This is a genomic window from Nocardia blacklockiae (assembly GCF_015477355.1).
GTDB classification, from domain to species: domain Bacteria; phylum Actinomycetota; class Actinomycetes; order Mycobacteriales; family Mycobacteriaceae; genus Nocardia; species Nocardia blacklockiae.
In genome coordinates, this window is record NZ_JADLRJ010000021.1 from 1 (window position 1) to 56,726 (window position 56,726).

Here is a 56,726-nt window from a genome sequence, read left to right on the forward strand (position 1 = left end):
CTCGTCCGTGAGCACGCCCGCGACGGACGCATCCGAACCCTGCCCGGCGTGGGACACGGGCTTCAGAACTTCGTTCCGAAGCCCGTGGCGAATGCCCTCGCCGAACAGATCACCATTTGACGCGCCGACCGCAGACCCGGCCACTGGAATCCGTCACGCGCTCAAACCCGCGCGGGTCGCGGCATGAGGGTGCACTTCCGCCGACGGCGTCGGCGGTGCTGCGCAACCGAGCGCTCAGCGGCATGCGCGCTCGGCCCGTCACATCGGAATCTACTGCTGCGCAGTGCGTGTCAAACCCCGCCCGACCAGTGGAACCCGAATCGGCGCAGACCGCGACCGATTGCCTCGGGTGATCGACGCTCACCGGCCTTACACTCGACCCGCCACGACCGATCCATCCACGAGCCCGGCAGACGGGCTCGGACGGCAGCACTCCGGCCAGGAGATTTCACATGAGAATAGTTGGGCAGCAGGCGGGTTCGTCGTCCGGTGCGGAAGCGGTCGATGCGGTCGGGTCGTGCCCGGCGGAGTCGTCCGGTGCTGAGATCGGCGCTCGATCGCTGCAAGACGGTGCGACGTGACCGGGGGCGATCATGCAGACGATCATCGATGTGCACTCGTCCCACACACGCCGGTATCCGAAGCGTGGAGCACGAACACGGAAGGGGGCTGATGAGCATGGTGCGAGAGCTGCGCGTAGGCCATGTCCGCTCCCTGCTGCGGTCGGATCCCGCTCGGTCCCACGCCGTGATCGCGGCTGCCTCCGGATTCGCCACCGAACGGCATTTCTACCGAGTCTTCCGGCAGCGGACCGGATTGACGCCTAGGGAGTACCGCGCAGCCGGATCGGGCACGATCGGTCACGGAATGCGCCGCCCCCGTGCCGCACAGTGGAAACGCCCTCGAAAAGCCGCAGAGGGTGTCGTGAGGGCTTCGCCGCATCCTGGCCGGAGGACGAAGCCGTCACGACGTTCGGCCGGGCCGCCGTCCCTGCCGATCGGCCCGAGGCGAGCGATACGGCGCACGTTGCCGCCGACGGCCGGTCGCGGGGAGGTTCTGCGGGCAGCGCCGCCCACAGTCAGCTGCTCGTCCGACGGCGGGTCCGGGCATTGCCCTCACGACGGCGGCCGCACCGCGCTCCAGTTCAACGCTGGGAAGACCTCGGCTCGGGGCACGATAGATTCTGCACATGATCGCACGCAGCGCACTTTCAGGGTTTGTCGTCGCATCATCAACCGCAGCCGTCCTCACCGCCTCGGGATCAGCCGGGGCCGTCATCGTTCCACCCAGCAGCGCCACCGTGACCGTCTCCGGGGAGTCGGTCACCGCGACGCTGAGCCGGATCAGCACCGACCTGCCCGGCGGCACCGTGCAGTGCACACTCATGGTCGACGGTGATCCGCAGCAGAACTCGCTGTCCACCCGCGAGGCCGCTCCGGCGGACTTCACGCTCGAGCGCACTGTGACCGTGGGTGACCACCTGGCCGTCACCTACTGCGCGGACTTCCCCGCCGACTCCGACACGGCCGCTTCCTACCCGACGCTGGCCTGCGCCAAGGTCAGCCTGCCCGCGGGCACCGTCGAGTCCCTGCCCACCGATCGCTGCTACCTGCCCTGATTCCCGCTACGGCGAAACCCGCTCCCACGGAGTGGGTTTCGCCGTCGAACAGCTCCGACTCGACCCCGCTCTGGGCTCGATCGACCTCCGATTCGAAGCGTTGCAGGCCCTCAATTACCCAGGACCTGGGTATAGAGCTTTGTTCGCATCCGCATGAACCGGGCTCCGCTGACCAGCCGGGAGGGACTGTCGGAACATCGGCGGGCGCGGTTCCGGGTTACTCACTTCACGACCGGCGATGGGTTCGGCCGTGCCCGTAACGCGTCGATGGCGGTGTCGATCGCGGCCAGGGCCGCGGTTCTGTCGAGGCCCGCCCTCGACACCAGCGACAGTCCTTGGACGACGAACAGCAGTAGCTGGGCCTGGGCCTCGGGCGGGGCGCTGTCGGTGACTTCGCCGGCTGCCTGTGCGCGGCGGAGTGCGCCGGTGACGATATCGGTGAATCGAGAGTACGAGCGGGCGACGAGCTCGGTGGCTTCGCGATCGTGTGGTACGAGCTCCGCGCTGGTGTTGCCCATCAGGCATCCGTTCGGTGCGCCCACGTCGGAGATCAACTCGTCCAAGCGTGCCGGGTGGGTCAGAATCTCGCGAAGTGCCGGCAGGAGTGCGGGAGTGTCGAGTGTAGCGACCAGGTGCTGCTCGTATACCTCCCAGTAGAGCCGGACGGCGTCGAGATAGAAGCGGCGCTTGTCCCCGAACGCTCCGTAGAGGCTGCCGCGTTCGATGCCCAGCGCGTCGACCAGGTCTTGGACCGAGGTCGTCTCATAGCCGCGGGACCAGAACAGCTGCACTGCGCGTATCAGCGTCTGATCCTTGTCGAACTCGCGGGGACGTCCCGTACGTGCCACCCGTCCCACACTACGACTTCTTGACGAAGCGTTCAAGAAGTCGTAGCGTCGGCCGAAGTGACTTTTGGAACGGCTGCACATAAGTCATTGGATCAACCAGCGAGCCGCAGTCAGAGGTGAGGAGAACGAGTCGTGAGTCGTCTCGCGGGAAAGCACGCACTGATCACCGGAGGTACGGGCGGCATCGGGTTCGAAACCGCCCGTCAGTTCCTTGCCGAAGGAGCAACCGTCGCGATCACCGGTCGCTCGCAGGAAAAGTTGGACAAGGCCGCGCGAGAATTGGGGGGCCCGGTGGTGGCGATCCGCAGCGATGCCGCCGACATACCCGGCCAAGCGGTGCTCGCCGCGCGGCTGCAGGCCGAATGGCCCAAGCTCGACATCCTGATGGGCAACGCCGCCGACGTGACTCATCTCCCGATCGAGGAATGGACCGAGGAGGCTTTCGACAAGCTCGTCGCCACTAATCTCAAATCGCCCTTTTTCCTGATCAAGGCCCTGTTGCCACTGTTCTCCCGGCGGTCCTCGGTCATCCTCGTCGGCTCGGTCTCCGCCTTCGTCGGGCACGAGAACGCGGCAGTCTACGGCGCCGCGAAGGCGGGGCTGCTGTCGCTTTCACGCGGGCTGACCTACGAACTGAAAGATCGAGGTATCCGGATCAACGGGCTCAGCCCCGGGCCGACCCGCACCGACACCTTCGGACCTCTCGGCCCCGAGCGCCGAGACGCCATCTACGAGCAACTGGAACGAGTCGTGCCACTGCACCGCGTCGGGACCGCCACCGAAATAGCCAAAGCGGCCGTCTACCTCGCCTCCGACGAGTCCGCCTACACCGCCGGCACCGTGCTGCGCGTCGACGGCGGCATCGGCGAACTCGCCTACTGAGGAAGCTGCGAAGCGCTGGACCCCTATCGAGGGCCCCTGGCCCCGAGAATGCCGCTGACGTCGAGCAGGTCGCCCATGCGCAAGTCGTCGTCCTTCGGTGGCGGGAGGCCGCTGGCGGCGAACAGGTCTCGGGCGCTCGTCGCGTTCAGCTCCCAGCCGCGGTCGGTCAGGTAGGGATCGGGGCTTGGCGGCAGTGCAGTGCCGGAGTCTGTCCTTTGAATGTGCCTATACGTTGCCGATGGTTGGGCGGTACCTATTCGGTGAGACTGACCACGATCTTTGTCGGTCTCCCTGAGATATCGGGACTCGGGTGAGTTCACCGAAGCAAGTGTTCACATTTCAGGAGGTCGCGGTCGGAACGTATTGGGTGCGGTGTCCGGGCGCTTTCCCCGTGCGTTCGAGATCGCCGAAAAGCTTTTCGATCGCTGTTCTTCCCTCGTTGTACTGCGCATGTGGATCCGTGGAAAACAAGCGCATGCTTCGCAACATGGCGTCGGCAACGATGTCGGCGCCAGGGTCGACGTCGCCGCCGAAAGCCAAAGCGTGCCAGAGCGCTTCGATCTCGACGCTGTCGCCTTCGGGTCGGCGCCGTGGGTTGGTGCGGCTGATGAAGTCGTCCGACTTCTTCCTGGCGTGGCGAAACTGCTGGGGGGCCAGTCGATAAGCGATATCGACCGCATCCTCCGAGGTTGCTCGACGGTGTTGGATGGCTCGTTCGATACGCCTGTCGAGCGTTCGGCTTCCGTCGGTCAGGAACCACATGAGGGCGCACCGAATCCCGGCTTCGGGGATGTCCAGGCAGGAATCCAGCAGATCCTGATAATGGGGGTCGACGGTGAAATCTTGAGCACTGATTCATAGATCGACCTGCCACGCCGGGTCGTCACGGCAAGGGCTTCGGCAATGCGGACCGTCTCCGGCTCACACACGGATTTCGATCCGAATGCCTGACCCCGAACGCGCGATATGCGGCATTACAAGGGCGCTCCGGGGGTCTCGTCGCATAGCATCAGGTCAGCTCCTGTCCTCGGACGATAACCAGCGCCCAATCGTCGGGGCGCGGGGCAGTGGCCCTGAGCGAGGAGCCGACGCGGGGCCTCCTGAGATAGGACGCTCCTGGCGGTTATCGCAGGACGGGATCCTCACCGGTTGAGGCAGGTGTCCCGCATGAAATTGCCGGGTTTCTTCGATGCCGATCGTGGTGTTTGCGTGGTCGGCGGTCGGTTGTGTGGTGGTGTCGGTCGGACGCCGGATTCAGGGGTTCTTGGTTGCGCAGTCGGGTGCTGGCGGGTCCGGAGTCTGGTGTGCCGGGGGAGTCGCTTCGGCGGTGGGTTCGCCGGCGCGGTGGAGTTCGCGCTGGCTGTCGGCGGTGGCGCGGTCGATCTCTGCCTGTTCGCGTCGGACGCGGGCGTCGCTGCGGTTCAACGCGGCCTCGCTGCGATCCAGCCGTTCGGCGCTGGTCGCCAGCAGTGCCCGGCTACGCGTGATCGCTGCCCGCATCAGGTCGGCGGTGTCGGTCGGCTGGCCGAGGGCACGGGCGCGTTCACTCAATCGGTGTTCCAGGGCGTCGAGATGTTCCTCCCGCTGGTCGGCGGCGCGTTCCCGCTGGTCGGCGTGCCCTTCGCGGATGTCGGCCGCGTTGTCGCGCCGGTCGGCGAGCGCGTCACGCTCGTCGGCTGTGGCCTGACGGTCGTCGGCGAGGACTTGGCGTTCGTCGGCGGTGGCTTGGCGTTCGTCGGCCGTGGCCCGGCGTGCCGAGGCCGCCGCGGTGTCATCTGCTCGGCGCTCGTCAGCGGCCTGTTCGCGGCGCGTCACCGCCTCTTCACGGGCTTGCACCCGAGCTTCTCGTTGTTCGAGCCGGTCCTCCCGCGCGGCCCACGCCGCAACGCGCGCGAACTCTTCCGCATCACCCTCGCCCGGCTCCCGCTGTTCTGTCGGCACCCTTCGAATCATGCCGGAAACGCGCGCGGGCAGAGATGACAACCGTTACCAAGCACGGGGTTCCGCTATGACTGTGCTGCTGAGCCGGTCAGTGGCGCGCCGTAGCTAGCCGTTTCGCCGCCTCGACGACAAATCGTCGGCGGGCCGCGCGCTCTTGCTGGTCGTCAGGTCCGTTTCCGGTGATCAGCTCGGCGAGCTGTGGCACGGTCTGCCACCAGGCGGCGAGGGCGATGAGCGCGAAGATCGACGGCGGCCGCGAGCCGTTCCAGCTCGGTGGACAGGACGAAACTATTCCAACCGAAACGTTGGAGTTGGAAGGAGCATCATGACCGAGATCGTCCGTCTTCCCACACAGATCCGCCCGCCGGCGCCCGGATTGATCGCGCTGGTGAGCGGAGGAAACAGCGGCATCGGATTCGACACGGCCCGACAGCTGCTCGACCGTGGCCTCACTGTCTGGATCGGGGCACGCGACGTCGACAAGGGGCGGCGGGCAGCGACCGAACTCGGCCCTACCGCGCACGTCGTGCAGCTGGACGTCACCGCCCCGTCATCGATCGCCGCGGCCGTAGGACAGGTCGGCGACCTGGACATTCTGGTCAACAACGCGGGCGTGAACCCCGGCGGCGAAGACATCACCGGCACCACACTCGATCAGTTGCGGACCGCCTACGAGACCAACGTCTTCGGGCTCATCGCCGTCACCCAGGCCTTCCTTCCGGCGCTGCGCCGCTCGGCGCACCCTCGTATCGTCAACGTCTCCAGCGGCACCGGATCGCTCACCTGGAACAGCGGCCCGAATCCGCAATTCGACCCGGAACGCGTGCGGGGCGGCGGCCTCGCTTATCGCAGCTCGAAGACCGCCGTGAATGCCGTCACACTTCTCACGGCCCAGACGCTCGGCGACAACGTCAAGGTCAACGCCCTCGCACCCGGCCGCCGCCGCACCAACCTCATCCCCGGCATGACCGTCGGCGGAGACCCCGCCGAAGCCGCCACAGGAGCCATCCGTCTCGCGCTCCTGCCCGACAACGGCCCCACCGGCGCCCTCTGGTCCTGGGACGGGACACGCGTTCCGTGGTGATGGGCGTGTGCGGGTAGCGAAGTCGTTGTGGTCCTTCCATGACACCGCGCTCGATGTGCGCACGGTCCGGTCGACGCATCTGCGCCGCGCGGGAACGCGCGTCGGGTGGGGCGTCAGCCGTCGAGCCAGTCGCCGTGTACCGGGCTGGGCGTGTAGCCGAGGCAGTTCCACAGGAAATGAGGGTGGGCGCAGCCGAACATGTACGCCAGCAGGGCGGTGTCCTCGCCCGCGGCAGGTGCGCGGTGCAGGTGGTGGAACCGGGCGGCTCCGACCGCAGCCGAGTCGGTCTGTATCGCGCGGGCTCGCCTGGTGTCGGTGTCCCCGGTGACAACAGCCTGTACCGCCGCGATATAGGTGCGGCGCAGGATCTCCCAGCAGTTGTCCACCCTGCCGCGCCAGGGGCCATGAAGTGCTTCGAACGCGGCCAATTCCTCACCGAGCAGTGGCGCCGCCGCCGGGCACTCGAAGCGGCAGCGTTCGACCAGCGCAGCCGCCCGGTCTCCGAGTGTGCCCACGGTCGGCCGCCGCCCCGAGGACAGGTTCAGGCCGCCCGTGAGGAGCCCGGCCCCGCTGTCCGGACGCAGCCCGCACAGCGGGCAGTCCCGGTTCGACTGCCCGGCCGGGCGAGCATCGACTGTCGTCAGGGCAGGTGTGAGCCCGTCGAACCACAGGGCGTGCCGCCCGGCCAGCCCTTGCCAGCCGATCGTGGTCGGCATCAGCCATGAGTTCCACAGCAGTGCGTGTGCCTCAGGGGTACACCCGAACTTGATCATGGCGATGGCGCAGGCGGCGTACACGACCTTGTCGTGGGTGGGCATCGTGCTGAGCCAGAAGTTGTTGATCTCACCGGTGACGGCGTCGGCGCGCACATCGGTCATGTCGTCGAGCAGCCGGCACATCACCAGCGCTGCCAGGTGGGGCTCCGACCACAACTCGGTATCCGGCGGCACGTGCCAGAACAGGCAGTCCATCAGCTGCAGCAGCACGTAGCTGCCGGTATCCAGCGGGTTGGCGGCAGTCAGCGAGACCACGCCGCGCGCGTGCCGGTCCAGCCAGTATTCGTCGACCTGCCGCTTGTAGGCCGCGAACAACCCCACCACCAGGGCACGGGCCCCGTGAACGCTGAATCGGGTGGCCAAACCCTGCCGCACACTCCGATCCGCACGCGCGGCGTCGAGGTCGGCGACTACCCGCTTGTACTCGTGGAGGGCCAGAATGTCGTCCTCGTACCGCGAGCGCAGCCCCAGATCGCGATCCGCGTCGTTCAGCAGTCGCGTCCACCTCCAACCGCCGGTCAGCACACAGTCCAGCTCCCGCCGGTAGGGCCGGATCTTCGTCTCCAACGGCCGGCCGTCGCTGCGCCGCCAGGTGTAGTCGTCCGGTCCCCGCGCCGGCGCCACCGGCAGGCTCGCACACAAGGCACAGGTGCACGGTTGTTCACCCTCGGCGGATGCGTCGGCGTGCCCGTTGTGAATCCTGCTGCGCCACACCCCTTCCAGCAGCTCGCAGGTCAGGCGGCACATCTCGACTTCAACGGCGACGTCGGGGAACGAGGCCACAATATCGGCCAGTCTCGTCTCCAACCACCGCAGTCGCCGCCTGGCTCGCGCATCCGGCTCGGGCCACGATCGCGGCCGACCGGCCAGCGCCGCACCGACCGAGAACACCTCACCGGAACCACCCTGACCGGACAGGGCCAGCCGCGTCGACACGGCTCGCTCGCCATGGCCGAACTCAGCCGTGGCCGGCTGAAGCCGCGCAAGAACCAGATCGGCGAGACCGGCTCCGGGCTCGTGTACCGGCAGTGACACGCCGGACCCTGGATGCCGGCCATCGCTCCGTCCACCGATCACAGCGGGGCGAAGATCTTCAGGCACGATGAACTCCTGGCGAACGACAGTGTGTCGCCCCCGAGAGGGACGCATCTCCAGGATCACCCGAACCCTCGGCTGCACGGAAGTCACCGCCACGCATAACGACAATGCGGAACATGCATACAAGATCCGCGCACGGACCGACAGATCCGCGGCTGTCAGACATGACGAACAGGTCGATATGCCTGCGGGACACCAACACCGCTGTGGAGGGTCATCACGTCGCGGTGTTGGTATAAACACGGGTCGGGGTGACGAAACAAGGGTGCCACGTTTGTCGCCCGCGACCATGTCGACCGGATGCTCCTGGTCGAGGACGACGATATCCGCCACGCCCGGCACGCGCTGTGGAACGCCATACGGCTGCACGTCGAACCCGCCGCCGCCACCGCCCTCGCCGCGGTGCTCTCGGGGCGCTATCGGCCGGAGCCGGGCGAACGCGTGGCGGTAGTCGTCAGCGGTGCCAATACCTCGGTCGGCGGTGGAACCGATGGTTTCGCCCGACAACGCCGCGGACCGTGCCGCCCTACGCGATTGATGGCGCGGCGGCATCCCACCGACCCCACACCGGACCTGCGCGGGGCAGCCGAGCCCGGCTCGTGGTTGCGGCGTGCCCGATCGGACAGGTGCCGTGTCGTGACGGTGCCTGTGCGCCTCGGGTTTCGGTGGGTGTCGCCGGTCAGCCGCAGCAGTCGGGTCGAGGACGACGCAGAGCACGGTGGGGCTGGGATACTTACGTAGGACCGTGTTGCACCGATGTTGCTCGCCGGAAATCCCGGTAGCCTCCGATTCGCTGATCCGCCGTCTCGGGTGGACGCACAGCGTCTGGAGTATTCGTATGGCTCGTATAGCTCATTTCGTCGGAAGTCTGCCGCCGGAACTGGCGGCTGACGATCGCGCAGCGCTGCAATGGTTCCTGGACCGCTGCACCGGCGCGACGGTCGGCGCCATTCCGCGTGACCTCGACACCGATTGGATCCTCGACTATCTCCGCGCCCGCGCGAAACACGCCGACACCCTCGAGCTGGTACGACCCGGCGTATTCGCCGACTACAGCGACTTTCCCACCTACCGGGTGCGGCGCGGGCGGCGTCTCCGTCCGGAGCACGTCGCCATGGACCGCGCCGACCGGATCGACGAGATCGTCGTCGCCTACGAGAAATTGCGTGCCGAGAACACCGCGGCGCCGGGCGTGCGACTACAGATCAGCCAACCCAATCCGCTGGACATGACGATGTTCGTCTTCGCCAGCGCCGCCGTGTCGTCGGGGCTGCCGACGTTGCCGGCCCTGCGCCATGCCGCGTCGGTCCTCGACGCCGTGCGAATGCTGCCGGTGTTCGTCGACGCCGTGCTCGGGGAGATGGCGGCGGTATCGGCGCGGCACCGTCACATCGTCTGGCAGATCGAGACTCCGATCGCGATGCTCGCCATGGTGAAAGCCGCACAGTTCCACGCCGACCGGCTGCTGGCGCCCTTGCTCGCCCGACAGCTGGCCGCACTGCTGACCCGCACGCACGACGCGGAACTGGAGACCGTCCTGCACCTGTGCTACGGCGATTATCAGCACAAGAGCCTGCTGACGCCGCGCTCACTCGCACCGGCCGTGCGATTGCTCAACGCGACCGCCCGCCGGTTGCGCCGCCGCGCGATTCCCCTTCCCCCAGTGCACATTCCATGTGGTTACGGCGCCGAACCGGCCCCGCTCACGCCTGAGTTCTACCACCCGCTGCGCGCTTTGGACCCCGAATGGCGGGTGATCGCGGGTGTGGTGTCCCCCGAAACCGATTCCAGCGCACACGCGTTGGCCTTGTTCGAAGACGCCCTCGACCGCCCGGCCCACGGTGTCGCGACGGCATGTGGTTTCGGACGGTGCACGGTCGAAACCGCCGAGAAGGCGGCAGCGGCCACGCTCGCGACCGCGCTCACTCGCACACCGTGTGCCTGAACCGGTACGACGATCAGTGTTCTCATCGCGCACAACAGATTTCAGCATGTCCTCGTAGTTAACCAGTAGCGTGGTTGTCCCGGGTTTGCGGGCACTCGGGACGGCCTTATTTCGCGCGAAACAGGCGGAGAGCGAGTACCGCGAGCAGTACCAGGCGAAGGCGATGAGCAGCAGCCGGATTCGCGATGCCGCGCACCGTCGTCGGAACAAGGCCGGAACCGATCCGTGCGGCCGAGGAACAACCTGACCGGATCCCGGGCGTACCGCGCGGAACGCTGCTTCCCCGCGGCCGACGACGTATGCGGGCTACGCATGCTGCCCATGCGCGGCGGAGCCTTCCGGCTCCTACGGGGAGGGCGGCACTCTGGAACAAACGCGAGATGCCGATATCGCCGCTCGTCACCGGCACCGAAACCCTCGAACCCCAAGTCCCCCTGGAAGACCGGGGCGTGAACTCAATGGACAACCTCGACTGGGGAAACTGCTGTGCGCTTCCACACCGTAGGTGCCACCCGGGAAAGAAAGGACCGAGAATGGATCGCACGCAGCTGAGGAGCCACAGCACCGATCCTCCTGGCCGGCGTGCCGGGGCGATCGTCGATGGTTTCGCAGATCCGAAGCTCGCCGGCAGAGAGCAGGTGTTGCTTCCCCAGTTCGAAATCCGGCTGCCGTTCGAAGCCAACCCCTTTCAAGACCGCATCACCCCGGTTCGTGACAGGCTGGCCGGCCTGGGTGTCCCCTTGGACGAAACCACTGGCGCCTGCGTTGCGCGAGTCGCATCCTTGATGCATCCACGGATCGGTCTGATCGATCTTCAACTCGTCGCCGACATCTTCGGCTTCTTCTTCGCCTACGACGACCAATTCGACGGTCCCCTCGGCTGGGATGAAAACGCCACCGCCGAAACAGTGGAGAACACCAAAAGGGTGTTCGCCGGCTATGTTCCCGACCAGACAGCCGATCCGTTCAACTACACCCTGATGCACCTCTGGGAGCAGATCCGCCAGCGCGCCGGCGCGGAACTGTGGGAACGTATGGTCACCCATACGCTCGGCTGGCTCGACCATTACCGTTGGGAGACTGCCCTGCGTTGTAACCGGCGTATCGCAACAGTGGCCGAACAACGCCGGGAACGGTTCTGGGCATCCGAGATGTCGTTCGACTGGGAGTACATCGAGCTCACCGACGCCCCATTCCTACCGCGGCGATTCATCCGGCACCCCGTCATCCAGCAGACACTCACCGATTGCACGCTGATCGTCGCCTGGTGGAACGATATCTGCAGTCTCGCCAGGGAAAACCCCTACAACAACATCGTCTACTGCATTCAACAGGACCGATCCTGTGGACTCCAGACCGCCATCGACATCGCCTATCAGACGGTCGTCGACCTGTGCGACACCGTCCTGGCTCGACAGCCGCGTCTCCCTGATCTGCTGGCAACCCTGCGGCTCGACCCCCGAGAGACCGCCCGGGCCCAGGCCTGGTGGAACAGCCTGCTGCTCAGTACCGGCGGAGCCATGCGCTGGCACGTGGAACCGACGACCGGGCGCTATTGCCAGCAGCGCCGCCAAAACCTGCCATCGCTCCGGTCGACCTGATCAACGGACACCGACCAGAAATCGGCACGGCGTGGACGAGACTCGAGCCGACCGCAGAATTCTTGCCATTGATCGGTAATCCAAGATGAATGAATTCTCAGATTCGATACCGACCGCGCCGGGTGCGTCACCCTTGCTCGGTCACCTGGTATCGCTCATACGGCGACCTTTCGCATTTCTATCTTCCCTCCCGGCGCACGGTGACCTCGTACGGGTGCGCCTGGGCCCCGCGAAGATCGTGATCGCCTGCGATCCGGAACTGACCCGTCAAATCCTGCTCGACGACCGGACCTTCGACAAAGGCGGTCTCATGTTCGATCGGGCCCGGGAGTGGCTGGGCGACGGACTCGGCACCTGCCCGCACAGTCGGCATCGGCGCAAGCGACGCCTGGCCCAGCCCGCCTTCCACCACGCACGCATGCCCGATTACGCGCACGCCATGGTGACCCACGCCGCCTCGGTGGTCGACAACTGGAGTACGGGACAGGTCCTCGACATATATCCCGAGATGATGACCATCACCTCCACAACATTCGGCACCGCGATGTTCCACACCGACCTGCCGTCCCGCGTACTGCATCAGATGCTCGTCGACCTCACTACCCTCATTGCCGGCACGACCCGCCGCATGGTGCTGCCCGCCGCGCTGGCTCGGCTGCCGACACCGGGCAACCGCCGGTTCACTCACGCCAACACGCGGCTGCGCCGGACGTTGAGCGATTTCATTGCCGAGCGCCGCGCCAGTGGCATCGACCACGGCGATCTGCTGTCGGCTCTCATGATCGCCCAGAGCCTCGACAACAACGAGCAGGCGTTGTCCGACTCCGAACTCATCGACGCAGCGGTGACATTTTTCGGCGGAGGAACCGACTCGACTGCCGCGACGTTGGCATGGGCGCTGTACCTGGTCGCAACACACCCCGACGTCGGTGACCGCTTGCATGCCGAGGTGGACGAGGTCCTGGCCGGGCGGCGACCCGAGTACACCGATCTCGACCGACTGGAGTTGACCGGCAGGATTGTCACCGAAACCCTGCGCCAGTATCCCCCGGGATCGCTGTTCACGCGCTCGGTCACCACCGATACCGAACTGGGCCGCCATTTCCTCTCGGCCGGGACCACGATCGCCTACAGTCCCTATCTCATCCATCACCTGCCCGACCTGTACGAAGATCCGAACCGCTTCGACCCCGACCGGTGGCTGACGGGACACACAAACCCACCGCCCAGCGGATTTATCCCGTTCTCCGCTGGCGCACGCAAATGCATCGGCGACAACTTCGGTACGAATGAGGCCACCCTGGCCCTGGCAACCATCGCAGCCCGCTGGCGTCTGCAGCCCATCCCCGGTCTGCGAGTCCGCCCCACATTGTCCGTACCGACAAAGCCCGCCGGGCTACGGCTGCGAGTTATCGATCGCGCTCGGACTCGAAGCCGTTCGAGCGGCACGCGTCATAGATCAGCGAACATTCCGAGGGGATACTGACCGACTCCTGGAACGACGGACAGATTATTGACGTCAGGGCGCAGATGAACGCGCTGACCTCGAAGGTGGCCACCGCGACGTTGTTCACGCTTTCCGCGCCGGCGTCCACCGTGCCCTGGCACGGGTGATCACCGATCGCCGCGGAAACGACCGCGATTACGGCGATCTGCTCTCGATGCTGGCAACAGCTCGTGACACCGACGGCGAAACGTTGAGCGATACCGAGATCAAGCCACGACACGCGTACCCGTTCGGGCCGAAGGAGATTCAGCGCCGTAGTATTATTCCGCGTCTCGCCCTCGGCGCCGATACTCGATCGGGTTTGTAACTACTCGATCGGGTCTGTAACGTCTCGAGCACCGGGCAGTCGTTTGCTCAGATCTCGGCGACGACGATCACTCGGGATGGTTTCTGCCCAGCCGTTCGTGTGCGTCGACGAACTGCCCTGCGGTAACCGCCGCCATGGTCGAAATATTGAGTGCGAGTGCGAAACCCGCGATGATCTCGGCGAGCCGTCGGGCCCCGCCGGTGCCTGCGCACCCGAGCGACTCGAGGTAGTCGTGCTGCTTCTGCAGCCCGGTCCCGCCGCCGACTGTACCGACCACGAGGTTCGGCAACAGTAATGTCATCCGCAGTCCGTCGCCGACTCGTTCACCGGAGAATATCGCCGCTCCCGATTCGTAGACGCTGGCGGCGTCCTGGCCGGTTGCGATGAATATCGCGGCGATGACGTTGGCGGCGTTGATATCGACACCGTTCAGTCCGGCGTACTGCCCGCCCACCGTGGCTATCCGCAGGATTCGCTCCATTTCTCCCGCGGTGGTCTTGAGCACATCGTGCAGGGTGGCGCGGTCGAGTGCGCATTCTGCGACAACATGATGACCTCGCCCGCCGAGCCTGTTGAGGGCGGACTGCTTCTTGTCGCTGTTGAGCACGGCTTCGATAGCATGCCAGACAAGCGTGAGGTCCGAGGCCGCTTCGATCTGCTCAACGATCCATTCGCAGCCGCGGTGGGTGGCCGCCGTGGTCATGTTCTGCCCGGCCGCGTCGCCGGTCTCGTAACAAAACCGCACGTGGACGACGCGGCCGAGTTGCACCGGGTCGACTTCGACCAGCACGGAATGCTTCGAAACTTGACGAACCTGTTCAGCCAGCGCCGCATGCTGATCCGGCACCCAGGCCGCGAATCGGGCAGCTTCGTCGATGGAGCCGAACTCGAAGCCCGGCGCACGGACCATCCGTTGCCGGATGACCCTTGTGACAACCCCGCCGGACCGAGTGACAGCGTTTGCACCTCGTGTCACGGAGGCGACCAACGCACCTTCGGTGGTCGCCAGCGGCGTGGTGACCAAGCCGCGGGCATGGTCCCCGGCGAACAGCAAGGGACCGGCCAAGCCAACCGGAACTTCGACGGTGCCGACGAGGTTCTCGACGTTGTTCTGCACGGTTGTCGCGTCGATTCCCAGCTGGTCCAATGATTCCAGATCAGCGCCGGAGGTCTGCCGAAGCCAATCGAGCCTGCGCTGACGAGCCGCTTCGGTGTACTCGCCACGGGCCGGAATACTCTGGTGGCTGGCGGAAGTCGTCATATCTGCTCTACCTTCTGCGATAATTCTCGCCGGCGCTGGCCACAGCGCGAGGACCTGCTGCTGGCCACCCTTGCCGGGCACTGGCCACGCGTCGAGGTACCCGACACCGGCAGCCTGCGTGAGGACGCGATCGGCTTCCTGCGAGCCGTCAACGCCGACCGCGGGCGCAGCATCGTATTGATGAACGTGCTCCTGGCCGACTACTTCCTGGCCACCGGGACGACCTTCGGTCAGTTACGCGCCGCCCTACGACCCGACGACCGTACGCCCCCGTTCGAACGCATCCTCGCACGCGCTGTCCAGCGCGGGGACCTCCCCGACGCCCAATGGCCGCCGCGCATCATGAACTTGCCGTTCGACCTGCTCCGCCACGACCTGCTGACGACGCTGCAAGCGGTACCCGATGCGGCGATCACCGAGATCGTCGACCAGGTGTGGCTCCCCCTGCTCCACACATACCGGCAGACCCGGCAACCCGAATGACATCGAGCACAGACCGTCACCGAACTCGTCATCTGATACCCGGCTACCGCCCGTTGACCGGACACAATCGGCAGCGCACCACCGGTCAGCCCGAGGTGGTGGCAAGGACTGCTCGATCGTGCGCAGGGCCCGATAGTTTCAGCAGCTGGAAAAGCCTGTAGCCCAGTCCTGTTCGCGGCCACAGCGCTGCTACCCAGATGGCGCCTGCTGCGGCCGGGACACCGACCCACCAACCCAGAAGATGGATCAGCACACTGGCGAGGATCGCCGAGCCCAGGGTGAGCCCGAAAACCGACGAGGTCAGCCACCGGGCCGCCTTGTCCCACACCTCACCGACCGACGGACTGCGCGGCCACGAAGGCGAACACGTCACGATCGGCAGACAGGAATCGCTGGTACCCGCGACCGTCCCAGACGTGCACCAGAATGAAGAACATCGCGAAATATGCGACGCCGGCCCGCAGGAAGGCCACATAGCGATGCCCACTACTGATCAGGAGCTGCCCGACCCGGTAGCCCAGCACGCCCTGAGTGACGTTGGTGATCACGAACACCGTGACCAGCCACGCCGGTTGTGACGAATGACCATCGGCCACTTGCATCGTCTCCCACTCGGGATACGCCCACAACAGATACACCCCGCTGGGCGCGAACAGCACCGCGCAGTACAACAGTGTCGCAACGAGATACGGCGTCGTCCACCCGCGTGAGCCGGTTGAGCCGGCGTCTCCGGAGGCACGCCCTCCATTGCCGAGACTCGATACTCGACTCCCGGTGCGGCCCGAGGGCCCGCGGTGCGTAAACGCGCGACGCGAGCTCCAGCGGAATCCGACGTCCTGCTGCCGTGGCGCGAGCCGGATACGGCAGCGCACCCATAAAACCTCCGCGACAGAAACGTCACGCTGTGACAGTTCAAGGCCCGACGAACGGTAGCCTCGCGCAAGCGGGCCTGGCCGTCGCGAGATGGCGTGCCACGGTCAACGGATGCCGCAGACGCCCGGCAGTTGGCCGGTGGACCATCGGGCGTACGTGCGCGTGGCACCGCGGTGAGCCGCATCATCGACACCTGGATGTGCGACCTACAGGGCTATGTGGCGGTGCCTTCGCATGATCGGTACCGCACATACGGCACGCCGATGACGCTGTGGCACAGTCACTTCGGGAGCGCCGTGGGTCGTGGAGGTTATGGACATGAGTTTCAGGCTGGCGGCCTACGCCGTATGCATCGAGCAGGGGCAGGTGCTACTCGCCCGGCATGCACCGGCCGGCGGTGAGCCCAACTGGACTCTTCCGGGAGGCAAGGTCGAGCACGCGGAGGACCCGTTCGACGCGGTGACTCGCGAACTCGCTGAGGAAACCGGCTACCGAGGAACCGTCGAACGCCTGCTCGGCGTGGACTCGAGGGTGATCTCCGCCGCGGCCTCACGTGGCGGGACCGAGCACCAGAACGTCGGGATCTTCTACCGCGTCCGTGTCGACGGCGGCCGACCCCGCCCCGAACCCGACGGTGCGACCACCGAGCCGACCTGGGCCCCGATCTCCAGCGTCACCCGCCTGCGCCGGTCCTCGCTCGTCGACATCGGGCTCGCGCTGGCTCGGACGCTCCCGGCAACCGGTCATGTCGCGGCCGTGCAAGTCGGTGGGCTGGTGCAACACTGAGGCGAGAGGCGTCCACTCGCGAACCCGGACCACGCGCACCCACTTCGCAGCCGAGCAGAACCCGCGCCACACAGAAGCCTTGCGACACAGCAGTACGGCACCGCGAAACCCACTGAGCGAGGCTCTTCACCGGGTGAGCGCGTTCGTTCGTAGCTCGGTCGCGCCGCGCCGAACACTCGGCAGGGCGGCGCGGACACGGCGACTGCTACCACCGAAACCATGGCGCTCGCTGTAGCGTCTATTGCCTGGATGGATCCCGTAACCAGCCGAATCCGCCCGACGCGTCTGATCTGGCCGAGACAGGAGACGAATATGGCTCACGGAATCGCCGCATACGTTCGACTGATCGCAGTCGTGTTCGCAACAGCGGTCCTCACAGGCATAGCCCTCGCCATCCCTGCGCATGCCAGCGACCACACGGAATGGAAAAGGTGCGTCAACAATGCGCTGAGTGAACGGCGCGATACCAAGAAGTGCGACAAGGACTATCCCGCCGAGTCCACTCGAGATGCGACCTACCGTCGCTATTTCTACGAGTGCATCGACCGCGGTGGTCGAGAGGGGTGCCTGCTGGATTGAGCTATGCGCATGGTCAGAAGCCGGGCAGCCCGAGCGGCGAACGTGCAGTTTGCGGAAATGTCATATTCGCCAGTTCATCGGATACGTCGCACTGCAACACATCCGATGAAATGCGCCCTAATCCGAGGCGCCCGGATCCGAGCCTGTAATCGGCATTCAGTGCGTTCGGCCACTGAAATGATCTCTACGCGCTGACCATCGGGCTTGCTGAACGGCCGGCGGCCGAACCGCACGCCACGCGGCATCACAAGGCGCTGGGAGTTGTCGAACTCCGGTACCGGATGCCCGAGTGCTGGGTAGCAGACGTCGCCGTACTGCCATCAAGGAGCGATCTGCACCACGATTTTGCCGCGGGTATGTCCACCGGCCACCCGCGCGAGCGCCTCACCGGATTGCTCGAGCGGCAGCACCGCCTCGACGATCGGACGTAGCTTACCGGCCTCGACCAGCACGGTCAGCGCGTCGAGGCGCCGCAGCGCGGCACACCTGCGCGGCCCAGTCGGAGTCGTGGTAGTCGAACACCTCCGCGGCGCCCAAGCTTCGGAGGAACTCATGGTTGCCGGGGCTGGCCACACCCAGAACACGGGCAGCATGCCCTGGGCGAGGAAAGGACAGGATTCGCGACGCGTGTGGTGGCCGACACGGTCGTGCGCGAGCGAGGTAGGACGGATTCTGACCTATGCGATCTCTAGGTTGATCTGCATGGACGCTGACATCATGCCCTTCCGGATCCAGATTCCGCAGGCCGAGCTCGATGATCTGCGTGACCGCCTCGCTCGCACCCGATCACCGCACCTGGTGCCCGGCAGCGACAACCGGTGGGACCACGGCATCGCGCCGGACTACCTGCATGAACTCGCCACCTATTGGGCGGACGGGTTCGATTGGCGGGCGCAGGAGGCCAAGCTGAACAGCTACCCGCAGTTCATCACCGAGATCGACGGGCAGACCATCCATTTCCTGCATCTGCGCTCCCCCGAACCCGACGCGACACCGTTGCTGCTCAACCACAGCTATCCGACCTCGTTCGTGGAATTCCTCGCCGCGAGCGGGCCGCTGACAGATCCCCGCGCGCACGGCGGCGACCCGGCCGACGCCTTCCACGTCGTCATCCCGTCGCTGCCCGGGTTCGCGTTCTCCAGCCCGCTCTCGGCACGGGGCTGGAACCTCGACCGGACCGCCCTGGCGTTCGGGGAACTGATGACCCGGCTCGGCTACGACCGGTTCGGTGTCGAGGGCGGCGATATCGGCGCCGGGGTCACCACCCGCATCGCGGCACTGCTGCCCGAGCGGGTCATCGGCGCGCATACCCACGGCGACCGGCTGCAACTCGGCATGGTCGGCGAGGACCTCCCCGTCCCCGAGGGACTCGACGCCGATGAGCGCAAACAGCTGGAGGCCGCGCAACGCGGTTGGGCGCAGATGAAGGGCTACCGGGTGCTGCAGTCCAGCGAACCCAACGCCATCTCGGCGGGCTTGGCCGATTCCCCGATCCTGCAATTGGCATGGATCGCGGAGAAGTTCGTGGAGTGGGCCAACCCCGCCACACCGATCAGCCGCGACAACGTGCTGATCACCGCGAGCCTGTACTGGTTCACCCGCACCGGGCCCGCCGCGGCCGACTTCTACTGGGAGATCGCCCACGCCGAGAACACCGGCTGGGGCGGGGAATCGACAGTGCCACAAGGTCAATCGCTGTTCTACAGCGACCCGCTGGTCCGCAAAGCCCTCAGCGCCGAGGACAGCATCGCGTTCTTCCGCGAACACACCGAGGGCGGGCACTTCCCCGCCTTCGAAGTCCCCGAGATCTTCGCCGACGACATCCGCGGCTTCTTCCGGCAACTCCGCACCTGACACCGGCCCCGAGTGACGCTGCTCTCGCCACGACCCGGCCGAGAAGACAGACACCCCGCCTCGGCGGATCGAGCGGAATCTGGTACCAGGGCTTGCCGTCTCTACCCCCGCGCGCCTGTTTCCGGGCATGATTCGAAGGGTGCCGACAGAACAGAGGGAGCCGGGCGAGGGTGATGCGGAAGAGTTCGCGCGCGTTGCGGCGTGGGCCGCGCGGGAGGACCGGCTCGAACAACGGGAAGCTCGGGTGCAAGCCCGTGAAGAGGCGGTGACGCGCCGCGAACAGGCCGCTGACGAGCGCCGAGCAGATGACACCGCGGCGGCCTCGGCACGCCGGGCCACGGCCGACGAACGCCAAGCCACCGCCGACGAGCGTCAAGTTCTCGCCGACGAGCGTCAGGCCACAGCCGACGAGCGTGACGCGCTCGCCGACCGGCGCGACGACGCGGCCGACATCCGCGAAGGGCACGCCGACCAGCGGGAACGCGCCGCCGACCAGCGGGAGGAACATCTCGACGCCCTGGAACACCGATTGAGTGAACGCGCCCGTGCCCTCGGCCAGCCGACCGACACCGCCGACCTGATGCGGGCAGCGATCACGCGTAGCCGGGCACTGCTGGCAACCAGCGCCGAACGGCTGGATCGCAGCGAGGCCGCGTTGAACCGCAGCGACGCCCGCATCCGACGCGAACAGGCAGAGATCGACCGCGCCACCGCCGACAGCCAGCGCGAACTCCACCGCCCCGGCGACCCGCCCGCCGAAGAGGCTTCCCCGACAGACCAGGCTCCGGACCCGTCAGCACCCAGCGGCGCAGACGACGACGCGTGAACGCGGGATGCTGGTCGTCGCAGAACGCCTTACAGTGGGCGCAAATCTCGGTACGAGCGGGATGGAGCGGGGAGAGGGACCGGCTGGGCAGGGTCGGAATCGGGAGCCGTTCGAGTCGGTCATCGCGCCGATTCCGAACAGGAGCCGCACAGGAGGATGTCCGCTATTTCGTCGGGCCTGCTCTCCTTGCCGCCGGACGAAATCCGGTATCGGGGGCTGGTGGCCGCGAAACGGATGTTCCCGGTGATCCAATAGTCGATGGAGCGGAACAGGTGATCGATAATTTTTCGATCGGCTGGACTCGGAGCGTTCGCGGTGAAGTCGCGGCGAATCGCACCCTTGTACGCAGCGCAGTCGTCTATGCGAGCGAGAATCCGGTCTTCGACGGCCGCGATGGCGTCCTCTCGACTCATGTCGCCGGCGTCTCGTAGCACCATGACGAGGTTGTGTACCTCCCCTGCGGCCTCCTCTCTTTCCAATGAGGCGATATCGTTGATCCAGGCCATGACATCTGTTGCGGCGCAGACCAACTCGCGGTAAGGACGGCTGACCGTCAGTTCCGGGGGAAGTTCGACTCCGGCGGTGAACCGGAACAGTTCGATCAGTGGCGCGCCCATACTCGTAGCGGACCGATTGCGGAGGTATTCGTCGAGACGAGGGGTCCTGCCCTGTCGGCGATCTCGGCTTTCGACGCCCACCGCGACGAAACCACGCCAGACACCGTCCGCGAAACGCTGACGCCAGGCGGCGGACATCCCGGGATAGATCTCGCCGAGGATTTCGATGAGGGCCCGAGCGGCTGGACTGGCCGACACGGACGCACGCGCGCCTGTATGCCTCAGGATCGGGTACAGCGGCGCGACCGCCAGTCGCCACGCCTCCGGCGTGCGGTAGATCCCTTGGCCGTACTGATCGTTGACCAGGAACATCCACGTCAGGAGCTTCGCGTAGACCAGCAGTCGTGCGTACGGTGCTTCCGGCTGGATCGAGCCCGCGTACATGCCCACCTCGGCGACCGAAGCACGTCGCGCCGTCACGCGGTTGCGCACCAGTCCGGCGCGTACCACCCAGTCCTCGAGTTCGTGCTGGACCTGCGCGGCGTGCGGGTTGCTCGCGGCGGACAGCGGTAAAGACAGCAACCGATCGCTCACAGGCGCCATCTGTTCCTCCTCCGTTTCGGCGGCGAATTGTGCTGTGTGGCAGGGGATTACAATGTCCGACTCATTGCGGTGCACGTCATCGGTGTCGACGAGCTGCCGCTGGTCCCGGTGCGGCTGAGGGGGTTCGTCCGGCTGTATCGACCCCGCTGTAGCGTCGTCCGCGCAATTCGTGGACCCAGGCGATGCTGCCGGTGTAGACATCGCGCAGGGCGGTCGCGACGGCCGGGAACTGCGCGGCGAGGGCCGTGAGGTCGGCTTCGATGCGGTCCTCGAGCCGGTGGAAGAGGTCGACGGTGCTGTCGATGGCCTGTTGGTGGTTCATGTCTTCCATGGCGCTGCGCTGGATGATCGCGTCGATGTTGGTCCACGCGGTGTGGTTGTGCCGGCCGGCGTCGACCAGGCCGAGATCCAGCGCGATGCCCACACAGGTGCCGGTGTCGCGGTAGAGGGCGCGATAGGTGTCGGTGCGTTCTGCGGCGCAGTACTCTGCGGCGAGATCGGGGGACACGTAGGCGGGGAGGTAGAGCAGAATGTCCCAGCCCAGATTGTCGGGGCGCACGCTCATGTATTGATCGAGGGTGAACGGTCGTTTCTCGATTTCGATGGTCCGTAGCGTTCGCGTGGCGTCGATGTAGCGCTGGAGCCCGGATCGGCAGCGTCGACGGGTATCGGGCTGCCAGTCACCGCGGGCGAGGAACTCGGCGATGATGCCGTATTCCGGCTCGTCGGCCGGCGACGTCAGCCACACGGCGTCGGTCAGTTTGCCCAGGATCGTTTCGATGTGGGCCGGGTCGAGTGAGGCGTCGATGCGGTCGTCGACAAGTACCCACGCCAGCATCAGATGCGTCGCCGCCCGAACTCGGTCTCGCGCACCGCCGGGATAGAGCAGCGAGACGAAACGCCCGCCCACCTCGAGGTAGCCGCCGGCGGTGGCATCGTATTTGTCGTCGGCCACGGCATAGAACACGGACTCGCAGAACCGCCGCGTGTAGGTGCGGAGTTCCTCATCGGCCGGATGCTCACGCGCCGCGAATCTGCTCGTAATCGCGGGTACTACAGGGCTCATGGTATTGCCGAACTCGATCATGATCAATTCCTCCGGTGTGGGGCCGGGCACCAAGTGAACTCGGTGCGCCCCTTGCTGATTCGGCACTGCCTCGGCGACCTACAGATTCGAGTCCCACCACCAGGCGATGGTGGAGGCGGGCGGTTCGGTGCTGTGGTCGCTGGGCCGGTCGGTCCAGCGGCCACTCGGTGGGGAGCCCGGCACCTGGTAGCGGGGAGTGCTGAAGCCCCAGTCGAGGTTCCCCCGCACGACGTGCCCCAGATCCGTGAGGTATCGGCGTGTCGGCGTGGATCGGCGTGGGGCGGTCTTCTCGCGCAGGTGCAGGAACCGGCACATGATCCGGTCGCGGGCGGCCATGGCGCTGCGCACCGCCGCGACTCGGGAGCAGCGTCGCTGGTGGGCGAGCACGTTGACGATGTTCTGGTCGGCCTCGTCGTGGTGGAGGTCTTTGGCGTAGGACTGGATGTCGTTGTCCAGTGAGGCGAGCATTCGGGCCATCTCCGTGCAGGCGCGCACCGCGGGGGATTCCAGTTCGTCCGCCGGGATCTGCGGACCGGTGACCAGCTCGATCATGGCGGTGACCGGTTCTCCGGCCGCGCTGTTGATCCGCATGGCCAGGTAGTCGTCCAGCGACGGCATGACCGCATCGGATTGATTCCCGATCTGCCAGAGCACGCCGGTCAGCCAGGCGCGCTGGGCCAGTACCCAGCGCCGATACTGAACGGGGGTGCCCACCTCGGCGAATCTCCGCGCCAGGTCCGCCAGCGGACGCAGAGCGCGGCGGGGTTCGGGGATCTCCGAGCCCGGCGATTCCAGCATGCGCAGAAGACGGCCTGCCAGCCGCGCGAATTCGGTGGTGCGGGTGTTCCAGGGAGCACTGTCGCAGTAGGTGTCGTCGAAAGCGAAACCCCAGTACGTCCATTCGACCGCGATCTGCATCCGGTCGAGTTGCCCGCGCGGTGTCATCCGGGCGCAGAACTCGGCGCTGCGACTTCCGAGCACTGCGGCCGGGGCGTTGCCGAAATGGCGCCATTCCGTCAGCCACGCCCGGGCATTCTCCTCGAGCGTGACGACGCCGGGATGGATGGCCGGCTCGATCGGGCAGTAGAAGGCCGGTATCTCCTCGATCGGAGGTTCGTCGTGAGCTGCCGTCATTCCGGTCTCCCGTTCTGCCGTCAGGCCCCTGCGGCGTTCACATACTCGGCGAGCTGATCGAGACTGTGGAGTTCGTCGGCGGCGGCGGTGGGGATGGTGATGTCGTAGGTCTTCTCGATGCGGGTCAGCAATGTGGTCATGTCCATCGAGTCCACTCCCTGGTCCGCCAGGGGGAGATGGGGTTCGAGGGTTTCGACGCCGGTGTCGATGCCGGTCATGAGGTTGCTGATGTCGCGTGCGGTGATCATCGGGTGCTCCGTTCCAGGTGTGTATCGGATGAGGGTCGTTCCCCAGGTGAAGCCGACTCCGAAGCCGGCGAGCAGGACGGTGCGAGGTGGCTCGGCGCGGAGGCGGGGAGCGAGCATGAGGGGGAGTGAGGAGGAGACGGTATTGCCGTAGCGGGCTATCTCGAAGGGCAGCCGGTGCTCGTCGACGGCGAGTTCCTCGCGGACCACCTCGACGATTCGTTTGGATCCCGGATGCGCGAGGAACAGGTCGACGTCCTGCGGGCCGAGGCCGTTGCGGCCGAGCAGTCGTTCGACGCTGCGTGGCGCCTCGCGGGCGGCGTTGAGGAAGACGCCACGGCCGTCCATGGTGAGATGCTCTGCGCCGCAGCGCAGTACGGACGTCGTGCCCGGCGCGGTGCCGAAATCGCCGTCGACGATCCGGTAGCCGGCGGCGTTCGTGGTGAGGTACGTGGCGGTGGCGGCGTCGGCGAACAGCAGCGCGGTGTTGCGGTCGTGGGGATCGACGATGGTGGTGTAGGGATCGCAGGTGCACAGCAGGACATGCTCGAACCCGTACCGGTCGGCGAGGGCGGTGGTGGCGGCGAGGCCGTGGGTGTAGCCGGCGCAGCCCTGCGACAGGTCGAAGGTCATGCAGCCGCTGGAAAGACCCAGCTTCTCGTGCACGATGGCGGAGGTGTGCGGTATCCGCTGATCGGGATTCTGGGTGACGACGCACAGCAGTTGTATCGCGTCGAGGTCCACGTTCGCGTGCCGGCGGAGGTCGTCGCAGGCCTCGACGCACAGGTCGCTGGTGCGCTGCCGCGGGTGTTTGACCGCGCGGGTGTGGATGCCGATCTTGGTCTGCAGGGCGTTCTCCGAGACACCCAGCGCGGCCGCGGCGGGCTGGTTCGGCACTCGCGTTTCGGGCAGGTAGGTGCCGATCGCGGTGAGGCGGATGCTGTCGGGTGGGTTCATGTGCCTGGCTGTCGTCTCCGTCGAAAGTGTTGTCAGCGGGCTTCGTAGATCCGTTCGTGGCCGTTCACCGCCGCCAGGCGGAACGAGCCGCCGGTCTGTTCGGGCAGGGTGTGCTGCCCGCCGTCGGCGGGGACGCGAAATTCGTGCAGCGCCCGGTACTCCTCGTAGGACAGGGGTTTGCGGGCGGTGATCGCACGGTCGTGGGCGTCGGCGCGCAGCCGGTCGCGGTAGCCGGGAACGACGGTGGCGCAGAAGAATTCGGCGACACAGCCGGAGCCGTAGCTGAGCATGCCGACGTGCTGACCGGCGAGGTCGTCACGGTGGTCGAGCAGCGACGCCAGGGCCAGATACAGCGACGCGGTGTAGCTGTTTCCGATGGTGCGGTTGTAATGCGTGCTGTCGGCGAGCGCGGCCTCGGCGTCTTGCCGAGTCGGGGTCCGTCCGTGTGCGCCGAGCAGATGACGGTGGGCCTTGTAGGCCATCTCGGTGAACGGCTGGTGATAGCAGAAGGCGGTGAAGTCGTCGAGACCGCGGCCGCCGTGACTCAGGTAGTCGGCGTAGGCGTGCTCGGCGGCGTCGAGGTAGCTGGTGACCGACAGTTTGCCGTCGACCACCGGGGTGCTGCGGTGGTTGGGTCGCCAGAAGTCCATCACGTGGCTGGAATGCACGCCGGTGACCGGTTCGAGCACCGCGACGCCGGGATCGGCGGTGACCAGAATCGCGGCGGCCGCGGCGCCCTGGGTGGCCTCGGCGGGGGTGCCGAGGTCGTAGCGGGCGATATCGGTGGCGATGACGAGCACCTGCTGCGCGGGGTCGCGGGCGATGAGCCCGGCGGCGAATTGCAGGCCGGCGGTCGCCGCGTAGCAGGCTTGTTTGAGTTCGACGACGCGGGTGGTGTGCGGCAGCCGCAGCAGGGGGTGCAGGTAGAGACCGGCGGCCTTGGATTGGTCGACGCCTGTCTCGGTGGCCAGCAGCACTGTTCGCAGGGCCTCGGTGCCGTGTCGTTCGAGCACGGGCGCCGCCGCGGCGGCGGCCAGCGTGACGATGTCCTCGTCGCCGGCGGGCACGCTCATGGCGTCCTGCCCGATCCCGCGGTGATACTTGCCGACATCGACGTTCTGGTGGCGGGCGAGGGTGGTGTGGTCGATCATGTAGTGGGTGGTGGCGATGGACAGGTCGCCGATTCCGATGTGCCGGTTGGTCATTGCCCGTTCTCCTTCCACGGTCAGCGGCGTGCGCGTTCGAGTCGGGCGTGAGCGCGCATCAATTCGCCGGGATTGGTCTGTGCTGCGAGCAGGGACAGTTCCCCGCACAGCACGGTGGCGGCCGCGAGGGCGGCGAGCCGGCGGGCGTTCGTGCCCGGCGGTCTCGGCTCGCGGCAACCCAGCCGAGTGAGAGCGTGCTCGACATGGGGGTGGTGTTTGCCGTTGCCGATAGTGCCGACGATCAGGTTGGGCAGCGTGCAGGAGAAGTAGAGGTCGCCGTCGCGGTCGTCGGCGCGGGTGATGCCTTGCGAGCCCTCGACGATGTTGGCCGCGTCCTGTCCGGTGGCGAGGTAGAACCCGAGCAGCATGTTGGCGTAATGCGCGTTCGCGGAACGGATTCCGCCCGCGATCAGGGTGCCGATCAGGTTCTTGCGGGTGTTGAGCGCGGCGATGCGAGCCGCCGTGGTGTGCAGGCGGCGCTCGACGATCTCGCGCGGGACGGTGATCTCCGCGACGACGTTCTTGCCCCGGCCCAGGATGCCGTTGACGGCGCTGGCCTTCTTGTCGGTGCAGTAGTTGCCCGACACCGACACGTAGCGCAAACCCGGGAGGTCGGCGAGGAGTCGTGCGGTGAGCTGGTCGGCGGCCTGAGTGGTCATATTGTGGCCGGCGGCGTCACCGGTGGTGAATTCGAAGCGCAGATAGAGCAGATTTCCGACGATCTGATGGTGCACGTCGATCAGTCGGGCGTGGCGGCTGCCCGCGGCGACGACGTCACGAAGTTCGTCGAACCGCTCTCGGACATGCGCGACGGCGGCGAGAGCGGTTCCCGCGTCATCGGCCTCCACCACGATGGAACGGGTCATTCTGTCGTCGAGAACCGTCGCCACGATGCCGCGATCGACCAGTGCCGACACGGCGGCGCCGCGCCGGACCGACGGCCACAGCGGCGTCTCGAAAGTGGCCAGGGGAACATCGAATTCGCCGGTGACAGTGTTGCCGCCGATGCGCACGGGCCCGAGCCAGGCCATCGGCACCACGGCATGGTCATCGGTAGTTGTGCCGTGCGGAGCGCTCATGCCGGAACTCGCCTTCCGGCCGGGTGCCGCGACGACGCATTGTCCGGTGGGGATTCCGGCGCGCTCGCAGCGCTGCGACGGGCGAAGTGCCGCGTATCGATACCCGCTCCACGGCAATAGGTTTCGACGGAACCAGTCAGCAGCAGGTCACACGTTGTCAGCGAGCGGGGCGTCGCGGCGCCGAGCACCGTCATGATCGAGACGAGGTGATCGAGCCAGTCCCGGATCGTCGTGACGAGCGCGTCGGTGCCTCGGTCGAGCAGGATCGTGAGGAATGCCCCGGCCACTCCGGCCGCACGGGCACCGAGTGCGAGGGCGCGTGCGACGTCGAGCGGTGAGCGAATGCCGCCCGAGGCGAGCAGCGGGATGCGGCCGAGGTCGGCGGACTCGAGCAGACAGGCCGGCGTGGACTGTCCCCAGCCTTCGAGGTAGGAGAAGCCCTGGTCGTCGCGCCGCCGGTTCTCGATGCGCGCGAAGTCGGTGCCGCCGCGTCCGCCGACGTCGGCGGCCGCGACTCCGAGGTCGGCCAGCCGGGCGACGGTGGCGCGGCTGAGGCCGAATCCGACCTCCTTCACGATCACCGGCACGTCCACGGTGGCGGCGATGGCTTCGATCCGCCGTGCCCGGTGCGCGAAGGCGCGGTCGCCCTCGGGCATCACGATCTCCTGGACCGCGTTGAGGTGGATCTGCAGCGCGTCGGCCTCGAGCAGATCGATCGCACGCCGAGCCTGGCCGGGAGTGGTGTTGGCGTTGACGTTCGCGAAGACCACGCCACGCGGGTTGTGTGTGCGCAGGACGCGATAGGTGTCGGCCACCGCGGGGTCGCGCAGGTAGGCGCTCATCGACCCGGCGGCGATCGGTAGTCCGGTCTCGGCGGCCGCGACGGCCAGTTCGCGGTTGATCTCGCCGGTGCGGGCGCTGCCGCCTGTCATGCCGTTGATGAACAGCGGTGCCGGCCAACGACTTCCGGCCACTTCGACGGTCGGGTCCACACCGGCGCGGTCGATGCTCGCGAGTGCGTGATGCACGAAACGCACACCGTCGAAGTCGTTGTCCTCGGCGGGTCGCCGGTGTTGGTCGACCGCCAATCGCACATGGTCGTCCTTGCGGTGGCCGATCGAGTCCGGACGGGTCATCATGCCTCTTTCCACGGAATCGGTGACGGTGATTCCAGACTCGCCCGTTCGGCGTCCGGACAGAACGCACAGCTGCGCATACGTCGAATGTGCGGCGTGCATAGTCGCCGACGCAGGGCGAGGCGGCAGCCGTCAGTGGTGATGATCAGGACGGATGCGGCCGCGAGGAGTCGGGGTGGCGGTACACCCCCAGTGGAATATGCCTGATTCCGGCGGCGGCCCAGCGGTCGATGATCGCGGTGGCCTGTTCGGGGCGAGTGCGATCGACGACGGCGATGCCGCAGTCCCCGCCGCCGGCGCCGGAGGATTTGGCCGCGGCGCCGGCGAGATCGGCCGCGGCGCAGAGCGTGTCGAGTTCGGGGGTGCGGATCCCGAGCGCGGCCATGTCGTCAAGGTCGTCGAGCAGTTCTCGGGCCCTGCGTATCTCGTGCTGAACGCCGATGACGTCATCGGCGTCCAACGCCGTGACCATGCGTTCGACGCAGGCCGTCGTCTCGGCCAGAAACCGCGGATGCGCGCGGATACTCGCGTAGCCGGGGCCCGCGCGCCGCGTCAGCGCCGAGGACGAGGCCGGTTTTCCGGTCCATCCGACCAGCAGGCCGAGGCGGTGCGGCGGCGGCAGCGGGCGGACCGACAATCCCGGCCAGTCCGCGCGCATTGCCTCGGCCACGCCGCCGGTGGCGGCCAGTTCGGCAACGCGGCCACGGTCGGGGCTGCGGTAGGCGATCCACCCGCCCCACGTGGCGGCCGCGACATCGCCGCCCGACGCGCCCGGGTCGACGCCGACGGTGGCGAGCATGGCGAGTCGGTAACGCTCGCCGCGGCCGAGCCGCAGGCGATACCGGTCGGCCAGGGCGGAGACGGTGGCGACCGTGATCGCGGCGCTCGAGCCCAGTCCGAGTTTGTGGCCGGCGCCGTCGGTCAGTTCGGCGCCGGTGGTGGTGGCGGCGAACGGCGTCGGCTGTCCGCCGGCCTCGGCCACGAGCCGTTCCACGATATTCGCGGCCGCCAGGACATAGCGGAAGTTCTCCGGTGTGTGCCCGGTCTCCGGCGTGAGGTCGCCGTCGCGGCGTACGCAGCGCAGCTGTGTTCCGCTACCGAGGTCCGAGGTGAATGTGGTTTCCGCGCAGAGAGTTTCGGTGACCGTGACGGTGACGCAACGGTCCACGGCGACAACGACGGCGGGATGCCCCGGTTGTAGCACGGCGTACTCACCGGCGAGGAAGAGTTTGCCCGGAGCGACACGGCGGATCACGGTTCGGCACCACCGGTCACGGTCACGCCCGGACCCGGGCGTGCGATGCGGATCGACACCAGGTCGCCGAGTTCGCGCAGCGCGACCACCACCCGTGCCGCGTGGTGGCGGGCGCACAGGACCGCGACGTTGGGGCCGGCGTCGATGGTGGCGTAGGCCGGAATGCCGTCCGCCCTGAGCCTGTCGACGCGGTCGAGAATCCGCAGCGACTGCGGCGCGAGGTAGCGGATCGACGGCTGCGCCGCGAGCAGCACCGCGTGCATGCCCAAAGCGTTGTGCTCGGCGATTTGCCCGGCACGCACCAGGTCTCCGGCCGCCAGCGCGGTCCGGACCTGTTCCAGGTCGGTCCGTGTCGCGGCGGCCCACGGCAGGTAGAACGGGGAACTCGCCATCGAGTGGCGCATCGCGGTGCGGCTCGGCAACGTCTTGGGTCCGGCGTCGACGATCGCGATCACCAGAGCGGCGTCCACTGTGTATGGGGTCGGCTCGGCATAACAGCTCTCGTCGCCGGCGGCTCCGAATCCTGTTCCGGCATGCCAGGTGACGAATCCTCCGAAGATCGAGCGGCACGCCGACCCCGACCCGCGTCGCGCCAACCGCGACAAGCCCCGGGCGTCCGATTCGATGCCGTACGCTCTCGCCGCCGCCGCGGCGAGGGCCGCGAAACCGCTTGCGGACGAGGCCAATCCGGCTCCGGTGGGTACGGTGTTGTTTGTTTCCACCCGCGCTCGTTCGGAGCGGCCCGCCTTGTCGCGCACCAGATCGAGGAATCGTTCGACCCGCAGACGCGTCCGCGGGGAGGCGTCCCGCCCGTTCAGCGTCACCGCGTCGACAGCCGCCCTCGGCCGCAGCGTGACCCGGGTGGTGGTGGGGAAGACGTCCAGAGTCATAGAGAGGCTGCCGGTGACCGGCAGGACCAGCGATTCGTCGCGTTTGCCCCAATACTTCACCAACGCCATGTTCGGATAGGCGACCGCGACCGGACCGCCTCGGCCGCCGGCGAAAATGGTTGAGCGGTGGGTGGTTTCGGAGGTACTCATCGGCAATCCTGTGTCATCGGCACGATCCACGTCCGGGCGGCGCCCGCCGCCGCGAGTGCTTCGCGGACGGTCGAGGCGTGCCGCGGTTCGGTCAGCGCGAGCAGACATCCGCCCAGCCCGCCGCCGGTCAGTTTCGCGCCGAGGGCACCCGCCCGCAGTGCGACGTCTATCAGCCGGTCCAGCTGCGGAGTACTGACGCCCAACTCGCGGAGCAATCCTTGAAATTCGTTGAGCCGCACACCCAGTGCCGACAGCTGTCCCGCCTCCAGCTCGGCCGTGGCGGCGTCGGCGAGCCGACCCGCAGAGGTCAGGATCCGGCGGGCGTTCGCGTGATCTTCCGCCAAGACGGCGCGCACGGAGTCGACCGCCGCCCGGGTACAGCCGGCCGCACCGCTGTCTGCCACCACCAGGACGGCATCCGCGATCGGCCGGATCGGTCGGGTGATGCCGGCGTCGAACCGGATCGGTCCCCGCGCGATCGCCGCCGCGGCGTCGACGCCGCTGGCGCGGCCGTGCGCGACCTTTTCACCGACCTGTACGAGGCTGTACAGGGAGCGCTCGTCGAGCGGGATGCCGTAGCGGTCGGCGACGGCGCGGACCGCCGCCGCGGCCGCCGCGGCGCTGGACCCCAGCCCCCGAGCGGGCGGCACAACGCTGCGAATGTGCACCTCGACTCGGTCGGCGCGCGGATCCCAGCGACGTAGTGCCGCCGCGGTCGCCGCTGCCACGCCGGAGCCGGCCGGGACCGTGTCGGCGCTGCAGACGAACTTGCTCTCCATTGTCCCGGCCGACCTCGACGGCGGTGCCGAGAGCGGCTGCATCAGTGCTGAGGCGGTCGAATTATGAAGCACTGCTTCGACTTTCAAGCCGGTCGCGGGAATCGCGATGGCCGGCATCCCATAGACGACGGTGTGCTCACCGAGCAGGATCACCTTCCCGTGCGCGTGGCCTGTCCCGAGTACTCGCTCCGGCGCCGTATCGGTGGAAGTCATGGCCGTGCCAACTCCTGCCTTCCGCGGTCGCGGCCGGCGTCGCGACGGTGCGGTCGTTCGGTGATGGGGACGATGCCGCGATATTCGGCATCCGGTGTCGTTCCAGAATGCTGCCCTCGCCGTAGTAGCCGGAAGACTCCGCTGCGCATGGGCGGCATGCGTGGCCCGCATACTTCCGCCGCGTTCCGGGTCGCGGGATCAGGCGCACGGCCCGTGCACGGCCGCGACCGAGGTATGTGACTCGCGCATGGCGTTCATGCGCGCCGAGGCGCTCGAAGGCGTGGATTGTTGGTCGAAACTTGAACCGGCATGGGAGTTTTCGAGGCGTACAACGCAACGAGTAGGGGAGTCGAATGACCGGAACACTGGCAACAGGCACCCAGATCGACGGCATTCTGGCTCGTGCCCGTCGGCTCTGTGAACCCGCTCTGCGCGAGGCTGTGGAATCCATGCCCGAGCCCTTGCGGCACATGGGGCTCTACCACTTCGGCTGGTCCGATCGGGAGGGAAATCCGACGAACAGCGGGTGGGGCAAAGGATTCCGGTCGGCGCTGGCGTTCGCCTCGGCAACGGCGTGCGGAGCGGAGGCGGCCGCAGCACTACCGGCGGCGGTCGCGGTGGAATTGTTGCACAACTTCACTTTGGTGCACGACGACGTGATGGATGGTGATCGACTGCGGCGTGGTCGTGCCACGGTGTGGGACGTCTGGGGCGCTCCGGCCGCGATCTGCCTCGGCGACGCGTTGCACGCCATGGCTGTTCGGGTGCTGGCCGGCGACCGCGACGCCGACATCGCCGACGCGGCGGTGTCCCGGCTCGAGCTCGCGGCGGTACACGTGTGCCGCGGGCAATGCCAGGACTGCGCTTTCGAAGCCGGCGGCCACGTCGAGATCGACGACTACCTGACCATGGCCGCCGCCAAGACCGGGGTTCTGATGGGCTGCGCATGCGCGCTGGGCGCACTGTTCGCGGCCGGTGCATCGGCGCCGCTCGCTGCGTTCGAGACCTTCGGCCGAGACATCGGTGTGGCATTCCAGATCACCGACGACATCCTGGGCATCTGGGGAGATCCGGCGCGGACCGGCAAGGCGGTCGGCGCGGACGTGATGCGTCGCAAGCGCTCGTTCCCCATCCTGCTTGCTCTGGAATCGGAAACCGCCGCCGGACAGGAACTTTCGCGCCTGTATCACGGCACTGCGCCGATCTCACCGGCCCACGCCACGCGGCTCGCGCGCCTGATGGAGTCGGAAGGGTGCCTGCAACGCTGCGAACGGCGAGCCGACATGCTGGTGCGCACCGCCGTCTCGGCGCTTCCCGGTGACGCGGTCAACACGGACCTGGCGGCGTTGGCGCACTCCGTCGTCCACCGCACGCGCTGACACGGCTTGGTCCACCTCATGCCGTGACGTGTGCGCCGGTGGCAGTCGCCGCTGCCGAAGAGACCGAATGGTCCAGTCCCGCACGTGGAGTCGGCTCGCACCTCGACAGGTCGGCTCGGTGAAGTTTCGGTCGCTTTCCGGATTTTTCGATAGATTCGGGCTATTACTCGTAAGTGCACTCTTGGGAGCTCAATACTGCGGGCGGCGGAGGTCTCCGCGCGCCGCGTAGGGACCGGAACGAGATTGGTTCGGGAGATGACGCTATCGGAAACCACGCACATCGGGCATGTCGCGATGTCGAACCGTAGCCGTGACGTAGAAGACTGTTCCGGCAACGGGTTTCGTCCCCCCGCGCGCCGCGAGACACGTCTCGCGCAGGACGGCGTCACCGTACACCGCAGCGCCTACGGCCCACCACCTCGGATTCCCCAGCTGCCGGTGGCGGCGTGGCGAACCGATGAGATGCGTAACGCCTTGCACAGCAAGGACATCGGCGCCGTGTTGCGCGCGTGGCGGCACCACGAGATCCATGGTCTGCGCCCGATCCCGCAGACGGTGCTCGCTCGGGCGCTGGGCATTACGCAAGGTCAGCTCAGCCGAATCGAGAACGGTCGCAACCGGGTTCGCGACCTCGACAAGCTCAGCCACTACGCGCGGGTGCTCGGAGCCCCGGCCGAGTTGTTGTGGTTCGAACTGGGTGACACCGCAGCGCCGGCCGAGCCGGCCGCGGAGCGGCTCCGACTACCGAACGGCGCCCTCGTCGCAACCTCTGCGCGCGCACCCGGACCGGTCCTCGCCGAGTCGCTGCTGTCCACGCTCGACGAGTACGTGCGCGCCGACCGGCTGGCGGGATCGTCTCCGCTGCTCCCGGTCGTTACTCAGCAGGAGCGGTTCATCGACGATCTCGAGCAGTCGGGCAGCGCGGCTGTCCGCTCGAAATTGCGTGCCGTGCACGCTCGATTCGCCGAATTCCTCGCGTGGCTACACCAGGATTCCGCGAACCTGCCCGCCGCGGCGGAATGGGCCGCGCGTGCCGCGGCACTCGCCCGCGAAGCCGGGGACGACCACCTCCTGTCCTATATCCGCTTACGGCAGAGCAGCGTCGCCGCGGACGTGGGGGATGCGCACGAGACGCTCTATCTCGCCCAGGCGGCACTGCACGATACGGGGGATCTGACGCACCGGCACCGTGCGATGGCGCAGTGTCAGTTCGCCCACGGATACGCCCGTCTCGGCGATGTCGACAACTGCCGCCGTGCTCTCGACCGTGCGACTCGGCACGCCGCGCGACCCGCCGAAGCCGCCGACCTCGCGCGGCACTGCACACCGGACTATGTCGCCATGGAAGCGGCGCTCTGCCTGATCGATATCGGGCACCCCGAACAGGCGATAGATTTGCTGGAACCACGATTGCCGGGTTGGCGTCCGGAGAATCGACGCGACTTCGGCCGGAGCCTGGCTGTTCTCGCCCTTGCTCTGGCTGCCGCCGGAGAGCCCGACCGGGCGGTCGAAGTCGCGCGGCACGCCCTCGTGGTCGTCGCCGAGACCCATTCCGCGCGCACCGAAATCCAGCTCTACCGACTGGTCCGGCAACTGCACGCGACCGGAGCGCACGACCACGCGGCCGAACTTCGCATCGCCCTGCACGGCGCTCTGTAGCCGTCGAGACAAGAGATTCCGCGCGCCGCGGCCGGAGTATTCCGCCGGAGAGGCCCGAGGAAAACTTCCGGTCGGTATTATAAATCGCTCCGAATGAGGCACGGGTATGCGCCCGTCGCATATTTCTTATACATCCTCGAGATCTCGGTAGTTCGCCTGGTCCGCCGGATATCATTGAGCTATCGGCCGGATAATGTCGAGCACGTAATGACGGAGTACGACGCGGCCCTCTACGGCGATGGATTCTACTGATAAGAGGCTGGTGTTTGGATGTGACGAACCCGGGAATTGTCCGATCGACAATCGACTCCGATTCGCGGGCATGTATGCGCTGCGGAACCCGGCTGGCGCGGGACAACAGCACATCTCGGTGTGCTGCCTGTGGCCGGGCCGGTCGGGGCCTCCCGCAACTGCCGGCAGCGGCTTGGCGCAGCGGCGCGATTCGTAACGCCCTGCGCGACAAAGACATAGGCTCCGTGCTGCGTGCGTGGCGGCGTCACGGAGCACACGGGCCGCGGCCCGTCCCGCAAACCGTGCTCGCGCACGAACTCGGAATCACGCAGGCTCAACTGAGCCGAATCGAGAACGGCCGCCATCGCGTCCGAGATCTGGACAAACTCACCCACTACGCACGCACGCTCGGCATACCGACCGAACTGCTGTGGTTCGAACCCGACGATCCGGCGCCGCGTCCGCGGGCGGTGGAGCCGCTGCAACTTCGCAACGGCGCCGAGATCGCCACCGCCACCTCGGTTTCCGAACCCGGGCTCGCCGATTCGCTGCTGGCGACGCTCGACGAGTACGTGCTCGCGGACCGGCTCGCCGGCTCGCGTGCGCTGCTGCCGATCGTCACCCAGCAGGCGAAGTTCATCGAACATCTCCAACACACCGGTCATGCCGGTAGCCGTGCGGAACTGCGCGGCGTGCGAGCCCGCTTCGACGAGTTTCTCGGCTGGTTGCATCAGGATGCCGGAAATCTCCCCGACGCCATTCGTTGCACCGCGCATGCCGGGCGTCTGGCCCAGCGGTCACGCAATTATCAACTCCTGTCCTACATCCGTGCGCGGCAGAGCAGTCTGGCTGCGGACGCCGATGAAGGCCACGCGACGGTGGACCTCGCCCGCTCGGCGCTGCGCGCCCCGGCGGAACTGACACACCGGCAGCGCGCGATGGCGTTGTGCCAGCTCGCCCATGGGCATGCCAGGATCGGCAATTCCGACGACTGCTTGCGTGCGCTCGATCGAGCGGCCCGGCATGCGGCACATCCCGACGCCGACAGCGGCGCTCTCGCCCACCATTGCACGATCGACTACGTCGTCATGGAAACGGCGGACTGCCTCATCGAGCTGGGCCGCCCCGCGCAGGCCATCGAGATCCTCGAACCCCTGCTACCGCATTGGCCGCCCGAGGACCGCCGTGATCTCGGCCGCAGCCTGGCCCTCCTCGCTGTCGCGCTGGCACGGACCGACGATCTCGACCGAGCCCTCGACGTGGCCGAGCACGCACTGGCGATCGCCGCCGAAATTCCCTCGGCGCGAATCGAACGCCCGCTGCATCGCCTCGTTCGCCAGCTGCACATCGCGGGAGAGCCGGAGAAGGCGGCCGAACTCCGGACCGCAGTCGACAATGCACTCTGATTTCGCCGGGTGGCTGTTCCCCGACCGCATGAAAGCCGTTCATTCCGTGCCGGCGCTGGACGAGCGGCTCCGCACCGAGGTTTCGGGACCGCGGATGGCGTCCTCGAGGGCGCGCGCCCGGTGTCAGTGGTTCGGCAGCACCCGGTAGACGATTTCCACCGCACCGCCGTCCAGCGGCCGCGAACTTTCGAATTCCAGGCCGGTCTGTGGATTCAGCGAATCGGTCAGGCGCATGCCGCTGCCGACGAAGAACGGCAGCACCACGAGTTCGAGTTTGTCGACCACACCGAGGGAGCGGTACGTCTCGATCGTGCCGGGGCCGCCGATGAGATGGACGTCGCCGCCGCGGTTGGCCGCGCGGATCTTCTCCAGCAGCCGCTCCGGATCGTCGTCGACGGTCACATCGTCGGGAGTGCCCTCGGGCCGGTGGGAGCCGAGCACGAAGACCTCCAGGTCCGGCCAGGGCCAGCGATCGGCGGTCAGCGCGGGCTCGAAGGTGGTGCGGCCCATCAGGGCGGCCTCGCAGGTTTTCAGGAATTCGGCGATGCCGTGACTGCCCGGACCGTGTGTCGGATCGATGACCTGGGGCGGCCACCCATCCGGAGTCGTCACATAGCCGTCAGCGGACACGCACAGGCGGGCCAGGATTTGCACGAGTTCTTCCTTTCGTCGATTCACAGATGAGACGGCGCGTGTGGTCGGAATTCGTCGGTCGACGCGATCGGCTGCGTCGGCCCCGTCGTGGTGCGCAGTGTTCGGTTGTCGGCGCCCAGTCGCCGAGCCTTGTGCCAGAACAGTTCTGAGCTCCGCGTTCACGACGGATCGTCGCGGGTGCGGTGTGTGCGAAGCCCGTCGATGACGATCGAGAGCAGCCGCGGCCCTCGGGCGTCGAGTTCGGCATCGGGTGGCCGGTCAGTCGATAAGGTCGCGTACTGCTTCGACGACGGTTTCGGGGCGTTCTTCCGGCAGAAAATGCCCGCATTCGACTGTTGCGGTGCGCAGGTCCGTTGTCCACGCCGACCAGAGGGCCTGGGGGTCGAACGGGAGGACGCGCTCGCCGGGGTCTTGCCAGAGCGCGGCGACCGGCATGGCGAGGCGGCGCCCGGCCCGGCGATCCGCCTCGTCGTGGCGGTTGTCGACATACGCGCTCGCGCGATAGTCGGCGCAGACCGCGGCGATCGCCTCGCGGCTGCGGGCGGCGTCCAGATATTCGGCACGGATCGCGGCGGGGATCGCGTCGCGGTCTCGGGTCCAGCTGTCGAGGAAATGCCCGAAGAACAGATCGGGATCGGCTCGAATCATACGTTCGGCGATATCGCCGGGCTGAGCGAGCAGATACAGGTGGAATGCGAAAATTCCCGCCGTCCCGTGCAGGGTGGCCCACATATCGGCCGCCGGCAGGACATCGAGGATCGCCACATGGCTGATCGCCTCGGGGTGATCCAGGCCGGCGCGGAAGGCGACGAGCCCGCCGCGGTCATGTCCGACGAGGGCGAATCTGCGATGGCCCCACGATCGCATGAGCTCGATGATGTCGGTGGCCATCGTTCGTTTGCTGTAGGTGTCGGTGCCAAGTATGTCGGCGGGTTTGTCGCTTTCGCCGTAGCCGCGCAGATCCGGGCAGACCACCCGGTGGTCTCGGGCGAGGTCGGTGGCGACGTGACGCCACGCCAGATGCGTCTGCGGGAATCCGTGCAGGAGCACCACCGGCGCGCCGGAGCCGGCCGTGGCGACGTTGAGCGCGACGTCGCCGACCCGAACGCGGTCGTAGGTGAACTCCGCGATGCTGCCACCCATGCCGGCAGGATAGCCGCGGGCACCGACAATCCGGCGCGGTCGACAGCAAGGCCGGGTGTCAGGCCGCCGTGGGCGCGGATCCGTTTAGGCTGTGGCGAATCCGGTCTTCGAGCTTGTTGATCGCCGCGAGTGACGACCAGGGATCGCTGCAGACGAGGGCGGGGAAGTCCATGCTGTAGGCGATGTAGGCGTGATCGGCCGGGGACCACCACGCCTCGGATCGGAGGCCGAGTAGCTGTTCGTCGACATCGGCGGGGCGCTGAGTTCTCATAGGGCTACTATGCGCAGTCGCGGGCCGCGGAAACCGATGCCGAAGACCTCTGATTCCGGGGACGTCGGTCGGTTCGACGGACTCGCGTTCTTCCCGAGCTTTTCCGTTCCCGAGACGCGCATCGTTCGACCGGTGGGCTCGGTCCCGCCTCGGCGCGTGCTGCGGTCCGAAAAGTGCTGTATGGGACTTTCGGATACGGAGATCGGTGACTTGTCGCGGCGGTACTGACCGGCGTTCCGGCCGCCGTTGGATTGTCGGGCCGATTCGGGATAGCCCGGCATCTCACCGGCTATGTGTTCCGGCGCTGCCGACGATCAGTGTTTCCGTTCTGCCGTGCCGGGGGAAGGTATTTGGTCCAGTCGATGCGGGTGAGCAGGATAACGGCGGTGAGCAGGACGACTTGGAGGCCGATCCCGACCGGCGAGGTGAGCGAATCGAGGAATGTTTCGCCGAGGCTGCGCTCGGCGATGGTGGTGGTCACGGTGAGGTACACCGAATAGCTGACGAGCCTGCCCAGGATGTGCGCGAGGGTGATCGGGAGCAGACGCACACCCATCAGTCCGGCTGCTTCGAACATCTGTGCCGACGGCAGTGGAGAGATCAGAAAGATGGCGAGTCCGCCGAAGGATCGCCCGCGATGGCCCGTGAGGTAATCGCGGGCGGCCTCCAGACTTTCTCGGCGGCGAGAGCTCAGGTGGTCGCGGAGACGGTTGGTGGCGGCGGCGAGCAGGTACCGGCCGGCGCCCGAAGCGCAGGCGCCGAGGACAGCCAGAGCGACCGGCTCGAGGCGCCAATTCAGTCCGAGCAACACCACTACCGCCGCGGTAGGTGGTCCGAAAGCGGGCATCAGATTCACCGCGAACACCACCGCGACGGCAGCCAGGTAGGGAAGCATCGCGTTCACGTGACCCCTCCGGCGAAATCGCTCGAGCATCTACTCGGCGGTACCATCCGGGTCGCGCGGTCGATCGTGTCGATGAGGCGGCCGCGGTCGGGCGAGCTGTCCAGCAGCAATACCGTGACGATCGTCGAGCGCAGTATGGGATCGTATTCCATGCTCCACGTGGACAGCTCCGACTGGGTCGTATGGGTTTCGCGGGGTGTCCATATCGATCGCCATTGCTCAGCGCGTCGGGTCGAATTCACGCACAACCAGTGTGATCGCACCGAAGATCAGCGGCGACGGACCGTTGGCAACGGCGGCGAGGACGAAAGCCCTATCGGTAGAGCAGCCGGCGACCGGCCGGCGTCTCCCGCGACGCCCATCGGTCGAGCAGGGCCTTCGGTCCCCGTCGCGACCGACCCCGTGCCCTACCCGCGTCCGCGGCGGCCGGGTGAAATCGACAGTGCTGGAAGCGTTCGCGTCTTTCGGAGGAATTGGCCGCGTTGCTTGCTGAGAGGTGACCGCTATGTACGCACGAGACGTGATGAGTCGGCCGGTGGTGACAGTGGGGACGAAATCGACTCTGTCCGAGGCTATTTCGCTGCTGTCCGAGCTCGGATTCGCCGCGTTGCCGGTCGTCGACGACCTCGGCCGGGTGGTCGGTGTGCTGTCGGAATCCGATGTGCTGGCCGCGGGAGCGGGCCGGCGCGGCGGGCCGGTCGAGGACGTGATGACGGTCCCGGCGGAGGTCGTCCATCCCGGCAGCGATGTCTCCGCCATCGCCGCCCGCATGCTGACCTCACGCCTGCGGTCGATGCCGGTCGTGGAGGCGGGAATCCTGGTCGGCATCGTCGCGCGCCGGGACCTGCTGCGCGCGCTGATCCGCGACGACACCGCGCTGGAGGCGAAAGTCCGTGCGCTGCTGGACATATACGCCGGGAGCCGCCGCCAGTGGTCGGTCGATGTGACCGATGGTCACGCGGTGGTCCGGGGCGGGTTCGCCGATTCCGAGGAACAGCACACCATCGCCGCACTGGCGCTGACCGTCGAGGGCATCGAGCATGTCGATATCGACGCCGAGGGCGCCACGCCCACCCGGTACCAGGCCGGGTCGCTCGCCGAACGGCTCCGGCAGGCCGCGGACGATACCGTCGGCTGATCGCCCGGGCCAGGGACGCGGGTGTATTTCACGCTCGGGTGGGGTCTGCTGACCACGGCTGTCGTCGGAGCCGTCGGCGTCGGCGGGGCTATCGCCTCGGCAGCGATCACGCAGTTCTTCGCCGACAAGCGGTTCTCGCTGGAACGTCGCGACGCGCGCTACCAGGCGCAGCGCGAAGTGGTCGCGGAGGTGATCGCCGTCGCGACGAGGGTGTTGGCCAACAGCAGGCTGGTGACGACGGGCGCCCTCTCCCAGGCCGCACCGCGCTCGGTCCTGCCCGCCCTGAGCGGGCTGCAACACGACCGCGTGGTGATGCCGCTGGTCGTCGCGCGCTCGAAACTGATCGTGAGTGATGCGGACGTACTCAATTGCCTGTCGAGTGTCGGGGACAGCGCCGGCGAGGCGATGCGTTGCGCACTGGCGTTCGGCGAGAACCACGGCCCGGACTCGGCTGTCGCGGCGGCGGCCGCCCTGCGAGCGGTGGACGATCTGGACAAGCGCGCCAACGAGCTGCTGATGACCGCGCGCGCACGTTTGACGGTCCCCGAACGTGGCAGGTAGCGCGCGGTCCGACGGCCCGGTCACAAGTGACTTTCGGCTGTCCCGGCGAACACGCCCGCAGCGCGATGCTGAAACCCGAACACGGGGCATCGAGCCGAAAGGGCGTGGAATCGTGGAAGAAGACACCGCGATCGTGGTGGCGGTCGACGGCTCGGCCGAGTCCTACCACGCGGCGGCCTGGGGCGCTGCCGATGCCGCGTGCCACGATGGACGGCTGCACCTGGTCACTTCGGTCGCGGGTGTGCTGGAAGCGGGTGTGGCCGCCGACTCGAACGACGAGTTCCTGCACCGGTTACAGACGGACGCGGACCGGATACTCGGCGAAGCGCGCCGCCTCGCGCGTGCTGCCGTGCCGGGCGTTGCCCCGGCCATCAGTACGGCGGTGATCCGCGAGCCGATCATTCCGTACCTTCTCGAACGGTCGCGCCGGTCGCGGATCGTGGCGGTCGGCAGTCGCGGACGGGGCGCCCTGCGGCGCGGTCTGCTCGGTTCGGTCAGCACGGCGGTGACCCGCCACGCGCACTGCCCCGTCGCGGTGGTGCGTGCGAACTCGGCGACGGATTCGCGATCGGCGCGCAAGCCGGTGCTCGTCGGGATCGACGGGAGCGAGAACAGCGTCCCCGCAGTCGAATTCGCGTTCGAGGAAGCATCGCGGCGCAAGGTCGGCCTGGTGGCTCTGCACGCCTGGAGCGATGCGAGCGCCGGGTTGGACGCGGCGATCATGGGCTGGGACACCATCCGGGGCACCGAGGACGCGGTGCTGGCCGAGCGTCTGGCCGGCTACCGGGAACGCTTCCCCGACGTCGCCGTGCGCCGAATCCTGGTGTGGGACAAAGCCGCCCGGTCCTTGCTCGACGAGTCCGACGATGCCCAGCTGGTGGTCGTCGGCAGTCACGGCCGTGGCGGGTTCGCCGGAATGCTGCTGGGCTCCACCAGTTCCGCGCTACTGCAGTCGGTCGACTGCCCGATCGTGATCGTGCGGGCGGCGGCACACGGAGCGAGCTGAACGCCTCGCCGATGGCGCGCGCCAGGCGAGGTCGGCGCAGCAGCTCCGCAGTGGGATCGCCGGTGTCGGTGCGGAGCAGGAAGGAGCCGACGCCTCGTGCGGGTTTCCCGCCGCGGGCGTAGTGGGTGGCGAGCGCGTCGAACAGGGCCTCCCCGTCGCAGTTGGGTGCCGAGGATCCAGGTGAACAGGGCGACGGTGGCCAGCACCGACCAGTGTGCGCCCAGGCGGATTCCGGCGATCCGGCCCAGTGGGATCGTTTCGTTCAGCATGGGGGAACCCTTCGTCTCAGCTTCGGGGCGCGGCGGAGCCGATGAGGCCTTCGGAGAGCAGCATGTGGTGGACCTGCTGGGCGGCGGAGACTCGGCGGGTGGTGTCGAATTCGCTGCCGGGCAGCTCTTCCAGGCCGCGGGCGAGCACGGCCACCGCCTCCGACAGCGTTTGCAGCCGCGCCTCGAGATCGGGTGCGGACGCGGTGCCGTTGCCGATGTGCTCGGGCGGCTCGATGCCTTGCAGAACGGTTCGCAGGCGCTGCGGCAGCACGGCGAGGACGTGGTCGAGCTGGCCGGGGGAGAACAGTTCGGCGAGGGTGTCGGTCACGGTGCCGAGCAGCGCGACGGCCTCCGTGCGGGCGACCCCCGCGTCGTCGGCGAAGCGGTCGAGGAACGAGGTGACGTCGTGGGCCACGGGCACATGCCCGGGAACCCAGCCCTCGTAGAACGCGCCGCGCACCAGCTCGGGCAACTGGGCGCTCAGGTGGGCGGCCGAGGCGACGGGGAGCCGGTCGCGCACGACCCGCAACCAGGCCAGCAGCACTCGGTAGGCGTGGTGGTGATCGGAGGTGTGCAGCGCCTCGGTGACCGCGTGCAGCCAGTCGTGGGCGGTCCGGACTGCGGGGGCGAAGGGATCATCTCGGTAGGACATGGGTTGCGGTCCTCACGGGTGGATGACGGAGGTCTGCCGCTGCGGGAGGCGCAGGGTTGCGGCGATGGTGTCGGTCCAGGCGGCGATGGCGGTCCAGTCCCGCAGGTCGCCGTAGCGGGCACCGCCCAGCAGCCGGTAGCGGATCCGGGCCGGCAGGTCGACGCCGATGCGCTCGTAATGCCCGGCGAACGCCCGATAGTCTCTCGCGGAGATCGAATCACGCAGCGCCGCGATCTGTTTGGGTACCCGGCGGCCGATCGGCCCGCGTAGCGCGGCATCGATGCCGACGCTGAACATCCACACGCGCCGCAGCGCGAGGTCGTCGCGGTGATGGCGCACGAAGGCGACGGCGGCGGGCAGAAAGGCGCGGTCGTGCACCGCGCTGCCGAGCACGACCGCGTCGAACCGGGACAGTTCGGGCGCGTGCTCGACGTCGGCGACCTCCACGACGGCGCCGCGGTCGGCCAGGACGGCACCGATGAATTCGGCGATCTCGCGGGTCGATCCTTGCACGGTGGCATACACGACGGCGACGTGAGGTTTGTTCGCGTTCATGCCACACAGCCTGCTCGCAGCGGATCGTCCTGGTGAGAGGCGTGCTTCCCGCCGCGGCCGGGACAAAGGTCATTGCGCGGGTACGGCCGTCGCCGGTGCGGCCGGGACTTCGGTCATCGCGCGCGACTACTCGATGCCCTACTCGCGCCGCGACGGCGAACGTGAAATCGACGGTGTCGGACAAACGTTCGCCGATTCGAGGAGTGATCATGAATCTGCTTCCCGCCCACCGGCCGGGCTCGCTGCTGTCGGAATTCGCCGATCTCTGGAATGCCTTCCCGCCGAGCCGCGCACCGATCTTCGGCGCCCATCTGCTCCGGGTGGAGGACACCGTCGAGGACGGGCGCTACGTGGTGCGCGCGGAGATCCCCGGTGTCGATCCGGAGAAGGACGTCGAGGTGTCGGTGCAGAACGGGCAGCTCACCATCAAGGCCGAGCGCAGCGAGAAACACGAGGAGAAAGGGCGTTCGGAGTTCAGCTACGGCTCGTTCGTCCGCACCGTCGCGCTGCCGGCCGGTGCGCGCGAGGAGGACATCGAAGCCGAATACCGCCAGGGCATCCTCACCGTCACGGTGCCCGTGAGCGAGCCGGTGGCGCAGGCCAAGAACGTCCAGGTCAAGTCCGGCGACTAGGCACTCGGACGTCAGCAAGGACAGGCGGGTACACCGCCCGGGCCCGGGTATGAGCCCGCCACTTCCCCGCAGTGGCGCGACGACCATTCTGGAGGCGCGATGACGCAGTGGCACAACGACATACACCACTCGGCAGCGGCTGCGGTAGTGGTCGGCGTCGACGGTTCGCCAGGCGCGACGACAGCGCTGGACTGGGCTGCGGACCTGGCCGACCGGCGCGGCCGCGAGTTGCGCGTCGTGCACGGGGCCGACGCGGCCGGCCTGCGCCTGCTCCACCAGCGGTACGGCAAGCGGATGCCCGAACTCGGCGGGCATCTGCGAGCACAGGACGCGAGGACGGCCGACGAGGCCGTCCGGCGAGTGCGCGCTCGGCATCCGCGGCTGCGCGTATCCGTCGGAGTGTCGGACGAGAACCCCGCCGGGCTGTTGATCCGGCACAGTGCCACGGCGTATCGGCTGGTGATCGGCCCGAGCGGAACCAGCGCCGTGCCCGGCCATCTCGGTTCGATACTGCTCACGATCGCCGCGCACGCCGAGGGCGCGGTGGCCGTGGTGCGCACCGATCCCGACTCGGGTCACCGGGTCCGCGAAGACGGCCCTGTGGTGGTGGGCATCGACGGAAGCCCGGTGAGCGAGGAGGCGCTCGCCGCGGCCTTCGAGGAAGCCGCCGAGCGCAAGGCCGAACTGGTCGCGGTCCACGCCTGGAGCGACCTGGACCTCGGCTGGATGGCGGGCCAGTTCCAGTTGCTCGTCCCGGTGAACGACATCGGCGAGACCGAGCGCGAAATACTCGCCGAGCGCCTGGCCGGGTGGCAGGAACAGTACCCGGACGTCCCGGTGGCGAGGCGCAAGTATCTGGCCGATCCCGTTGCGGCACTGCGGGAGTGGTCGAAATCGGCGCAGCTGCTGGTGGTCGGCAGCCACGGCCGCGGCGGCTACCTGGGCATGCTGCTGGGATCGACCTCGAACGCCCTGGTGCAGCACGCGCAGTGCCCTGTGCTGGTGGTCCATCCGGAGCGGAGGTGAATTCGTCTGTTCGCCCGCCTCGGTCACCGTGCATGACCGGACATCGCCGAGCGTGAAAGCCGTCGAGGCGGTGCACCATGTCCGAAGGCCCTCTCGCGCGGGGACTTTCGCTTCTGTGGCGCATTGCGGCCGCCGCAGATCATCGAGCTGTGACCCGGGCGGCACCGCCGGACAGTCCACCGGAACGGAGTAGGTGCGATGAACGGCGATGCCGACCCGGGAGATCCGCGCTGGACCATTCGGCAACAGCCGACCCGCCCCCGGGTGTCCGACGCCCCGGTATTCACCGTCGGCGAGGCGGGATTCGCGACACGGGGCGTGTCGGAGGAATCGGTGCGTGAGGCTTCGGGGGTGCTCAGCGGGGGTGTGTACACCGGAGCCGGTGAGTTCCAACATCTATTGGAAGGGCCCGTCTGGACCCGCCTGCGGTTGCGGCCGCCGACGGTGTCGACGGAGACGGTGCTCGATCTCTATCGGGGAGTGCTGTGCCGCACCGAGACCGCGGACGGCGGCCGCTTCCGCAGCCTGCGCTTCGGGTGCGCCGACCGGCCGGGCGTGTTCGCGATGCGGGCGGTGGCGGAGGCCGGCCGGATACAGCCGGAACCGCCCTTGTCGGCACCCGCGCCCGATTCTGGTGTCGAGGTGTCGGCGCCGCCGGAGCCGCGATCTTTGGCGGCGGACGAAACAGCTTGCGTGCGAACGGCTTCCCCGGACGGTGCCGTCACCGCTGTCGCCGCCGACCGCTACACCCACGGCGGACTGAACCGCGTGGCGGCATACGCGATCGACGGGAAAGACGGCGCGGGCGCTTCTCGGGCGGAGCGGGCGCTCGCCCGAGCCTGGGAGCGCGGGTTGGACGGCCTGTTGGGGGCGCACCAGGCGGTATGGCGCCGGCGCTGGTCGGCGGTGGGAATCGAGCTCCCCGACGATCCGGACACCGAACTCGCGGTGCGATTCGCCCTGTTCGCGCTGTGGTGCAATGCCGGTGCCCACGGCGAATCGGCCGTCGGGGCACGGGGACTGTCCGGAACGGGCTATCGCGGTCACGTGTTCTGGGACGCAGACGCTTTCGTGCTGCCCGCGCTGGTGACCCTCGACCCGGCCGCGGCGGCGGCGATGGTTTCCTACCGGCTGCGCCGACTGCCGGCAGCACGGGCGCGGGCCGCGGCGGCAGGTTGTCGCGGGGCGCGCTTCCCGTGGGAGTCCGCCGCCGAGGGCACGGACGTCACGCCCGGCACCGGGTTTCTCGGCGGCACGCCGGTGCCGATCCGGACCGGTGCGCAGGAGGAGCACATCACCGCCGACGTCGCCTGGGCGGCGTGCCGATACGCCGAATGGTGCGGCGTACCCGGCTATCTCGAGACCACGGCGCGCCCGCTGCTGGTCGAGACGGCCCGCTACTGGGCGTCGCGGGTGTCGGTGGACGCGCACGGGCGCGCCCACCTGCTCGGGGTGATCGGCCCGGACGAGTATCACGAATCCGTCGACGACAACGCCTACACCAATGTGATGGCACGCTGGAATCTGCGTCGTGCTGCCCGACTGACACCTGAGACCGACTCGGAGGCAGAGGAATTCGCCGAATGGGTTGACCTCGCGGAACGGATGGTGGATCAGCTCGGTCCCGACGGGCGCTATGAGCAGTTCCGCGGCTACGACGAGTTGGAGCCGTTGTCGGCGGCGTCGTTCGCCCCGCTGCCGGTCGCCGCCGACGTGTTGCTCGGGCAGGCTCGCGTAGCCGGCTCCCAGTTGATCAAGCAGCCGGACGTGTTGATGCTGCATCACCTCGTTCCGGAGGAAACCGCCCCCGGGTCGCTGGCGGTGAACCTGGACTACTACGCCCCGCGTACCACGCACGGGTCGTCGCTGTCGCCGGCTGTGATGGCGAGTCTGTCGGCGCGTGCCGGCCGGCCCGACGAGGCACTCGAAATGCTCTCCGCGGCTTCGCGTCTCGATCTCGACGACCGCACGGCGACCACCGCCTCGGGCCTGCACCTGGCGAATCTCGCCGGAGTGTGGCAAGCCGTGCTGAGCGGCTTCGCGGGCATCGAGGTGCGCGGCGGGGTGCTGTCGGTGCGGCCGATGCTGCCGGCCCGCTGGTCGCGACTGGGCCTGGCATTCCGATGTCTGGGGCGGCGGATCCGGCTCGACATTGGGCCGAATGCGGTCACGGTGCGAGCCGACGGACCGGTCGTAGTGGCCATCGGGGATCATCCGCCGGCCGTGGCCTGCGGTGAAACACGGTGGCCCACAGGGGACAAGGAGGAACGATGACCGTCATTCTGGTCTGCTCGTCGAACGCCGCGCAGGCCGTGGCGCGGGCACTGGCCGACGTCACGGGCGCCACGCCGCACACGGTCGATCCGGATCTGCCGGTCGAGGAGTACCTGCTCGCCCTGTCCGACCCGGAGGTGGATTTCGGGGTACTGGCCCTCGATCGCGCGGGTTGGGAGATCGCCCAGGACGCGGGCAAACCGATCGTGCTGGTGCCGAACAGCCTGCGACCGGCCGACGTACCCGCCACCATCGAACATGTCCTGGTGCCGCTCGACGGCACCGACGAGGCGGCGCACGCGGTCGCGGAGACCGTGCGGCTCTTCCGGGCGGCGGGAACGGAGATCGCGGTGCTGCACGTCTTCGACCGCAGCACGGTGCCCGCGTCCTGGGACCAGGCCGCGCACGCACGCTCGGCGTGGGAGGAGGAGTTCCTGGCCCGCTATTGCGCGCCGCACCTGCCGGGAGCGCCACCGGCGCTGACCCTGCGCAGCGGCAGCCCGGGCGAGACCGTCGTCGACGTCGCCGCGGAACAGGCGGACATGATCATCCTCGGCTGGTCGCAGCGGCTGCTGCCGGGCCGGGCGCAAACCGTGCGAAAGACCGTGGACGCGGCGCCGGTCCCGGTGATGTTGATACCCGTGGTGTCGGTCCCGGCCGTGGGCAGGCACCGCGCCGGATCGGCACGGCTGAACGGACTGAATCATTGACATTCCGGCGGCTTCGGTCGGTTCCGCCGGGCGTCACCGTTCGCGTAGCCGTGGTCCGTGTCGCGGCCCGAAAGTGCTGTTCGGGACTTTCGACCGCGGCATCGGTGACTTGCCGCTGCGGCGCTGACCGGTGTTTCGGCCGAGCATGGATCGTCGGGCCGATTCGGTGAGAGGTTGTCGCGATGGACATGTTGTTCGGGCTGCCCGCGCATCCGCTGCTGGTGCACGTGACCGTGGTCGCGATCCCGGTCGCGGCTGTGCTGGCCGCGCTGCTGGCGGTATTCCCGCGGCTGCCGCAACTGGTCAAGGTGACCGCGCTGGTGCTGGGCCTGGCGGGTGTGGTGCTGGCGCCGTTGATGGAGTCGTCCGGGGAGGCGCTCGAGAAGCGCGTGGTGCGGACGGCTGCGGTGGAGCGGCACGCCGATCTGGGGGAAAGCCTGCTGCCGTGGGTGATCGGATTGCTGGCGGTGATTGTGCTTGTGCTGGTTGCCGATCGGTGGCTGTCGCGCGCCGGGTCGGCAGCGGTCGGGTCGTCGCGTCGCGTCGCGCCGTCTCCGGCCGTGGCGCGGACGGTGCGGGTGGCGGTGGCGATCGTCGCGATCGTGGTGGCGGCGGGCACGCTGGTTCAGACCGTGCGGATCGGCCACAGCGGAGCCCAGGCCACGTGGTCCACACCGGGCTCGACGGGACCCACAGTCGTGCAAGGCGGGCGGTGACCTGCAGCTTCCTGCCGAAGTTACGTGCCGTATGAACGGGGCCCGTCCCCGCATCTCGAGCAGAAGAGATTTCGTTGTGGTGAGGCGGCAGATCGTCAGCCGTGCGCGACGAAGAATGTCGCGCTGCCTGTTCCGGCGGCCAGGCAGTAGATCGCGAACGGTGTCAGGGTCTTGGTCTCGAAGTAGGCGACCAGGAATCTGATCGACAGATACGCGAGCACGCCGGCCACTACGCTTCCCGCTATCGCCGGACCCAGGATCGCGTGATTCTCCGGGCTGAACAGTTCCGGAGTCTTCAGCACGCCCGCGGCGAGGATGACGGGAGTCGCGAGCAGGAAGGCGAAACGGGCGGAGTCCTCGTGGTCCAAGCCCTTGAACAGTCCCGCGACAATCGTGCTGCCGGAACGGCTGATCCCCGGGAACAGCGCCGCGATCTGCGCGGACCCGATCAGCGCGGCGTCCTTCACCGGGGTCCGTGCCAGGCGCATATCCGAGGCGCGGGCCGGGTCGGCCACCGGAAGTACCACGGTGTCGTACAGCGCCGGATCGGCACCGCGCACGACCGGGGCCGGGGTTACCGCGCGAGCGCGAAGTAGTTCGGCCCCGAGCAGCACGACGCCGTTCAGCGCCAGGAGCACCGAGGTGGGCACCGGGGTGCCGAGATAGTTCCGCACGACCTTCTCCAACAGCAACCCGGCCACGCCGACCGGGATGGTGGAAACCACCAGCAGCACGCCCAAGCGCGCCTCGGGTGTGCGAATCCGGCGCGTGCGCAGCACATCCCAGAGCCCGGTCACGATGCGCGCCCAATCGCGGCGGAAGAACACGACCAGCGCCAGCGCCGTCGCGACGTGCATCGCCACCAGCAGCGCGAGATACGGCGAATGCGGCGCGGACATGTCGAGATCCCGCGCCCACTGCCCGCCGACCAAGGCCGGCAGCAGAATGCTGTGTCCCAGGCTGGATACCGGGAAGAGTTCGCTCACCCCCTGCAGGGCGCCGACGACAACTGATTCGGTGTACGTGATGGCCATGCGGGCGTCCTGTCGGATCGAAAACCGAGTCGGTGGCACACTAGCGGCCGCTCGCCGCGGCCTTCCTGAGAGGTGCGGACGGCAGCGGAAGCACAGGTCGGTCTGACCACGACCACCTCGACAGTCGAGTTCGGCACGCATCCCACGACGGAGGTCACCGCGTGGATGGTCTTTTCGCCCTGCCGTCCGCGGGTGGCCGCGTCGTTGACTGAACGGGACCGACCACGATTTCGTGCGATCCGGAGGCGAGATGAGCACAGTGGGCCGCTACGGCATCGGGCAGACGCGGTGGGAGCCGATCGACAAGTCCGCCGCGGAGCGCGCGACCGCCAATCTCACCGACTATCGGCTGGCATGCCGTGAATTCAGTTGGAAGGCAGCGCGTCTCGACCTGGCGGGGTTGCCGGGTGGCGGTGTGAACATCGCCTACGAGGCGGTGGACCGGCATCTGGAGGAGCCGGGTTCACCCGCACCGTCCCTGCGGTGGCTGGCGGCCGCGGGCGGCGACACCACGTTCGGCTGCGCCGACCTGGTCTCCATGAGCAACCGGTTCGCCAACGTGCTGCGCGAGCTCGGGGTGCGCCGCGGGGACCGGGTGTGCACGCTGCTCGGCCGGATCCCGGAGCTGTATGTCGCGGCCCTGGGCGCCTGGAAGGCCGGGTGCGTGGTGTCGCCGCTGTTCTCGGCGTTCGGCCCGGAGCCGGTGCGGCAGCGGCTGGCGATCGCGGGCGCCACCGTCTTGATCACCACGGCCGCGTTCTACGAACGCAAGGTCGCCCCCATCCGGGACACGCTGCCGCTGTTGCGGCACGTGATCGTCACCGACGCGCGGGCGAACTCGGCCGGCGTGGTCGAGCTGCCGTCGGCGATGGCCGCCGCGGACACCGAATTCTCGATCGTGCGAACCGATTTCGAGGATCCTGCGCTGCTGCATTTCACCAGCGGCACCACCGGGACGCCGAAGGGCGCGGTGCATGTGCACGGCGCGATCGTGGCGCACCGGGCCACGGCGCGTTACGCCCTGGATCTGCGCGCCGGTGACGTGTTCTGGTGCACGGCCGACCCCGGCTGGGTCACCGGGATGTCCTACGGGGTGATCGCGCCGTTGAGCCTGGGGGCGACCGTGATCAGCGACGAGTCCGAGTTCGACGCGCGGCGCTGGTACGACGTCCTCACCGCCGAGCGGGTGTCGGTGTGGTACACCGCGCCGACCGCGCTGCGCATGCTCATGCGCTACGGCGACCGGCTGCCCGAGGGTACGGATCTGTCGTGCCTGCGGTTCGTCGCCAGCGTGGGCGAGCCGCTGAACCCGGAGGTGGTCGACTGGGGCTACCAGGTCCTGGGTCACCCGGTGCACGACAACTGGTGGCAGACCGAGACCGGGGCGATCATGATCGCCAATCTCGCCGCCGAGCAGGTGCGTCCGGGGTCGATGGGCCGGCCGCTGCCCGGTGTCGAGGCGACCGTGCTGCGGCGCGGGACCGACGGCCGGGCCGCCGTGGTCGCCGGGGCCGTCACTCCGGCGGAGGTCGGCGAGATCGGCGAGTTGGCGGTGCGCGCCGGCTGGCCGTCGATGTTCCGCGGGTACTGGCACGACCCCGGTCGCTACGCGCGAAGTTTCGCCGACGGGTGGTATCTCAGCGGCGATCTGGCCCGGCGCGACCGCGACGGCTACTACTGGTTCGTCGGCCGGGCCGACGATGTGATCAAGTCCGCCGGGCACCTCATCGGCCCGTTCGAGGTGGAGAGCGCGTTGATGGCGCATCCGGCGGTGCTCGAGGCGGGCGTGATCGGCACGCCGGACCCGGTGGCGGGGGAGCTGGTGAAGGCGTTCGTCGTGCTGCGCCCCGGATACGCGCCGGGCGAGCCGCTGCGGGCCGAGCTGAGCGCGTTCGGCCGCCGCGCGCTCGGGGTGGTGGCGCCCAAGCGGATCGAGTTCGCCGACAGCCTGCCGCACACCCGCAGCGGCAAGGTGATGCGCCGGCTGCTCAAGGCCCGCGAACTCGGGTTGCCCGAAGGCGATCTGTCGACACTGGAGAGCACGTCGTGACGATCACGCAGCGGGCGCCGGCCGCCGACATCGCGCCGCCGACACCGCGAATCGAGTTGCTGCGTCAGATGATTCGCATTCGGCGCTTCGAGGAACGCTGTGTGCGGCTCTACAGCGCGGAGAAGATCCGCGGCTTCCTGCATCTCTACATCGGTGAAGAGGCGGTGGCCGCCGGTCTGCTCGGCCGGATCGGGCCCGGTGACGCCGTGGTCTCGACCTACCGCGAGCACGGCCACGCGCTGGTCCGCGGCATCCCGATGCGGGCACTGATGGCCGAGATGTTCGGCCGCGGCACCGGAACCAGCCACGGTCGCGGCGGATCCATGCATCTGTTCGACGCCGAGCGCCGGTTCTACGGCGGCAACGCCATCGTGGCCGGCGGCCTGCCGATCGCGGTGGGGCTGGCCTTGGCCGATGCCATGGCCGGTCGCGACACGGTCACCGTGTGCCTGTTCGGTGGCGGCGCGGTCGCGGAGGGGGAGTTCCACGAATGCCTGAATCTCGCCGCGCTGTGGCGACTTCCGGTGTTGTTCGCGTGTGAGAACAACCGCTATGCCATGGGCACCGCGCTGGCTCGCGAACACGCCGTCACCGACCTGGCCTTGCGCGCGGCGTCCTACGGCATGGCCGCGTGGCCGGTCGACGGCATGGACGCCGTGGCGGTCGGCGCGGCGACTCGCCGGGCGGTGGAGTCGATCCGGGGTGGCGGCGGACCGTGCTTCCTGGAATTGCGCACCTACCGGTTCCGCGCGCATTCGCTGTACGACGCCGATCGGTACCGCGACAAGGCCGAGATCACGGAATGGAAAGCGCGCGACCCGATCTCGCGTCTGGTGGCGGCGCTGCGCGCCGACGGCGAGCTGGATCAGGACGGTCTCGCTGAGCTCGAGGCCGCCGTCGACGCCGAGATCGACGACGCCGTCGCCGCCGCGGAGCAGGCGCCCGACGAACCGGTCACCGACCTGACCCGCCACGTCTACGCGGAGCGGTCATGACCACCTATCGGGACGCGATGCGGGAAGCGTTGCGCGAGGTGCTGATTCGAGACGAGCGCACGTTCCTCATGGGCGAGGACGTCGGCGCCTACGGTGGCTGCTTCGGCGTGAGCCGGGGTCTGCTCGACGAATTCGGGCCGCGGCGCGTCCGCGACACCCCGCTGAGCGAGTCGGCGTTCGTCGGCGCGGGTATCGGCGCGGCGCTGGCCGGCGCGCGCCCGATCGTGGAGATCATGACGGTCAACTTCAGCCTGCTGGCGCTCGACCAGATCCTCAACAACGCGGCGACCCTGCGGCACATGTCCGGCGGGCAGCTGGGCGTACCGCTGGTCATCCGCATGGCCACCGGCGCCGGACGGCAACTGGCAGCACAGCATTCACACAGTCTGGAGGCGTTCTACGCACACATCCCGGGCCTGCGGGTGGTGTCCCCGGCCACGGTCGCGGACGCCCGAGGCATGCTCTGGACAGCGTTGCAGGACCCGGATCCGGTGCTGATCTTCGAGCCGATCGCGCTGTACAACTCCGAGGGCGAATTGCCCGACGGCGGCGGCCCGGCCGACATCGATCGAGCGGCTGTGCGGCGCTCCGGGACCGACGTTACCCTCGTGTCCTACGGCGGCACCGTGCATGTCGCCGCGACTGCGGCGGAACAGCTTGCGGGAGAAGGTATTTCCGCCGAGGTGATCGACCTGCGCAGTCTGCGGCCGCTGGACGAGGAGACCGTGCTGGAGTCGGTGGCGCGCACGCACCGGCTGGTGGTCGTGGACGAGGGCTGGCGCAGCGTCGGCATCGCCGCCGAGATCGCCGCGCGCGCCGCCGAACACGCCTACTACGACCTCGACGCGCCGATCGCCCGGGTCTGCACCGCCGAGGTGCCCATCCCGTACGCGCGGCACCTGGAGGAGGCCGCGCTGCCACAGCCCGCCGCTGTGGTCGCGGCGGTGCGCGAGGCGGTGGCGTGAATGACGGAATTCCGGATGCCGTCGCTGGGCGCGGACATGACCGAGGGGACACTGCTGCGGTGGCTGGTGCGTCCCGGCGACCGCGTGCGCGCCGGTGACATCGTGGCCGAGGTGGACACCACCAAGGCGGCGATCGAGGTCGAATGCTTCGACGACGGTGTGATCGGCGAAATCCTGGTGCCGGAGGGGACGACCGTTCCCGTCGGCGCCCCGCTGGCGACGATACTGCAGGCCTCGCCCGGCCCGGACCTCCCCGAACCGCCGCCCGCGGCGCTTGAGAAGGGAAACGTCACGTCAGCCGAGGCCGCCGCGTCCGGCGAAGGGAACGTGACTCCTGCCGAAGTTGCCGCACCCGGCGAGACGAACGCGGTTCCGGCCGAGGCCGTCGCGTCCGCTGGCAACGGGCGCGCGGAGGTGCGGGCGACTCCGTTGGTGCGGCGGCTCGCCGAGGAGGCGGGTCTGGACCTGGCCGCCGTCCACGGCAGCGGCCCGCACGGGCGGGTGGTGCGTGCCGACGTCGAAGAGGCTGCGGCACACCGTGAACCGGCGACGGCGAGCCCGCCGCCCGGCGGCCCGCAACCCGAGCCCGTCGTGGTCGCCGACCTGGCCACTGTTCCGTCGCCCGCCGCTACTTCCGCCGTGTCAGCTCATCGTGTGCAGTGTCGCCGCGGGCATCCCGCAGGTCCCGACCACGTGCGTTCGTCCGGCTACGCCCGGCGGGTGGCCGCCGATCTCGCGGTGGATCTCGCCGCTGTCGCCGGCACGGGTCCGGGCGGAGCCGTCCGGGCGCGGGACGTGCGCACGGCGGCGGCGCGGCGCGTGGTCGAGCCCGTGGCCGCCGGCGAACCGCCGCAGGTTCGGGCCGGTGCGCCGGACGGCACCGCGGCGCGCGACCTCGGCGCGATGCGCGACCGGATCGCGGCCGCGATGACCAAGTCGAAACAGACTGTGCCGCACTATTATCTGTCCACCACCGTGGACGTCGCGGCGGCGACCGAACGGCTGCGGGCGTGGAACCTGGCACTGCCGGTCGCGGAGCGAATCCTGCTGCCCGCCTTGCTTTTCCGGGCAATCGCGGTGGCCGCGCGACGGGTGCCGGAGTTGAACGGTCACTGGGTCGACGGCGCGTTCCGCCCGTCCGCGGTGGTGCATCTCGGAGTGGTGGTCGCGCTGCGCGGCGGCGGCATCATCGTGCCCGCCGTCCCGCACGCCGACACACTCGATCCGCCCGCGATGATGGCGGCCTTGCGCGGGCTGGTCTCCCGCGCCCGGTCCGGGCGGCTGCGCTCCTCGGACACGACCGACGCGACCGTGACGGTGACCAATCTCGGTGACCTCGGCGTCGACTCGGTCTACGGCGTCGTGCCGATCCCGCAGGTCGCGATCGTCGGGCTCGGCGCGGTCTCCGACCGTCCCTGCGCGGTCGGGGGCCTGCTGGGGGTGCGGCCGCAGGTGACCGCGACCCTGTCCGCGGACCACCGCGCCAGCGACGGCGCCACCGGCGCCCGCTTCCTGAACACCGTCGCCACCCTGCTGCGGCAACCCGAGGAGTTGTAGAAGCCATGCCCGAGACCATGTCCCGCGAAGCCGCCACCACCACCGCGCGGGCCGCACTGGCCGGCTTCGCCTCCGAGGCCGAACTCGCGGCCCTCGACGAGAGCGCGCCCCTGCGAGCCACTCTGGAACTGGACTCCATCGATTTCCTCACCTTCGTCGAGCGGCTGTCCACCGCCGCCGGCCGGCGCATCGAGGAGACGGACTATCCGCGCCTGGCCACCCTCGCCTCGTGCGCGGAGTTCCTGATGGAGACCACGGCGTGACGGCGGCGGCGATTTCCGTTGCGGGACTGACGAAATCGTTCGGCCGGGCCCGTGCCTTGGACGGGCTCGACCTGACCGTGCGCACCGGTGAGGTGCACGGCTTCCTCGGCCCGAACGGGTCGGGCAAGACGACGACCATTCGTATCCTGCTCGGCCTGCTGCGCGCCGACTCCGGCACCGTGCGGGTACTCGGCGGCGACCCGTGGACGGACGCCGTCGCGCTGCACGCCCGGCTGGCCTATGTGCCCGGTGAGGTCACGCTGTGGCCCGGAATAACGGGCGGCGAGGTGATCGATCTGATGGGCCGGCTGCGTGGCGGGGTGGACCGGCGCCGGCGTGCGGAACTGCTGGAGCGATTCGATCTCGACCCGCATCAGAAGGCTCGTGCCTACTCGAAGGGTAATCGGCAGAAGGTCGCGCTGATCGCGGCGCTGGCCTGCGACGCCGAACTGCTGCTGCTCGACGAACCGACCGTCGGGCTGGATCCGTTGATGGAGGCCGAGTTCCAGCGCTGCGTGCGGGAATCGACCCGCGACGGACGCACGGTGCTGCTGTCGAGCCACATCCTGGGCGAGGTCGAGGCGCTGTGTGAGCGGGTGAGCATCATCCGGCGCGGCCGCACCGTCGAGACCGGCACCCTCGCCGAACTGCGTCACCTCACCCGCACCACGATCACCGTGGACACGGTCCGCCCGGTGGACGGTCTCGACGCGCTCGCGGGCGTGCACGACCTCGTGCGGGAGGGCACCCACGCCCGGTTCGACGTCGAGAGCGCCGCTCTGGACACCGCGCTGCGCGCGGTTTCCGAGCTGGGCGTGCGCAGCATCACCAGCACGCCGCCGACCTTGGCGGACATCTTCCTGCGCCACTACGGCGCCGAAGCGGTGGCGGCCGGGGAGGTTTCGTGAGCAGCGCGCCCGCGAATGCGCGGACGAGCGTGCGGGACAACGCGTCCGGGACGGGCACGCTGGTGCTGTTCGTGCTCCGCCGGGAACGGTTCACGCTGCCGTGGTGGCTGCTCGGCATCGGACTGCTGCTGGGATATCAGTCCGTGGGCAGTCAGGCCCTCTACGACTCGCCCGCCAAGCTGGCGCGACTGCGCGAGACGATAGGCGCC

Annotated in this window: 58 protein-coding genes (1 of these 58 running past the window's edge); 32 read left to right on the forward strand and 26 right to left on the reverse strand. The window is 68.3% G+C overall.

Annotation, left to right across the window (positions count from 1 at the left end; translation table 11 throughout):
- Positions 1–609 precede the first annotated feature (609 nt).
- Together IU476_RS37270 and IU476_RS34360 are read left to right on the forward strand one after the other, a co-directional pair.
- A complete protein-coding gene (locus tag IU476_RS37270) occupies positions 610–1,398 on the forward strand; it encodes a helix-turn-helix domain-containing protein (RefSeq protein ID WP_369123142.1) in 789 nt (262 codons plus the stop codon).
- A complete protein-coding gene (locus tag IU476_RS34360) occupies positions 1,301–1,618 on the forward strand; it encodes a hypothetical protein (protein ID WP_195106590.1) in 318 nt (105 codons plus the stop codon). Before IU476_RS37270 ends, IU476_RS34360 begins: the two co-directional genes overlap by 98 nt.
- Before the next feature lie 221 nt (positions 1,619–1,839).
- Here IU476_RS34360 and IU476_RS34365 read toward each other — a convergent pair whose 3' ends face one another.
- A complete protein-coding gene (locus IU476_RS34365; protein WP_195106517.1) occupies positions 1,840–2,466 on the reverse strand; it encodes a TetR/AcrR family transcriptional regulator in 627 nt (208 codons plus the stop codon).
- Positions 2,467–2,598: 132 nt separating this feature from the next.
- Here IU476_RS34365 and IU476_RS34370 point away from each other — a divergent pair, with 132 nt between their 5' ends.
- A complete protein-coding gene (locus tag IU476_RS34370; protein WP_195106518.1) occupies positions 2,599–3,348 on the forward strand; it encodes an SDR family oxidoreductase in 750 nt (249 codons plus the stop codon).
- A gap of 339 nt (positions 3,349–3,687) precedes the next feature.
- On the opposite strand, the gene IU476_RS34375 is transcribed toward IU476_RS34370, so the two are convergent.
- Both IU476_RS34375 and IU476_RS34380 read right to left on the reverse strand, forming a co-directional pair.
- The gene (locus IU476_RS34375; RefSeq protein WP_195106519.1) at positions 3,688–4,110 is read right to left on the reverse strand and encodes a hypothetical protein; all 423 of its coding nucleotides are present in this window, start codon (positions 4,108–4,110) and stop codon (positions 3,688–3,690) included.
- A 492-nt stretch (positions 4,111–4,602) separates the two neighbouring features.
- Entirely contained in the window at positions 4,603–5,289 is a 687-nt protein-coding gene (locus tag IU476_RS34380) for a hypothetical protein (RefSeq protein WP_195106520.1), read from the reverse strand.
- Between the two features lie 325 nt (positions 5,290–5,614).
- Here IU476_RS34380 and IU476_RS34385 point away from each other — a divergent pair, with 325 nt between their 5' ends.
- Entirely contained in the window at positions 5,615–6,373 is a 759-nt protein-coding gene (locus IU476_RS34385) for an SDR family NAD(P)-dependent oxidoreductase (RefSeq protein ID WP_195106521.1), read from the forward strand.
- A gap of 113 nt (positions 6,374–6,486) precedes the next feature.
- Here IU476_RS34385 and IU476_RS34390 read toward each other — a convergent pair whose 3' ends face one another.
- Complete coding sequence (locus IU476_RS34390; protein ID WP_228824787.1) at positions 6,487–7,773, reverse strand: hypothetical protein; 1,287 nt, start codon at positions 7,771–7,773, stop codon at positions 6,487–6,489.
- A 33-nt stretch (positions 7,774–7,806) separates the two neighbouring features.
- Between IU476_RS34390 and IU476_RS36570 the strand changes: the two genes are divergently transcribed.
- From IU476_RS36570 to IU476_RS34410, 5 genes are all read left to right on the forward strand, one after another.
- A complete protein-coding gene (locus IU476_RS36570) occupies positions 7,807–8,181 on the forward strand; it encodes a hypothetical protein (RefSeq protein WP_228824788.1) in 375 nt (124 codons plus the stop codon).
- A 904-nt stretch (positions 8,182–9,085) separates the two neighbouring features.
- Complete coding sequence (locus IU476_RS34395) at positions 9,086–10,192, forward strand: hypothetical protein (protein ID WP_195106522.1); 1,107 nt, start codon at positions 9,086–9,088, stop codon at positions 10,190–10,192.
- Positions 10,193–10,725: 533 nt separating this feature from the next.
- The gene (locus IU476_RS34400) at positions 10,726–11,793 is read left to right on the forward strand and encodes a terpene synthase family protein (protein WP_195106523.1); all 1,068 of its coding nucleotides are present in this window, start codon (positions 10,726–10,728) and stop codon (positions 11,791–11,793) included.
- 85 nt (positions 11,794–11,878) lie between these two features.
- Complete coding sequence (locus IU476_RS34405; protein ID WP_195106524.1) at positions 11,879–13,279, forward strand: cytochrome P450; 1,401 nt, start codon at positions 11,879–11,881, stop codon at positions 13,277–13,279.
- A gap of 124 nt (positions 13,280–13,403) precedes the next feature.
- The gene (locus tag IU476_RS34410; RefSeq protein ID WP_195106525.1) at positions 13,404–13,607 is read left to right on the forward strand and encodes a hypothetical protein; all 204 of its coding nucleotides are present in this window, start codon (positions 13,404–13,406) and stop codon (positions 13,605–13,607) included.
- Between the two features lie 67 nt (positions 13,608–13,674).
- Here IU476_RS34410 and IU476_RS34415 read toward each other — a convergent pair whose 3' ends face one another.
- Positions 13,675–14,868 carry a hydroxymethylglutaryl-coenzyme A reductase family protein gene (locus IU476_RS34415; RefSeq protein WP_195106526.1) on the reverse strand — a complete coding sequence of 398 codons (1,194 nt, stop codon included), beginning with the start codon at positions 14,866–14,868 and terminating at the stop codon, positions 13,675–13,677.
- On the opposite strand from IU476_RS34415, the gene IU476_RS36575 reads away from it, so the two are divergent.
- Complete coding sequence (locus IU476_RS36575) at positions 14,848–15,351, forward strand: TetR-like C-terminal domain-containing protein (protein ID WP_324194557.1); 504 nt, start codon at positions 14,848–14,850, stop codon at positions 15,349–15,351. The genes IU476_RS34415 and IU476_RS36575 overlap by 21 nt on opposite strands.
- Before the next feature lie 85 nt (positions 15,352–15,436).
- On the opposite strand, the gene IU476_RS37410 is transcribed toward IU476_RS36575, so the two are convergent.
- Complete coding sequence (locus IU476_RS37410; RefSeq protein ID WP_500048439.1) at positions 15,437–15,724, reverse strand: hypothetical protein; 288 nt, start codon at positions 15,722–15,724, stop codon at positions 15,437–15,439.
- Positions 15,681–16,010, reverse strand: a complete 330-nt coding sequence (locus IU476_RS34425) for a hypothetical protein (RefSeq protein ID WP_195106527.1) — start codon at positions 16,008–16,010, stop codon at positions 15,681–15,683. The genes IU476_RS37410 and IU476_RS34425 overlap by 44 nt, the downstream gene beginning before the upstream one ends.
- A 532-nt stretch (positions 16,011–16,542) precedes the next feature.
- On the opposite strand from IU476_RS34425, the gene IU476_RS34430 reads away from it, so the two are divergent.
- Together IU476_RS34430 and IU476_RS34435 are read left to right on the forward strand one after the other, a co-directional pair.
- Complete coding sequence (locus IU476_RS34430; RefSeq protein WP_195106528.1) at positions 16,543–17,010, forward strand: NUDIX hydrolase; 468 nt, start codon at positions 16,543–16,545, stop codon at positions 17,008–17,010.
- Between the two features lie 312 nt (positions 17,011–17,322).
- Positions 17,323–17,589, forward strand: a complete 267-nt coding sequence (locus tag IU476_RS34435; RefSeq protein ID WP_195106529.1) for a hypothetical protein — start codon at positions 17,323–17,325, stop codon at positions 17,587–17,589.
- A gap of 320 nt (positions 17,590–17,909) precedes the next feature.
- Here the strand turns inward: IU476_RS34435 and IU476_RS34440 are convergent, their stop codons facing one another.
- A complete protein-coding gene (locus tag IU476_RS34440; RefSeq protein WP_195106580.1) occupies positions 17,910–18,260 on the reverse strand; it encodes a zinc-binding dehydrogenase in 351 nt (116 codons plus the stop codon).
- A gap of 31 nt (positions 18,261–18,291) precedes the next feature.
- On the opposite strand from IU476_RS34440, the gene IU476_RS34445 reads away from it, so the two are divergent.
- Positions 18,292–19,443 carry an epoxide hydrolase family protein gene (locus IU476_RS34445; protein WP_195106530.1) on the forward strand — a complete coding sequence of 384 codons (1,152 nt, stop codon included), beginning with the start codon at positions 18,292–18,294 and terminating at the stop codon, positions 19,441–19,443.
- Between the two features lie 139 nt (positions 19,444–19,582).
- Complete coding sequence (locus IU476_RS34450) at positions 19,583–20,269, forward strand: hypothetical protein (RefSeq protein ID WP_195106531.1); 687 nt, start codon at positions 19,583–19,585, stop codon at positions 20,267–20,269.
- A gap of 119 nt (positions 20,270–20,388) precedes the next feature.
- Here the strand turns inward: IU476_RS34450 and IU476_RS34455 are convergent, their stop codons facing one another.
- From IU476_RS34455 to mvk, 10 genes are all read right to left on the reverse strand, one after another.
- A complete protein-coding gene (locus IU476_RS34455; protein WP_195106532.1) occupies positions 20,389–21,429 on the reverse strand; it encodes a terpene synthase family protein in 1,041 nt (346 codons plus the stop codon).
- A 76-nt stretch (positions 21,430–21,505) separates the two neighbouring features.
- Positions 21,506–22,516 carry an isoprenoid biosynthesis enzyme family protein gene (locus tag IU476_RS34460; protein WP_195106533.1) on the reverse strand — a complete coding sequence of 337 codons (1,011 nt, stop codon included), beginning with the start codon at positions 22,514–22,516 and terminating at the stop codon, positions 21,506–21,508.
- A gap of 78 nt (positions 22,517–22,594) precedes the next feature.
- Positions 22,595–23,650, reverse strand: coding sequence for a terpene synthase family protein (locus IU476_RS34465; RefSeq protein ID WP_195106534.1), 1,056 nt, complete (start codon positions 23,648–23,650; stop codon positions 22,595–22,597).
- A gap of 20 nt (positions 23,651–23,670) precedes the next feature.
- Positions 23,671–24,852 carry a 3-oxoacyl-[acyl-carrier-protein] synthase III C-terminal domain-containing protein gene (locus tag IU476_RS34470; protein WP_195106535.1) on the reverse strand — a complete coding sequence of 394 codons (1,182 nt, stop codon included), beginning with the start codon at positions 24,850–24,852 and terminating at the stop codon, positions 23,671–23,673.
- A 32-nt stretch (positions 24,853–24,884) separates the two neighbouring features.
- A complete protein-coding gene (locus IU476_RS34475) occupies positions 24,885–26,057 on the reverse strand; it encodes a hydroxymethylglutaryl-CoA synthase (protein ID WP_195106536.1) in 1,173 nt (390 codons plus the stop codon).
- Positions 26,058–26,077: 20 nt separating this feature from the next.
- Positions 26,078–27,136, reverse strand: a complete 1,059-nt coding sequence (locus IU476_RS34480; RefSeq protein WP_195106537.1) for a hydroxymethylglutaryl-coenzyme A reductase family protein — start codon at positions 27,134–27,136, stop codon at positions 26,078–26,080.
- Entirely contained in the window at positions 27,133–28,275 is a 1,143-nt protein-coding gene (gene fni, locus IU476_RS34485) for a type 2 isopentenyl-diphosphate Delta-isomerase (RefSeq protein WP_228824790.1), read from the reverse strand. Before fni ends, IU476_RS34480 begins: the two co-directional genes overlap by 4 nt.
- Before the next feature lie 142 nt (positions 28,276–28,417).
- A complete protein-coding gene (locus tag IU476_RS34490; protein WP_195106538.1) occupies positions 28,418–29,527 on the reverse strand; it encodes a phosphomevalonate kinase in 1,110 nt (369 codons plus the stop codon).
- A complete protein-coding gene (gene mvaD, locus IU476_RS34495; protein WP_195106539.1) occupies positions 29,524–30,567 on the reverse strand; it encodes a diphosphomevalonate decarboxylase in 1,044 nt (347 codons plus the stop codon). Before mvaD ends, IU476_RS34490 begins: the two co-directional genes overlap by 4 nt.
- Positions 30,564–31,559 (reverse strand): mevalonate kinase, encoded by a 996-nt coding sequence (mvk, locus tag IU476_RS34500; RefSeq protein WP_195106540.1) that lies wholly within the window; start codon positions 31,557–31,559, stop codon positions 30,564–30,566. Before mvk ends, mvaD begins: the two co-directional genes overlap by 4 nt.
- 470 nt (positions 31,560–32,029) lie before the next feature.
- On the opposite strand from mvk, the gene IU476_RS34505 reads away from it, so the two are divergent.
- The 3 genes from IU476_RS34505 to IU476_RS34515 all read left to right on the forward strand — a co-directional run bounded on the left by IU476_RS34505 (position 32,030) and on the right by IU476_RS34515 (position 36,234).
- The gene (locus tag IU476_RS34505) at positions 32,030–32,938 is read left to right on the forward strand and encodes a polyprenyl synthetase family protein (RefSeq protein WP_228824797.1); all 909 of its coding nucleotides are present in this window, start codon (positions 32,030–32,032) and stop codon (positions 32,936–32,938) included.
- A gap of 255 nt (positions 32,939–33,193) precedes the next feature.
- On the forward strand, positions 33,194–34,597 hold the full coding sequence (locus tag IU476_RS34510; protein ID WP_195106542.1) for a helix-turn-helix domain-containing protein: 1,404 nt from the start codon (positions 33,194–33,196) through the stop codon (positions 34,595–34,597).
- A 326-nt stretch (positions 34,598–34,923) separates the two neighbouring features.
- Entirely contained in the window at positions 34,924–36,234 is a 1,311-nt protein-coding gene (locus IU476_RS34515) for a helix-turn-helix domain-containing protein (RefSeq protein WP_500048440.1), read from the forward strand.
- A 123-nt stretch (positions 36,235–36,357) separates the two neighbouring features.
- Here the strand turns inward: IU476_RS34515 and IU476_RS34520 are convergent, their stop codons facing one another.
- The 5 genes from IU476_RS34520 to IU476_RS34540 all read right to left on the reverse strand — a co-directional run bounded on the left by IU476_RS34520 (position 36,358) and on the right by IU476_RS34540 (position 39,358).
- Positions 36,358–36,888: a dihydrofolate reductase family protein gene (locus IU476_RS34520; RefSeq protein ID WP_195106544.1), complete on the reverse strand. Its 531-nt coding sequence runs from the start codon at positions 36,886–36,888 to the stop codon at positions 36,358–36,360.
- 258 nt (positions 36,889–37,146) lie between these two features.
- The gene (locus IU476_RS34525; RefSeq protein WP_195106545.1) at positions 37,147–38,031 is read right to left on the reverse strand and encodes an alpha/beta fold hydrolase; all 885 of its coding nucleotides are present in this window, start codon (positions 38,029–38,031) and stop codon (positions 37,147–37,149) included.
- A 58-nt stretch (positions 38,032–38,089) separates the two neighbouring features.
- Positions 38,090–38,302: a hypothetical protein gene (locus IU476_RS34530; protein WP_195106546.1), complete on the reverse strand. Its 213-nt coding sequence runs from the start codon at positions 38,300–38,302 to the stop codon at positions 38,090–38,092.
- Positions 38,303–38,591: 289 nt separating this feature from the next.
- Positions 38,592–39,158: a hypothetical protein gene (locus tag IU476_RS34535; protein ID WP_195106547.1), complete on the reverse strand. Its 567-nt coding sequence runs from the start codon at positions 39,156–39,158 to the stop codon at positions 38,592–38,594.
- A 44-nt stretch (positions 39,159–39,202) separates the two neighbouring features.
- Positions 39,203–39,358 (reverse strand): hypothetical protein, encoded by a 156-nt coding sequence (locus IU476_RS34540; RefSeq protein WP_195106548.1) that lies wholly within the window; start codon positions 39,356–39,358, stop codon positions 39,203–39,205.
- Positions 39,359–39,711: 353 nt separating this feature from the next.
- Between IU476_RS34540 and IU476_RS34545 the strand changes: the two genes are divergently transcribed.
- From IU476_RS34545 to IU476_RS34555, 3 genes are all read left to right on the forward strand, one after another.
- Positions 39,712–40,344: a CBS domain-containing protein gene (locus IU476_RS34545; RefSeq protein ID WP_195106549.1), complete on the forward strand. Its 633-nt coding sequence runs from the start codon at positions 39,712–39,714 to the stop codon at positions 40,342–40,344.
- Between the two features lie 21 nt (positions 40,345–40,365).
- Positions 40,366–40,905, forward strand: coding sequence for a hypothetical protein (locus IU476_RS34550; protein WP_195106550.1), 540 nt, complete (start codon positions 40,366–40,368; stop codon positions 40,903–40,905).
- Positions 40,906–41,017: 112 nt separating this feature from the next.
- Positions 41,018–41,911, forward strand: a complete 894-nt coding sequence (locus tag IU476_RS34555; protein WP_324194559.1) for a universal stress protein — start codon at positions 41,018–41,020, stop codon at positions 41,909–41,911.
- A gap of 285 nt (positions 41,912–42,196) precedes the next feature.
- Here IU476_RS34555 and IU476_RS34560 read toward each other — a convergent pair whose 3' ends face one another.
- A complete protein-coding gene (locus IU476_RS34560; RefSeq protein ID WP_195106551.1) occupies positions 42,197–42,832 on the reverse strand; it encodes a DUF2267 domain-containing protein in 636 nt (211 codons plus the stop codon).
- Between the two features lie 12 nt (positions 42,833–42,844).
- Positions 42,845–43,387, reverse strand: a complete 543-nt coding sequence (locus IU476_RS34565) for a flavodoxin domain-containing protein (protein ID WP_195106552.1) — start codon at positions 43,385–43,387, stop codon at positions 42,845–42,847.
- A gap of 206 nt (positions 43,388–43,593) precedes the next feature.
- Between IU476_RS34565 and IU476_RS34570 the strand changes: the two genes are divergently transcribed.
- From IU476_RS34570 to IU476_RS34590, 5 genes are all read left to right on the forward strand, one after another.
- Complete coding sequence (locus IU476_RS34570; protein ID WP_195106583.1) at positions 43,594–44,019, forward strand: Hsp20/alpha crystallin family protein; 426 nt, start codon at positions 43,594–43,596, stop codon at positions 44,017–44,019.
- Positions 44,020–44,118: 99 nt separating this feature from the next.
- Entirely contained in the window at positions 44,119–45,045 is a 927-nt protein-coding gene (locus IU476_RS34575) for a universal stress protein (RefSeq protein WP_195106553.1), read from the forward strand.
- Positions 45,046–45,243: 198 nt separating this feature from the next.
- A complete protein-coding gene (locus IU476_RS34580; protein WP_195106554.1) occupies positions 45,244–47,319 on the forward strand; it encodes a glycosyl hydrolase family 65 domain-containing protein in 2,076 nt (691 codons plus the stop codon).
- Positions 47,316–48,029 (forward strand): universal stress protein, encoded by a 714-nt coding sequence (locus IU476_RS34585; RefSeq protein WP_195106555.1) that lies wholly within the window; start codon positions 47,316–47,318, stop codon positions 48,027–48,029. Before IU476_RS34580 ends, IU476_RS34585 begins: the two co-directional genes overlap by 4 nt.
- Before the next feature lie 182 nt (positions 48,030–48,211).
- Positions 48,212–48,745, forward strand: a complete 534-nt coding sequence (locus IU476_RS34590; RefSeq protein ID WP_195106556.1) for a DUF2231 domain-containing protein — start codon at positions 48,212–48,214, stop codon at positions 48,743–48,745.
- 95 nt (positions 48,746–48,840) lie between these two features.
- Here IU476_RS34590 and IU476_RS34595 read toward each other — a convergent pair whose 3' ends face one another.
- Positions 48,841–49,779 (reverse strand): undecaprenyl-diphosphate phosphatase, encoded by a 939-nt coding sequence (locus IU476_RS34595; protein ID WP_195106557.1) that lies wholly within the window; start codon positions 49,777–49,779, stop codon positions 48,841–48,843.
- Positions 49,780–50,029: 250 nt separating this feature from the next.
- Here IU476_RS34595 and acsA point away from each other — a divergent pair, with 250 nt between their 5' ends.
- The 7 genes in view from acsA to IU476_RS34630 are tightly spaced (at most 5 nt apart) and all read left to right on the forward strand, a layout consistent with a single transcriptional unit that may run on beyond the window.
- The gene (gene acsA, locus IU476_RS34600) at positions 50,030–51,829 is read left to right on the forward strand and encodes an acetate--CoA ligase (protein WP_195106558.1); all 1,800 of its coding nucleotides are present in this window, start codon (positions 50,030–50,032) and stop codon (positions 51,827–51,829) included.
- The gene (gene pdhA / locus IU476_RS34605; RefSeq protein WP_369123143.1) at positions 51,826–52,824 is read left to right on the forward strand and encodes a pyruvate dehydrogenase (acetyl-transferring) E1 component subunit alpha; all 999 of its coding nucleotides are present in this window, start codon (positions 51,826–51,828) and stop codon (positions 52,822–52,824) included. Before acsA ends, pdhA begins: the two co-directional genes overlap by 4 nt.
- Positions 52,821–53,789: an alpha-ketoacid dehydrogenase subunit beta gene (locus tag IU476_RS34610; protein ID WP_195106559.1), complete on the forward strand. Its 969-nt coding sequence runs from the start codon at positions 52,821–52,823 to the stop codon at positions 53,787–53,789. The genes pdhA and IU476_RS34610 overlap by 4 nt, the downstream gene beginning before the upstream one ends.
- On the forward strand, positions 53,790–55,346 hold the full coding sequence (locus tag IU476_RS34615; protein WP_195106560.1) for a dihydrolipoamide acetyltransferase family protein: 1,557 nt from the start codon (positions 53,790–53,792) through the stop codon (positions 55,344–55,346).
- 5 nt (positions 55,347–55,351) lie between these two features.
- Complete coding sequence (locus IU476_RS34620; RefSeq protein ID WP_195106561.1) at positions 55,352–55,609, forward strand: acyl carrier protein; 258 nt, start codon at positions 55,352–55,354, stop codon at positions 55,607–55,609.
- Entirely contained in the window at positions 55,606–56,517 is a 912-nt protein-coding gene (locus IU476_RS34625) for an ABC transporter ATP-binding protein (RefSeq protein ID WP_195106562.1), read from the forward strand. The genes IU476_RS34620 and IU476_RS34625 overlap by 4 nt, the downstream gene beginning before the upstream one ends.
- On the forward strand, positions 56,514–56,726 hold the 5' end (the start) of the coding sequence (locus tag IU476_RS34630) for an ABC transporter permease (protein WP_195106563.1). 1,410 nt of this gene lie beyond the right edge of the window; the window shows 213 of its 1,623 coding nt (coding positions 1–213); its start codon is at positions 56,514–56,516; its stop codon lies off the right edge, out of view. Before IU476_RS34625 ends, IU476_RS34630 begins: the two co-directional genes overlap by 4 nt.

Bases quoted from the DNA above. Each gene is read 5' to 3' on its own strand.
- IU476_RS34615 (WP_195106560.1), top strand. From the start codon at position 53,790: ATGACGGAATTCCGGATGCCGTCGCTGGGCGCGGACATGACCGAGGGG.
- IU476_RS34435 (WP_195106529.1), top strand. From the start codon at position 17,323: ATGGCTCACGGAATCGCCGCATACGTTCGACTGATCGCAGTCGTGTTC.
- IU476_RS34480 (WP_195106537.1), bottom strand. From the start codon at position 27,136: ATGAGCGCTCCGCACGGCACAACTACCGATGACCATGCCGTGGTGCCG.
- IU476_RS34515 (WP_500048440.1), top strand. From the start codon at position 34,924: ATGCGCTGCGGAACCCGGCTGGCGCGGGACAACAGCACATCTCGGTGT.
- IU476_RS34530 (WP_195106546.1), bottom strand. From the start codon at position 38,302: ATGAGAACTCAGCGCCCCGCCGATGTCGACGAACAGCTACTCGGCCTC.
- acsA (WP_195106558.1), top strand. From the start codon at position 50,030: ATGAGCACAGTGGGCCGCTACGGCATCGGGCAGACGCGGTGGGAGCCG.
- IU476_RS34445 (WP_195106530.1), top strand. From the start codon at position 18,292: ATGGACGCTGACATCATGCCCTTCCGGATCCAGATTCCGCAGGCCGAG.
- fni (WP_228824790.1), bottom strand. From the start codon at position 28,275: ATGATGACCCGTCCGGACTCGATCGGCCACCGCAAGGACGACCATGTG.
- IU476_RS34460 (WP_195106533.1), bottom strand. From the start codon at position 22,516: ATGATCGAGTTCGGCAATACCATGAGCCCTGTAGTACCCGCGATTACG.
- IU476_RS34505 (WP_228824797.1), top strand. From the start codon at position 32,030: ATGGGGCTCTACCACTTCGGCTGGTCCGATCGGGAGGGAAATCCGACG.
- IU476_RS34415 (WP_195106526.1), bottom strand. From the start codon at position 14,868: ATGACGACTTCCGCCAGCCACCAGAGTATTCCGGCCCGTGGCGAGTAC.
- IU476_RS34580 (WP_195106554.1), top strand. From the start codon at position 45,244: ATGAACGGCGATGCCGACCCGGGAGATCCGCGCTGGACCATTCGGCAA.
- IU476_RS34430 (WP_195106528.1), top strand. From the start codon at position 16,543: ATGAGTTTCAGGCTGGCGGCCTACGCCGTATGCATCGAGCAGGGGCAG.
- IU476_RS34465 (WP_195106534.1), bottom strand. From the start codon at position 23,650: ATGACGGCAGCTCACGACGAACCTCCGATCGAGGAGATACCGGCCTTC.
- IU476_RS34375 (WP_195106519.1), bottom strand. From the start codon at position 4,110: ATGTGGTTCCTGACCGACGGAAGCCGAACGCTCGACAGGCGTATCGAA.
- IU476_RS34510 (WP_195106542.1), top strand. From the start codon at position 33,194: ATGACGCTATCGGAAACCACGCACATCGGGCATGTCGCGATGTCGAAC.
- IU476_RS34545 (WP_195106549.1), top strand. From the start codon at position 39,712: ATGTACGCACGAGACGTGATGAGTCGGCCGGTGGTGACAGTGGGGACG.
- IU476_RS34595 (WP_195106557.1), bottom strand. From the start codon at position 49,779: ATGGCCATCACGTACACCGAATCAGTTGTCGTCGGCGCCCTGCAGGGG.
- IU476_RS34400 (WP_195106523.1), top strand. From the start codon at position 10,726: ATGGATCGCACGCAGCTGAGGAGCCACAGCACCGATCCTCCTGGCCGG.
- IU476_RS34525 (WP_195106545.1), bottom strand. From the start codon at position 38,031: ATGGGTGGCAGCATCGCGGAGTTCACCTACGACCGCGTTCGGGTCGGC.
- mvaD (WP_195106539.1), bottom strand. From the start codon at position 30,567: ATGAGTACCTCCGAAACCACCCACCGCTCAACCATTTTCGCCGGCGGC.
- IU476_RS37270 (WP_369123142.1), top strand. From the start codon at position 610: ATGTGCACTCGTCCCACACACGCCGGTATCCGAAGCGTGGAGCACGAA.
- IU476_RS34610 (WP_195106559.1), top strand. From the start codon at position 52,821: ATGACCACCTATCGGGACGCGATGCGGGAAGCGTTGCGCGAGGTGCTG.
- IU476_RS34620 (WP_195106561.1), top strand. From the start codon at position 55,352: ATGCCCGAGACCATGTCCCGCGAAGCCGCCACCACCACCGCGCGGGCC.
- IU476_RS34455 (WP_195106532.1), bottom strand. From the start codon at position 21,429: ATGGCGCCTGTGAGCGATCGGTTGCTGTCTTTACCGCTGTCCGCCGCG.
- IU476_RS34590 (WP_195106556.1), top strand. From the start codon at position 48,212: ATGGACATGTTGTTCGGGCTGCCCGCGCATCCGCTGCTGGTGCACGTG.
- IU476_RS34395 (WP_195106522.1), top strand. From the start codon at position 9,086: ATGGCTCGTATAGCTCATTTCGTCGGAAGTCTGCCGCCGGAACTGGCG.
- IU476_RS34560 (WP_195106551.1), bottom strand. From the start codon at position 42,832: ATGTCCTACCGAGATGATCCCTTCGCCCCCGCAGTCCGGACCGCCCAC.
- IU476_RS34470 (WP_195106535.1), bottom strand. From the start codon at position 24,852: ATGAACCCACCCGACAGCATCCGCCTCACCGCGATCGGCACCTACCTG.
- mvk (WP_195106540.1), bottom strand. From the start codon at position 31,559: ATGACTTCCACCGATACGGCGCCGGAGCGAGTACTCGGGACAGGCCAC.
- IU476_RS34540 (WP_195106548.1), bottom strand. From the start codon at position 39,358: ATGGAATACGATCCCATACTGCGCTCGACGATCGTCACGGTATTGCTG.
- IU476_RS34585 (WP_195106555.1), top strand. From the start codon at position 47,316: ATGACCGTCATTCTGGTCTGCTCGTCGAACGCCGCGCAGGCCGTGGCG.
- IU476_RS34405 (WP_195106524.1), top strand. From the start codon at position 11,879: ATGAATGAATTCTCAGATTCGATACCGACCGCGCCGGGTGCGTCACCC.
- IU476_RS34565 (WP_195106552.1), bottom strand. From the start codon at position 43,387: ATGAACGCGAACAAACCTCACGTCGCCGTCGTGTATGCCACCGTGCAA.
- IU476_RS34475 (WP_195106536.1), bottom strand. From the start codon at position 26,057: ATGACCAACCGGCACATCGGAATCGGCGACCTGTCCATCGCCACCACC.
- IU476_RS34575 (WP_195106553.1), top strand. From the start codon at position 44,119: ATGACGCAGTGGCACAACGACATACACCACTCGGCAGCGGCTGCGGTA.
- IU476_RS34385 (WP_195106521.1), top strand. From the start codon at position 5,615: ATGACCGAGATCGTCCGTCTTCCCACACAGATCCGCCCGCCGGCGCCC.